We start from the raw sequence: 57,671 nt of genomic DNA, 5'->3' as shown, positions 1-57,671 counted from the left end.
CGCAGCCTGCTCAGCTTTCCACGAGCCTTCGACGCCCGCCGCCTGACGTATTACCTGATCGGAGCGGCGCTGCTGGTGGGTGCGGGGATCGGCGTCGTGGCGCTGGTCGCGCCCGACGCCCCAGGCTGGACCGCCTTCGGTGTCACCAGCACGACGATCGGCATGCTGGTGATCGTCGTGCTGAGCACCCCGCTGCAGGCCGCCGGCGAGGAGCTGATGTTCCGAAGTGCCGTGCTGCCCGCCGCCGCCTCCTGGGTGCGTGCGGTTCGCCCGGCCCTGGTCGTCGGGCTCGTCGTCTCCGGCCTGGGCTTCGCCGTGGTCCACGGGTCGGCCGACCCCTGGCTGTTCGGTTACTACACCGTGATCGGCATCAGCACCGGCCTGATGGCCATCATCAGCCGCGGCATCGAGGCACCGGTCGCCTTCCACGTCGCCAACAACGTCCTGTTCACGACCGTCAACACGCTGATGGCGGACGGCGAGGCCTTCGCGATCGACCGGTCCACCGACTCCGGTGACGCGGCCCTGCTGATCCTTGGCGCCGTCAACATCGCCATGGTGGTGCTGGTCTGGCTGCGCGAGCGGCGAGCCCGGGCCACAAGCGCGGGCTAACCCCACCAGGGCAGGGCGCCCGTCCGCAGGTGGTCGTGGCGCTTCGCGCTCGAACTGACCTGGCCTGCGCCGACGTGCTGACCAGCGACGATGTGGCCAAGCTGTGGCTTTGACCTCCAGCGAAGCTTCATGCGCATGCGCTGACTCGCCCGATTCTGGAACTGGTCGTCTGAGATGGCTGGGGGCGTCGAGGACCGTGCGAAGCGCGGCTCAAGCGACCCGTTGGGCCAGCACCTGACCCGGCCAGGATCCAGATAGGAAGGTTTCGGTGGAAGTGAACCCGTGGCGCTCGTAGAACGCCACCAGCTCGCCACCGCCGCCCGCCCAGCAGTCGACCCGTAGCAACCGCACTCCAGCTCGCCGGGTCTCCTCCACGGCGTGAGCCAACAGGGCCGACCCGAGGTTCCGACCGGCGAATCGTCGGTCCGAGACCAGGAGGCGGACGTACCGCTCGGGTTCCTCCGCAGGCGCGATCGGTGCCTGCGGATTGGGCCCAGAGTCCAACACCAAGGCTGCGGCCGGCGTTCCTTCCACCTCCGCGATGTACGGGAGGTTCTCGGTCATGTACCGATCGACCAGCTCGATCCCTCCGGGCTTCTCAGAGAACGGTGTCGTGCCCCATTGCTCGGTGTTGCCGCGATCATTCATCCAGATCACCGCGGAGTCGAGCATGTTCAGTACGGCGGGTGCATCGGCCGGGCCACCGCGTCTGATGCGTATGCCGCGGGTGGTGTCGTCCACGGCGGGATTGTAGCCGTGGCTCGCCGATCACAACCGAAACCAGGATCCGGCAGCTGTGCGAGTGCCAGCACGCGAACCCTGCACTCCCCGTGCGGCCGACGAAGAAATTAGGCCGGCAAGGGCCGTCCTCGACGCGCTGGGCTGGCAGATGCGTGCGTGCGTCGAGGTGGTCTCTCCCATGGCCCTCATGACCGCAGGCAGGTCCGACCTTCGTCAGGAGGCGGGCTCCTGCGGGTCGCCCTCAGTCGTGAGGGCTGAGGAAGTCGGTGATGAGGGCAGTGAGCTCCTGTGGGCGTTCGGCAACCATCGCGTGGCTGGCGCCGGCGAGATGGCGCACCCGCAGAGACGGGTTGTCCACAGCGGCAAGCCGTTCGGCGGTGACCTTGCGATACGCCTCGTACAGGCTGTGGAACGGCTGTTGTTCGGGCAGGTCCTCGGTGGCGAGAATGAGCAGCAGCGGGCAGCGGACGTCGCGGTAGGCGGGCGTCAGGTCGAGGGAGTCCATGGCGTCCCGGAGCTGCCGGGTGAGGTCCGGGGCGGGCCGCAGCCGGCTGCGGCCGTCGTCGCCGGGCACGAGGTTGCGTTCGAAGGCTGCCACCCAGTCGTCGGGTGCGGCGCCGTAGCGCTGGGCCATGGACCGCTGCCCCGCCAGCATGGCGGCCACCTGTTCGGCGGTTAGTGGTTCGGCAAGCATCGCGGCCATCTCGTCGAAGATGGCCCGCAGCTTGGCCAGCTCGGTCTCGGCCTGCTCCGGATCCAGCCCGGCGAGCTGGTCCGGACGGTTTAACGGCGGATTGCCGTCCAAGCTGACGGCACCGGGGCACTCCGGGTGACGCTGCGCCCAGAGGGTGGCGAGCATGCCGCCGAGGGAGACGCCGACCACCGCCGGGGAGGTGAGGCCGAGTTGGTCGCTGACGGCGGTCAGGTCGGCCAGTACATCGTCCCAGCGCCACGGGCCGTCTCCGGACCGGCCGTGACCGCGCAGGTCGACGGTGACCACCCGGTGGGTCGGGCGCAGGTGCTCGGCGAGGGTGGTCATCTGGGCGAGGTTGCCGCCGGCGCCATGAAGGAGCAGCAGCGGTTGTCCAAGTCCGCCGAAGTCGCGGATCGCGATGGGCACGGTCCCGGAGTCGATGATGGTCTCAGACACGTCGGGTTCCTTCCTTGAGCAGTCGGTCGCGTACGGAGGCGGAGCGCACGCCGCCTTCGGGGTGGCGGGCGAGCTTGTCGCGGGAGACCAGGTCGTGGACGCCCTGGCGGGTGATGCCGAGCATGGCGCCGGCCACCGCGTACGACACGGATGCGGCGGTCGGGTGGCCGACCCTTCGCGCGACGGCCTGCCCGAAAGGGCTGCGCCACCAGTCGAGGGGTGGGTCGAACGGTCCGTCCCCCGGGTAGAGGGTGGAGATCGCGCGCATGACCACGCTGACTGCGGTCCGGTCGTCGCCGCTGAGGATCGTGGCGGCCCAGGATCGGGCCTGCTCCCGGATGACGGCGCGCAGCGGGTCGATGGCGTCGTGGCCGTCGGCCAGGATTTCGAGGGGGTCGAGCAGGCGGATGTCGATCAACCGGACGAGCTGCTCGGTCAGTTCCTCGTGGGTTGGTGACATGCTGCCTCCTCCGCTACTTGACACCCATCGTCAAGTACTTGACGTCGAGTGTCAAGCACGATGGCGCGAGCACCGTGGGCGGTACGGCGCCCGGCGCCCGGGCAACAACGGCATTACCGCTACGTGGTACCGCCGAAATCGCGGCGGCGGCGCTCCACGGCGGTCAGCGATGGAACCCGGCGTGGCCACGGATCGTATTGGAAGCGGGCCTTGGAACAGGTGGGGGCAAAGGCGACTCAATGAACCCACCCCGTCGAGATCGAGCAGCTTGCGGAGTACGTAAAAACGCACGTGGTAGCTCGGCGAAACGCACGAGGTGGCCGAAGTGCGGCAGAGCACCTGATCGCCTCGTTGCGGTGCCTCTACAGGCGGGCCGCCTGGGTGCCTGGGCCGTCTCCCACGCCCTGGGCGTTGACGGACCCGTCAACGAGACAGCAGCGGGATCGTCAATGCCTTGCTCGCGCCAACCCCATAGAGGCCAGCATCGGAGGGGCCACTGCTCGGGTGCTGGAGTCAGCCGTTCGAGCGGTGCCGGCCGGCGCGGTCGTTTTCGTCGTACCGGGGCAGGTGCAGTTTCTCGGCCGCCAAATCGATCGACGTCTCGGGCCGGGGGTGCCATCCTGCCCTATGGTCAACGATCTGAGGCAGCGGCTGGACCGGCCACGGTTCCCGAGGAGTGCCGGCTACGACTCCCATTGGATGATCGAGAACTGGATGGGCCCGAACGCCCTCTGGCTGCTCGAATGGCTGTGCTCCGAGCTCGACCTTGCGCCCGGCGCCCGCGTGCTCGACCTTGGATGTGGCAGGGCCATCACCTCGATCTTCCTGGCCAAGGAGTTCGACGTCCAGGTCGTCGCCGCCGATCTCTGGATCAAGCCCACCGAGAACTGGCGCAGGATCGACGACGCGGGCCAAGCCAAGCTCGTCACGCCGCTGCTGGCCGAGGCGCATGACCTGCCGTTCGCCGAGGGCTACTTTGACGCCATCGTTAGCGTCGACGCCTATCACTACTTCGGCACCGACGCGCTATACCTGCCCTACCTGAGCCGTTTCCTGGCTCCCGGCGGCCACATCGGCATCGTGGCGCCGGGGCTAGCCACGGAACTCGACCACGAGCTGCCGGAGCACCTCAAGCCGCACTGGGAACCGGATTTCTGGACCTTCCACTCGCCGGCCTGGTGGCAGCAGTTGTGGAGCCGCAGCGGCGTGGTCGACGACGTGCACGCCGACTTTCTGGAGGACGGGTGGCGCGACTGGCTGGTCTGGAGCGAGGCCGTCTTGGAGACGACCGACAACGACACCGCCCGCAAGCTCGTTCCTCGAGAAGTGAAGATGCTGCGAGCTGACACCGGCCGTCACCTCGGCTTTACCCGCGTTATCGCCCAGCGCACCTGACAAGCTGCGTCATCAGTCTCCCCGCACGAGCCACAGCTTGAATCCCGACCGAACGATCCCACGACTTGCCTCATCCTCGATGGCAAGGCCGCACCGATTCGTTGCCAGCAAGATGAAGCACCGCCGCTCAGCGGCCTTTCAACCCTCACCTGCAATGGCAAGGGACGCCGGGCGCTGATCTGAAGTTTGCCCCGAGCTGGAGTAGTTCGACCGGCCGTCGGCGCTGAAGAACCTCGTGTCGCTTGAGCAGAGGCCAGCGCCCGGCGCGGGCCGGTCACACCTACGCCACCGGCCACCCGTCTCCTCGGCCGCCGTCACCGTTCATAACAGGGTCGCGATCGGCGCCGCCGGACTCGCTATGACTCCACACCGTCCTACCTGTCCACCAGACCGGTTTCCCGCTGCGCGTCTTGCGGTTGCAAGATCGCCGGCACCGAGGTGTGGATCGGTGCCCAACTAGTCGCTCGCTGCTGGACCCGCGGCGCTCGGCGAGTTCGTCAGCCCGCGATGACCTGGTAGCAGGGCGTTCCCGGCGGCGGGCGGGGCGTTCTGGATCATGGCGGGGGCGGCTCCGGGCCCGTGGCGGTGCGTGTCGGGTTCAGGAAGACGAACCGGACCGCCGGGTTACGCGCGGTCAGCCGTCGTTTCGCCTCGTCGGCCACGTCCTCGATATCGGCGCCGCTGACCTCGTCAGCAAAGTCGATCCTGGCGACAACGAGGATGTCGTCGGGACCGAGCTGCAGGGTCAGCAGCTCCACGATGCCTTGCACACTCGGCAGAGCGGCCAATTCCCGGCGGATCTCGTCCTGAACTGGCTCCCTTGCTGACCGGCCGACGAGCAGGGCGAGGTTGTTGCGGGCCAGAATGGTGGCCACCACGAGGAGTAGTACACCGATGGCGACCGATGCGATGCCATCCCAAACCGGGTCACCGGTCAGCTCGGCGAGCCCCAGGCCCGCTCCGGCCAACCCCAGGCCGACAAGGGCGGCGCTGTCCTCGAGGAACACGGCCATGATGGTGGTGTTGGGGGTGCGCCGCAGGACTCTTGCCGGACTGATTTTCCAGCGCTTGGCCCGGCGTCGTACCTGCCGTACCGTCCGGATCAGAGATACCGACTCCAGGACGAAGGAGACGACCAGCACCGCGTACGAGACGAGGTAATCTCCAGTCTCCTCGGCCGATGCGATGACATGGACGCCGTGGGTGATGGAGAAGCCGGCGCCGCTGACGAAGGTGAAGACCGCGGCGAGGAGGGCCCAGATGTAGCTCTCCCGACCGTAGCCGAAGGGGCGCGCGGCGTCGGCCCGGCGACCGCCTCGACGTAGCGCCACGAACAGCAGTACCTCGGTGGTGGTGTCGGCGAACGAATGAGCGGCCTCCGACAGCATGGCCGCCGAGCTCGAGAGCAGACCCGCAACCACCTTGGCCACGGCGACAGCGACGTTGACGGAACCGGCCACGATCACGGTACGGACGCTCTGCGACTGCTCGTCCGACTCGGTCATCAGGCCAGGCTATGAGCCGTTTGCCGGCCGGGCGGCCAAACCGATAGGCACACGATCCAGGTGGGCCGCTGAGTGCCGAGGAGCTGCGGGAGTTGGCGCCCCCTACGGGTCGCCGCCCTTGACCCGGCAGCCTCTGGCACTGTGATCACCACGACCGCCGGTATCCAGGTCGTCCGGCGCACCGCAGCAGACCACTGGCGCATGCCGCAACACGACCTGACGCGCGGCCGACGGCAGATCAGCACTTGATCATGAGGATGCCGATCACGGCGATTTCGGGGGCCTGGCCTTCTGCGGGTAGATCGTCTCGTGACGGGCCAGCATGGCAACGAACTCGCCGATTTTCCGCTCGCGGGTCTGCGCGCGTTTGAGGGCATTGAGGCGGTGGATGAGGGCAAAGCGGTTGGTTTTGGTGAGGACGTCGAACATGGCCTGGGCGGCGGGGTCGGTGGCGATGGCGGCGAGCAGATCGGCCGGTACCTCGGCTTCGGACGGCGGGGCGTAGGCGTTCGCCCACCGCCCGTCCGACTTCGCGGCTTCCACCGCGGCGCGGCCTGGGGGCAGCATTCGCCCCTGCGCCTCCAAGCGGGCCACGTGGGAGACATTGCGTTGTGACCAGGAACTGCGGGGCCTGCGAGGGGTGAACCGGATCCAGGAGGTCTCCGGATCCCGTTTACGGGCCTGCCCGTCGATCCAGCCGAAGCACAGGGCCTCGTCGACTGCCTGCTGCCAGGTCAGCGTCGTGACTGTGCCGCCCTTCTTGGTCAGAGCGAGCCAGATGCCGGGCGACGTAGCGTGGTTGGCCGACAACCACGTCCGCAGCGCCTCGGCGTCCACGACGATCAACTCATCCAGTTCGGCGCTCGCCATGACGGCAGGCTAACCCGACTCGCCGGGCTGCCGGCGCGCCGGCAGCCCGGAGGACCATCGAGCAGGACCTCGATGCTCAAGACAATCTTGATGTCTTCCGACATGTCGGACTCCTCGTGCACGTGTCGCATAGGCCAACATGGGCCCGCCCGAAGAGACCGACGCGCTGTGTAGGTAGCTGACCTGCAGCCCTGTCCGCAACGACGAAGGGCCCCTGCCGTATCGGCAAGGGCCCGTCTCCGTCGCGGCCGGGCACGGGGATCATCGCCGCTCGAACCCGGTCGGATCTGACCTCACAGTTCCCACCAGAAGTCGCCTGTAACCACGATCACGGCACGCCGCCGCCAAGAGGATTTCGACACATCAGGCGCCAGCCCGTCCCATCGTCACTGATCCTCGGTCTCGGTGCTCCCATGGTCCAGCGCAATCGCCACGTCATGATCGCGGTGGTTAGGAGTGGGTTGCGGTGACGCTGTAGAGCAGTGTCTGGCTGTAGTTGTTGCTGCTGCAGGGTGAGGAGTTGGTGCAGTTGGCCTGGGTGTACGCGCCGGCTTTGAAGTAGGCACCGGAGAAGCTTCTGTTGATGGTGGTCTGCAGGGTGTTGTTGTAGTAGGCGCGGACCTGACCACCGCTGACCACGAACTTGGCCTGGAATCGAGTGCCGAGCTGGTAGGTGCTGGTGACCAGCTTGTGGTGGGTGGTGTCACCGTTGGTGACGTACAGGTTCGAGCCCTCGAGGCGGAAGACGGTCACGTCATCGTCGCCGTCGTGGATCTGTGCGATGACGGCGTGCGGCTTCCCGGCTGGCAGGGCGGTAAAAGATCCGTCGACGACCAGGGTGTGGGTACCGGAAGTGGAGGACCAGCTGGCATTGCTGGCGCCGTTGTTGGTCATCTCGCGCAGTTCCGAGCGTGGGTAGCTCGACCCGCTGGTCGTGACGCCGTTGACGGGAGCGCGGAATTGGACGGCGCGGCACGAGTCTGCGGTGACGAACCAGGGGGACACCTGGAAGGCGTCCAGTGCGGGCTGCTTTACCTCGGTGGGGCTTTCCGAGGCTCCGCTCGGCAGGGTGATCTTCCAGTTGGTCAGGTTGAGCACGTCGGCGGGCACGGTGCAGGTGCCGCTGCCGCCATCCGGGCCGTAGACGCGTGCCTCGGTGACGCTGTTCCAGTCGTTGGTGGTGTTGCCGTAGCCGAGGATTCGTACGTAGCGTGCGGCGCGGTCGCTGAAGTCGTACGTCTCAAGTTGGAGGGTGGTGCCGCTGCTCTCCCGCTGGGAGACGGCGGTGGTCCATGAGCTGGCATCGGTTGAGGTTTGTACCTGGAAGGTGCTCCGGCGGGTGTCGCCCTGGTGCCAGGCGACGCCAACAGAGCCGACCTGCATGCTGGAACCGAGGTCGAAGCGGATCCATGAGCCGTCGCCCTCGGCGGACCAGCGAGTCGAGAGGCTGCCGTCGAGAGCGTTCGCCGGCACGTTGCCGTCGTGACCGCTGGCCGTTACAGCCGCGACGGGAAGCGTGCTGACGGCATGGGCGGCTGGCACCCCGATCAGCGTGGCGACAAGTAGGGCGATGGGCATGGCGATGATGACAGTTCGTCGCATTGGGCGGTCCTAACCAAGGGCTCGGTTGCATGCCGGTCCATTCGCAGTGATGGAGACTGACGGTACAGAATGAGTAGACGAACCTCGATGTGACTGGTCGCCATTGTTGGGTCGCAAATGTGGGCGGCGTTGCCGACTCGGTGCTGGCGGCGGACTCGGGCCGCCCGGACTTGGCGGCGTCCGATGTGACGGCAGGGGCCCCTCAGCTCCTACCGCCTCACTGAGCGGTTCCGCCATCTCGGTGCCGGCTCATGCGGCCATGGCGACCCGGCCTGGGTTACCAGAGGCGGAAGCAACGCCACGATGATCTCCACCTCGGCACCCAACCCAAATCACCGGCGAGCGCGACTCACAAGATGTGTGCCAGAGCCCCGGGGTGCTCCATGCCGTCGACCCCATGTCCGATCTTGCGGGAGCTGCCAGACGACGGAGGGATTCGAATTGGCGCCATTTGATCACGTGGGCATGGGATCGTCAGTGCGCCTTGTGCGGATTTGACGGGCAGTTGTACGGCGCCACTGAGGGCGTCAACGCTGCCCACGTGCGTTGGTTTGCCCTGGATGGCCCTGACGATCCTGACAACGGTCTCAGCGCTCTGCGCGCTGCACTCCGAGCTGTTGACCGGCTCGCCACTGTCGACACCCCGTCCAGGCCCCGGATACCTTCGACCAGATAGACGATGCCCCCCACTGGACCCCCAATGATCGTGGGTGTTCGCGGAAGAAGGGCGTTGCGTAGCCCTGCCTGGCCGGTTAGGTTGCTGCCATGACCAGCTCGCACGCGTACCCGACGACGTCCTTCGACGTCCTGTTCGGCGCGCTGCGACGCCGGCGGTCCCGCGACCGTCTGCGCTGAGTCTTCTTCTCTGCGACCGGCGGATCGAGCCGCCGGTCATCCTCGATCGTCCTCGGTCCGCCCGCATCCCCCTTCCGGTGATCCGCGCGGCGGATCCGAGCGAGATCGGCGTACCCATGGATCTGGAGAAGCTGCTGACCGACCGGCTGGCGCCGGCGTTCGCGACGGTGGCCGGCGGGCCGGTGGACCCGCTCGTGCGGCGCTCGGCGCGCACGGACTTCCAGTCCGACGCGGCGCTGGCGTTGGCCCGGCGGCTGGGCCGGCCGCCGCGCGTGATCGCTGCCGACGTGCTGGACCGTGCGGACCTGGCCGACGTATGCAGTGTGGCGGAGGTGTCCGGTCCGGGCTTTCTCAACCTGACCGTCGCCGACGACGCCCTGGCCGGATTGGTCTCGGCACTGGCCGCCGACGCGCGGCTCGGGGTGCCGGTGGTTGCCGAGCCGGAGACGGTGGTGGTGGACTACTCGGCGCCGAACGTGGCGAAGGAGATGCACGTCGGGCACCTGCGCTCGACGGTGATCGGTGACGCGGCAGCCCGGCTGTTGCAGTGGCTGGGGCACCGGGTGCTGCGGGCCAACCACGTGGGTGACTGGGGTACGCCGTTCGGCATGCTGATCGAGCACCTGGTCGACCTGGGCGAGGCGGAGGCGGCGCAGGAGCTGCCGATGGGGGACCTGGACTCGTTCTACAAGGCAGCTCGGGTGAAGTTCGACGCCGACGAGGCGTTCCGGGAGCGGTCCCGGCGGCGGGTGGTCGCATTGCAGGGCGGCGACGCGGCGACGCGACGGTTGTGGCGGATGCTGGTGCAGCAGTCCGCACGCCACTTCCTGACGGTGTACGAGCTGCTCGACGTGACGCTGACCGAGCGGGACTTCCACGGTGAGAGCAGCTACAACGACCTGCTCACCCCGGTGGTCGAGGACCTGGACCGGCTGGGGCTGCTCCGCTCCAGCAACGGTGCCGCCTGCGTCTTCCCGCCCGGCCAGGCTGGGCGAGACGGGGAACCGCTGCCGCTGATCGTGCGCAAGTCCGACGGCGGGTACGGGTACGCGGCGACCGACCTGGCGGCGATCCGGCACCGGACCGGGACGCTGGGCGCGACCCGGCTGCTCTATCTGGTCGGGCTGCCGCAGCGGCGGCACTTTGAGATGGTGTACGCGGTGGCGGCGCAGGCCGGTTGGCTGCCCGCGCCGGCGCGGGCCGAGCACGTCGGCTTCGGGTCGATCCTCGGGTCCGACGGGCGGATGCTGCGCAGCCGGGCCGGTGGGTCGGTGAAGCTGGTCGGGCTGCTAGAGGAGGCGATCGCCCGGGCCACTTTGCTGGCCCGGGAGCGGAACGCGGAGCTGGGTCAGGTGGAGGCGGCCGAGGTGGGCCGGGCGGTCGGCATCGGCGCGGTCAAGTACGCCGACCTGTCCAGCGACCGGCATCGGGACTACGTGCTCGACTGGGAGCGGATGCTGTCGCTGGATGGCAACACCGCCCCCTACCTCCAGTACGCGTACTCCAGGATCCGGTCGATTTTCCGGCGGGCGGGCGTGGCGGCCCGACCGGAGGCGGTGATCCGGTTGACCGAGCCGGCCGAGCGGGCCCTCGCGTTCGAACTGGTCGGATTCGGTGCGGTGGTCGTCTCGGTGGCGGACAGCCTGGAGTTCCATCACCTGGCTGGGCACCTGTACCGGCTGGCCGCCGCGTTCAGCGCGTTCTACGAGCGGTGCCCGGTGCTCCGAGCCGACGGACCGGTCCGGGACAGTCGGCTGCTGCTCTGCGACGTGACCGCCCGGGTGCTCCGGCAGGGGCTGTACCTGCTCGGCATCCGGACCCCCGACAGGATGTAACAGAAGTCAGATGGCTGATCGGGCCAGTCGGGTCACCCTGCACGACGCTGGTGCCGACACGGGCAGCCCGTCATGCCACGCATCGCCTCCATCCGGGAAATCGAGGGGCCACTACGGGCAGGCTTTGCGGACTGCTGGTGAAGAGTCGGAGAGGGAGATTGAGGCGCCGCCGGCCGAGGCCAGCTCACAGATCAGCGCCTCCACCTCTGGCGGGGTCTGACTGGGCGAGGAACGCGGCGCGGCCCGCCGAATCCTGCCTCCGGCGGGCAGGGCCTCCGGCCCTACGACCCGGACCCGGCCTCCGGCGGCCGGGGCTCGCGCGTAAGCGATCGGGCCGGCAGATTTGCGTTTGACCGGAGGTCTGCCGGCCCGATCGGCGCTACCCGTTCGGGATATTGGTGAGGCCGCCGTCCGGCACGTACTTCAGCGCCGCTCGTTCGTCGCTGAGCTCGTACGCTGACGGTCGCGCGTTCGGTGCGTCAGGCGGCGGTGGACTCGAGCTGGTCGAAGGCGATGCTCCACCACGATTCTGGATCGGTGAATGCGGACGGGTCGACCCGCGTCAGCTCGGCGCGGATGGCGGCGGCGAGCTGGGCGCGGGCCCTGCCGCCCGGGTCGGTGTCGATAAGCTGCCCGAGCTTGTAGAGGAACTCGACGAACGCAGCAAACGAGGCGTTGACGTGCTCGAAGTTCGGCGTCGCGAGGTCCAGCAGGATGACCGAGCCGTTCTGCGAGTCAAGGATGAAGAGCATCTGGGCGTCATCGGGCGAGCTGCCGAGGATGACGTACATCCGCGGGCCCTCGTCGCCAATCTCGATCTTCAGCTTGCCGAACGGCGTCATGCCCGGGGCGGTGACGTCCGCGGTGAACAGGATCGGCACCTCGACCGGGAGGGCGGCACCGGCCGGCAGGACCCCCGGTGCGAGCACGTCGCCGAGCAGGTCGGTCGGCACCTCGATCACGCCGTCCGGGCCCCAGAGCGCGGTGAGTTCGGCCAGCGACACGCTCATTCGTCCTCCTGCTCGCCGGGGGAGGTCAGGTCCTGCTCCTCAAGGAACCGCCACCAGTCGTCATCGTCATAGCCGATCTCGGCGTAGCCCGCGCCGAACACGTAGTAGGCGAGGAACGAGTCTAGGTCTGGGGCGATCTGCTGGAAAGCCTCGCGGATGAACCACTCGTCGGTGCTGACCTCCGGGAAGTACCAGACCGCGCCGGAGTCACGCCGCAGCAGCAGTGGCTCTTCCTTCAGGCGCCCGAAGTAGTACCACTCGTCGGGCTCGGCGGCGACGCCGGTGTATTCCGGCATGATGTCCAGGCCGGCCTGCATACGGGGTGAGGAGGAGATGCCAGGCAGGTAGAACGCGCCGGCCGCGATACTCTCGGCGACCTCCATCAGCTCGCGGACCGGCTGCGGGACCTCCGCCGGGATCGTGTCGGCCGGAGCGCCCGCGCTGATCTTTCCCCAGCTGACGGTGTTGTCCTCGTCCGCCAGCAGATCGACGCGCAGCTCCTCGATGAGTTCCCGCAGATCGGGGTTCAATCCACTACCTCTATTCGGATCGGCGTGCCGTCCGGCAGGTTCATGATCTCCACCCGGATCTGGGTGCCGATGTCCTGGTTGGTAACGGCGTCCATCAACTTCAGGTTACTGACCTCGTCAGGACCGCCAAGTTGCAGCTCCCAGACATGATCGGGGTTCTGGTCGCGTACCCGTTGCTCCATCCGCTCGGCCGCTGCCTTGTCTCTGGCCTTCTGCGCGTCGCTGCCCTTGTTGTTCTTGACGTACTTGTTGTGGATCTTCCGGATGATCCGGTCCTTGAAACCGCCGGTGATGCTGCTGTCGCGCGCCACCGGGTTCGCCTGCTTGAACAACTTGCCCTGATCACTCAGCCGCTTCAGGGCGGCCATCTTGCGGTCGAAGTCGGTGCGGTGGTGCGTGCTCTTGCGCTGGACCCGGATGGTGACCTCGGGCAGATCATTGTTGCGCCGCACCGGGGGCGCGGAGGCCTTCTTCACCGCCGCGCCGACGAGGTTGCCCTCATTCGGCTTGGCCGCGCCACCACGCTTCCGGCTCCGGCTAGCCACTGATCAGCTCCGTGATCACCTGGTCGATCAGCAGACCGACGATCTCCCGCGTGATCAACTGGAAAATCGGGATCTCCGCCAGCGACGCGCCGAAGGTGACGACTGCGGTTGCGATGGCTTGCGCCACCTGGAACGCGAAGATGGCCAGCTGCACGATCATCGAAATCTTCAACGCGAGCACGATCCCGGCGCAGATGATCAGGCCGGTGCCGACAAGCATCGCCGCCTGCGCGTAGTCCGGCAAGGTGCCCGGCCCGCTCTCCGGTTTCGCCCACCACTGGGCGAACGCCTGCATCGCCTCGCCGCTCTGCTGCGACATGACCGCCGCAGCGGCCGCCCCAGCCTCGCCGGAGGCGTCGCCGACCGTTCCGGCGAAACTGATCCAGGCCTGCCCCATCTCGAACAGCTTCTCCTCGTCGCCCTCCGGCCAGGAGAAGCCGATCCAACCGAGGGCGGTGACCAGCTCACCCGGTAGCTGAAGTCCCATCCCTCACCCCAGCATTCCGAGGATGCCGCGCATCGCGTTAGCAGCTTCGCGCTCAACCGACTCGTAGTTCTCGGCCATCGCGGTCAGATCACTGCCCGCCGCGCCGATCTCCTCGGCAGCGACACCGATGCAGTCCAACACCCAGGCCGAGACCCCGGTGTACACGACCCCGATCAGCGAGCCGATGTCGTCGCCGCCCCAGGGCTCGCCGTAGCTGGCCATCTGCGCCTCGAAACTCTCCAGCTGCCCGATGAACCGCTCGGCCGCGCCGATCACCTGATCACCGCCTGCCCGCAGGGCCGCGGGCTCCACCTCGAAGCCGCTCACCGGTTAGGACTCCCGCCGGACATCCGGGCCTGCGCCTCGGTCAATGTCTGCAGAAACGTGCTCAGCCGCGGCACCGCCGAATCCCGGACCTGCTGCAGCTGCTCGGTGAGCTGCGTAAGGTCCGCAGCGTCCGGCGCGGAGGCGCCGCTACGCATGGAGTCGATCGCCGCATTTACCGCCTCGACGATCCGGTCACACAGCTCGGCGGAACCCAGGCGCATTAAGCGCGGATCCACGGCAAGCGACGAAAGCCGACCGTCGGCACCGAACTCGGCACAGACCTGGCCATCCGCTGCCTCGCCGATCCGCCGCTGCCGGGCGGCTTCCTCGTCTTCCGGCGGTGGGCTCACCGCCCGAAGGGCGCCGACAGTGGCATCGAGCATGCGGGCGAAGTCCCCACTCGCGTCCCGTGACATCGACATAGATCGTCCTCCCGACAGTGCTCGAAACATTCGCGAGCGTACGGACACTGGTCAAACGAGCCGCTGTTCTACCTCTGATGGGTACATGCGCACCAAACAGAATCTGGACGCCGATCTTTCAGCCTCGGTAGCTGTTCTGGTGGAAGCCACCCTGCGGGGGCGCGCCGTACGAGCCCGGGAACCCGCCGCCCACGGGCCCGGTGTGCAGTACCGCGGTCGGAGCGTCGGCCATGCTGCCACCGGCCGGCGCCAGCAGCTGGGTCGTCGAGGGAACATCCGTCTCCGCCGCCGCGTCCGGTGCGTTTCTCCGGCGCATCACCACCAGTGCGAGCGCGCCCAGGCCCGCGGCGACCAGCAAGCCGCCCAGGAGGAAGAACCGCGACGAACTGTTTCCCTCGTCGCTGACGGCCTTGAGGGTGGGCGGCGCAGCCTCGGGGGTGCCGTCGCCCGCCGCGGCGAGAGGGCTTGCCTCTGCAGCGGGCGACGGCGACGTCTTGGTGGGCGGTGCCACCGCAGAGAGGGTGAGCCGCACGGTCGCGACGTCACCGGCGCTGCCGCGTACGGTCGTGCGAGCGATGCGGTAGCCGTCCATGGCCGCGCGGACCGTGATGGGTCCCTCGGCGATTGTCTTGCCGGCGCTCGACGTGATCGAGAATTGGCCGCTGGGGCTGCTGGTCGTCCGGAATTCGTGCCCGGCGCTGTCCCGGATGGTCAGGTCCACGCCGCCGATTGCCTTTCCTCCAGCGTCGCGGACCCGGCCGGAGACCCCGCGCACCCCGGCCGCCGGCTTGTCCCCGCCGGACGACGACGCACCCGGGCCGTGGACGTAGACCATCTTGTGGTCATAGGTGTTCTGCCCGGCAAGCCGCACGCCGATCGAGATGTTGAGGCCGGTGATCTCACCCGGGCGAGCTGTGGGGGCGACGAGCGTCGTGTCGAAGGTCTGGCTCCGGCCAGGTCCGAGGTTCGGCTCTGCCCGGCATCCGGAGGTGCATCGCAAGCCGCCGCCGACCACGATGATGGCCGTTTCGGCCCGGCTTCCGTTGTTGGTGACGCGGAACCGCACGCGTACCGTCTCGTTGGGTTTGACGTTCTCCGCCGACACGCTCAGGATCCGGACGGTCTCCGGGGCGGCCGTCGCGGGTGCCGCCGACACCGCGAGCGTCCCCCCGGTCAGCGTGATCAATGCGGCCGCTCGGGTCCATCGGACACATAAGCGCGTCGTCACTTCCAACCACCTTCTCCAAGAGCGGGCAACGCCGGTCGACGGCGCCGCGGGCCACTATGCCCTGTCTGGAACGGGTCGCGCGACCCACCTCCGACGTCTGCCCGGAAGACCCAACCGTGCCAGAAGCGGGGGTTTGAGCGGGTTGACCGGCAAACTCATTCCTCTGTGGACCGCGCTGGTCCCGACGTTCACGAGGTCATCCGGGCAGCGATGGTGCGTCGAGGGCGCTGTGATCGGCAAACTCAAATGTTGCTCAACTTGTGCCCGCAGCGGGCTGTCGCGAATGGCGTCCGGCCTACGGTCAGCTCACCTCGACCGGATCACGCAACAACCCTGGGAGTGTCATGGCACCTACTCCGCCGACGGATGCTGAACTGAACGTTCTGATCCGCGCCCGGCTCGCCGCGCTCGGGATCGACCTCGATCAACTTCCGCCCGGGACCACCGCCGACCCCGAGACCGGCTCGCCCGGCCGGGACTCCGTGCTCGCTTCCCTGCGCTCCTTCGTGCGGGGCACCGTGGCGACGCTCGCCGCATACCAGCTACCCGCACCCGTCGGCACCGATCCCGAGGTCGCGAAGGCGCTGTCGCAGCAGCACGTGCCGGTCCTGTACCCCTCCAACAGCACGGAATGGCGGAAGGCATGACGTCCGAACCGTTCGATCGTACGGTCGACCGCCGGGCATTTCTGGCCCGCGCTGCCGCGCTGGCCACCGCCTCGGCCGTGGGCGCCGGCGGCGGACTGCCCTCGGTGGCGCTGGCGAGCAGCAGCCTGTCCACCAACACCGGGCCGGGAACGAAAAGACGGCCGCTGGACCAGCCCAACGCCTACACCGAGCCCCGGCCGGCGGCACTGGCCGAGCCGACCGAGCTGACCATCGCCGAGGCAGGCTGGCTCATCCGTGCCGGCAGACTCACCCCGGAGCAGTTGGTCGAGGCGTACCTGGCCCGCATCTCCCGGTACGACGGCAGCTACCAGGCGTTCAACCTGGTGCTCGCCGAGGCCGCCATCGCGGCGGCGAGAGCTGCCGCACGCCGGCCTCGAAGCGGCGTGCTGCACGGCATCCCGTTGGCCATCAAGGACAACTACTACACCGAAGGAGTCCCCACCACCGCCAACTCCTTCCTGTTCCAGAACTTCGTGCCGCCGTACGACGCGACCGCGGTGGCCCGGCTGAAGGCAAGCGGTGCGATCGTGCTCGGCAAGACCCAGATGGGCCCGCTGGCGACCACCCGCGCCACCACGCCAGCCGGTGTGATCACCACGGTGAACGCCTGGGCGCCGACCGACCGCGGCATCGACCCGGGCGGGTCGTCCACCGGCACCGCCACCGCGGTCGCCGGCCGGATGGCCACCTCCGGCATCGGTACGCAGACCGGCGGCTCGATCACCGCCCCGTCCAACGCGCAGAACCTGACCGGCCTCAAGCCGACCATGGGCCGGGTCTCGGCGGCCGGCATCATCCCGCTCACCTACACCCGCGACCATCCGGGACCGCTGGCTCGGGACGCCAAGGACGCCGCGATCATGCTGACCGCGATGGCCGGCGAGGACTCCATGGACCCGCGCAGTCAGGGCCTGCCCCAGGTGCCCGACCTGATCGACGCGGCCAGCCCGGTCTATCACCGCCGCCGCGTCAAGCTGCGCTGGAACACCCGGATCGGGGTGCTGCCGGGCTTCGCCAACGGCACCTCGCCCACCGCACTGGCCCGTGCGGCGTACCTGGCGCAGCTCGCCGCGATCCCTGGCGCCACCCTGGTGGACGTGCCGCTGCCGGACGAGTGGAGCCTGTTGACCGGCAGCACCTTCAACAACGCCCGGCTGCCCGAGCGCACCGAGCCGTTCATGCCCTACCTGCGCACCGACCTGCGCGGTTTCGGGGTGTCGGTGACCAGCTGGCTGCAGGGAGCGCTGCTGGGTGGCAACGAGTTCCTCACCACTCAGCGGGCCAAGCTGCTGCTGCTGGACCGGGTGCTCAATGAGCTCTTCGACGGCTGCGACGTGGTGGTGCAGACCGACCCGGTGCCCTTCGACATCCTGGGCCTGCCCGAGATCGCCTTCCCGATCGGGGCCACCGCCGCCGGGCTGCCGATCGGCACCATTCTGGGCGGCCTCCCGTACGCCGAGGACCGGCTGTTGTCGGTGGTGGCCGCCTACCAGGCGGTGACGGACTGGCATCTGCGGCGGCCGGGCGACCCGCCGACCGACGCCGGCGCGCGTGGTGCGGTTCCGGCCCAGGTGCCCCGCCTGACGGCCGAGGAGGTCGCCGAGCTCACCCAGTGACGTGCGAACGGCGGGCAGTCGATGCCCGCCGTTCGTTTTTCCTCATTGCGGGTGGTGAGGCTCAAGTTTTCCTCAATTGCCACCCTGAGCGCTTCAGACATCGATCGAAGCCTGTTGAATCAAGCTATCCGAGTTGGCGCGGCCGCCCCTGCCGGACCCTTTTCCGTCCTGTACTGCGAAGGGGTATCAGGTGAAACGAAGACTGTCTCGGGCGGCGCTGCCGGTCGTATGCGCGCTGGCTCTGCTCGGTACGCCGGTGTTGACGTCGGCGACCACCGCTACCGCCTCGAACCGGGTACCGAAGCCGGAGTCGGTGATCGGCTGGACGCCGTGTACCGACTACAAGCTGGCCACCTACGAGCAGATCGCCGACTACTACCGGAAGCTCGACAAGGCCAGCGACCGGATGAAGTTGGTGGAGATCGGCAAGACCAGCGAGGGACGGCCGCAGCTGATGGCCATCGTCTCGTCGGAGAAGAACCTCAAGGACGCCAACCTCAAGCGCTACCGGGAAACCTCGGTACGCCTCTCGCAGGGCGACTCGCTGTCCGAGTCGGAGGCGCGGGCGCTGGCGAAGGGCGGCAAGGCCATCGCCTGGGTCGACTTCGGCATCCACTCCACCGAGGTGGCCGGGCACCAGACCGCCCCGCAGTTCGCGTACGACCTGGTGACCAGCGAGACGTCCGAGGCGCGAGAGATCCGCGACAACCTCATCACCCTGCTGGTGCCGAACGTGAACCCGGACGGCGGAACGAAGGTCGCCGAGTGGTACCGGCAGAACCTGGGCGGGCCCTACCAGGACGCCGGCTATCCCGAGCTGTACCAGAAGTACGCCGGACACGACAACAACCGTGACTGGTACATGTTCAACCTGCAGGAGACGCAGAACGTTGGGCGCCAACTGTTCCACGAGTGGATCCCGCAGGTCATGCACAACGTCCACCAGACCGCGGTCTTCCCCGCCCGGATCAGCATCCCGCCGTACGAGGACCCACTGAACCCGAATATCCACCCCCAGGTGGTCCGGGGCGTCAACATCGTCGGTGACGCGATGGGCCAGCGGCTGGAACGCGAGGACAAGGGCGGCGCGCTGGCCCGCCAGTCGTACGACATCTGGTGGAACGGCGGCGCCCGGACCGCGCCGTACTACCACAACCAGATCGGCATCCTGACCGAGACCGCGCACGCCTCGGCGACGCCGCGGGTCTACGACCCGGCGACCTTCCCGAAGACCTTCGCGGACGGCACCTCCACCAGCGAGCCCTCGGTCTTCTACCCGAGCCCCTGGAAGGGCGGCGAGTGGCACCTGTCGCAAAGCTGCGACTACATCAAGACCGCCTCGTGGGCGATGCTTCGCGTGGCCAATGACGACCGCGAGGCCCTGCTCTACGGCGCGGCGCAGATGGCCCGGGACGGGGGGCGCAACGGCGCCTCGACCACCTACGTGATCCCCGCGGATCAGGCGGACTTCCCGACCGCCACGAAGCTGGTGGACAAGCTGCGCTGGAACAACATCCGGGTCGAGCGCGCGATGAAGCCGTTCACGGTGGGCGACCGCAGGTACCCGGCCGGCAGCTACCTCGTCCGGGAGGCACAGCCGTACCGGGCTGCGGTGCTGGACCTGCTCAACCCGCAGGTCTACCCGGATCGCCGGCTCTACCCCGGCGGCCCGCTCGAGCCGCCGTACGACATCACCGGATACACGCTCTCGTTCCAGATGGGCGTCACCGTCAACAAGCTCGATCAGGCCGTGCGGGCCGAGACCGTCGCGGTCGACTGGCCGACGGTGCCGACCGGCGCGGTGGCGGGTGCACCGAAGTACGCGTACGCCCTCGACCCCCGGGTCAACGACAGCTCGGCCGCCGTGAACGCCCTGCTCGCGGCGGGGGACAAGGTCTTCCACAGCAGCGCTGAGGTGACCACCCGCACTGGCAAGCTGCCGGCTGGCACGTTCCTGGTCACACCGCGTCCGGGCACCGACGCGCGGGTGACGCGGCTCGCCACCCAGTTCGGGCTCAGCATCGCCGCGGTGGACGCGAAGCCGGCGAAGGTGACCGCACTCGCCGCGCCTCGGATCGGACTGTACGACGGCTTCAACAACTACGACGAGGGTTGGACCCGGCTGATCCTGGACCAGTTCGGCTTCCAGTACGAGAAGCTGACGAACGCGTCGGTCCGGGCCGGTGACCTGCGGGCGAAGTTCGACACGATCGTGCTGCCCGACGCCACCTACAACTCGATGCGCAACGGCCGGGCGGCCGGCTCGCTGCCGCCGGAGTACACCGGCGGAATGACCGATGCGGGTGTGGCCAACCTGAAGGCGTTCGTCGAGGCGGGCGGCACGGTGGTGACCCTGAACAAGGCCGCCCAACTGCCGATCAAGGCGTTCGGCGTACCGGTCAAGGACGTCACCGAAGGGGTACCGGAGACCACCTACAACATCCCGGGGTCGGTGCTGAACCTCAACCTCGACGCCAGAGACCCGGTCGCCGCCGGGTTCGGCCCGAACGCGTCGGCGTTCGTCGCCAACGGCCCGGCGTTCGAGGTCGACGAGGGCGCCGAAGGTGTCACGGTGGCGGCCACCTGGCCGAAGACCAAGCTGCTGAAGAGCGGCTTCCTCCTCGGCGAAGACGTCATCGGCGGCAAGGCGGCCGTGGTGACCGCGAAGGTGGGCGACGGCCAGGTGGTGATGATCGGCTTCAAGCCGCAGCACCGGGCCCAGTCGCACGGCACCTACCGGCTGCTGTTCAACGCGATGTACCTGGGGGGTCAGCGCTGACCTGACGTGGGTCGTGGTGGCCGAGCGCACTCCTGCGCTCGGCCACCGCACGCGCGTGTGAGAGCCGACATGGCGAGGTCCCCGCCCCACACTGCGGGACGGGGACCTCTCGAGCGATCAGTTCAGCCGCGCCGACGCGGAGTCCAGGCCTCCCCGGACGCTGACAGCCTTCACCGTGATGGTGTCGGTGGCGGCCTTGACGACCCGCAGGCGGACCTTCTGCCGGTCGCCCCCGTCCAGATAGAACTGGGGTGCGGTTCCGACGGCGCGCGCCCCCTCCACCTGCACGGTGTCCGGAGCGACGATCTTGATCTCCTTCGCCTGCTCGAGAGCGGTCGGGATGCGGCCGGTGTTCCGGACCGAAGCCGTGATCTCGTGCGTCGCTCCGTCACCCTGAGCGCCCTTGAGCTTCTTGACCTTCACGTCGCTGAGGTCGACCTGCGGCAGGGAGTCGGTCAGATACAGGTTGAACCGTGCCTGGTTGGTGGCCCACCCGCCGATCAGATCGGCCGAAGGGTTCTGCGACCAGAACTTCGGGTTGATGCCGCCGATCTCGACCGCCCCCAGCTTCGGGTGCTCCACCTTCGTCCACGGCAGGAAGCAGTTCGTCCGCTCGTTCTCGGCGCACCACCGCGACCGCTCCCAGTCGGCGTACCTGCCGTCCTTGTCGTAGTCGGTGAAGTCACCACCGTTCCAGATCTCGTCGCCGTACCAGATGGCGCCGTACTGGAAGTAGCCGAAGTCGGGGCCGTGCCCGAACAGCGGCGTCGGCTGGCCACCGTTGCGGGTGGCGTAGTCGATGTAGACGCTCCCGGCATGCCGATAGCCGGTGAACGAGATCCCCGCCTTGTCGAAGTGCTCGTAGAGCTTGCGGTCGGTCGAGTACATGCACTCGACGGGGTCGCAGGTCGAGGGCCCCCGCAGATGCATGGGCACCCGGGTGTCCATGCTGTTGACGGCGCCGATGTTGGTGTGTGACATCAGCCAGGTGTAGACGTGCCGGGTCTCCGGCTCGGACAGCGGGTACTCGCCGGCGCCGCCCTGGGTCAGGTTCCGGTCGGTGGCGTCGTCCTCCGGCATGACGTGCCAGTTGTACGGGTAGTTGCGGTGCAGGTCCAGGCCACCGACACCGTCCTCGTCGTAGCGACCGTCGCCGTCGTTGTCCGTACCCTCGGAGAACATCAGGTAGTCGCCCTTGCCCGCGCCGACGTTGAGCATGGCGTTCCTGGCCGGGTCCCGCTCGTCGACGACGTGCGTGCCCTTGCCGGCGCCGACGTACTGGCGCATCTGGCTCAGGTACCCGTCACTGTTGAGGTCCTCACCCGGATCCTCGTCGCGCTTGCCGTCCCCGTCGTTGTCGTACGGCCGCACCGTCGACCGGTTGGTCTGGGCCGTGTACAGGTACATGTCGTGCCCGTCCGGGTTGTTGACCGGGCGGATGTACACGGTCTTCTCGTCGAGCAGCTTGTCGACCTTCTGGTCGCGGCCGGCCCGCGTGATGAGGTGGTGCGCCAGCCACAGCGAGCTCTCGGCCGACGAGACCTCGCCGGAGTGCCGGTTTCCCTCGAAGTAGGCCGCCGGCTTGTCGGTGTCCGCGCCGGTGGACTTGTCCGTGATGGTCACCTGGTAGATCGGCTGGCCGCTGAAGCTCTCCCCGACGATGTGCAGGTCGACGAGGTCGGGACGTTCGTGTGCCCACTTCCGCAGCCACCATTGGATCTCGATGCCGGTGTGGTAGTGGTCGAAGTCCATCTGGCCGGGGTTCTTCGGCTGCACCTGGTCGTACTTGACGACCTTGAACGTGCTTTCGCCGTCTCGTTGGCCGGCGATGGTGATGGTGGGGGACGTGGGGGTCACGCTGCCGGGGAACGGCCCCGGATCCTGCGGCGGCTGCAGGCCGACGGTGTAGGTGGGGGTCGAGGAGAGGGCCGCGCCGTCGAGGAGGTCCGCGCGGTCCGACCCCCAGAGGGGCGTGACGCCGAGGACGAGGGCCCCCGCTGCCAGGGCCGCCACCATGAAGAGCGGGCGCGGGCGTCGGCGGAGGTGCTGTCTCACCAGCGACCGCTGAACGGCGGCAAAGTGAGAGGAGACTGGTGACTGACCGGATGAGGGCTGTCGAACGTCGGAACCCAAGGCAAATCTCCCGTGTCACGTGGTGCTCGCCCGCGCGTAGGCAGGGGCAGCTACGTTCTGTGAGGGTTGCAACCCACTGGGTACTCGAGTTGCGATCACCGTAATCGGTCGGCACATAGATGTAAATGCCTGCATGCCGTTGGCTCCTTACCTCCGGCGGCATCGGAGCAGCGTGACGGCGGCTGTCTCGTCCACGGGAAAGGGAACGAAACGCGTGTCGGTGTCGATCTTTCCGTGTCTAGTGAGGGGCATGAGGTCGGCGAGGACGAACCGCTCGGGGATCATCTGACCCGGTAGGCGGGCCGCAACGATCCGTCGAGACAAAAGGCGTCGCCCGGTCCGTCCACAACCAGCCCCTGTAGTTTCTCCGCCGCTCCGAAGCGCGGTCCGGGGTGGCGGCGTCACGGCGGAGTTATCGTCGGGAAATGCCAGTGCCGTCGCGACGGGTGGTCAGCGCGGAGCGTGTCGTCCAGGGCGGGTGTGTGTTCTTTCTCCGTAACGCCACTGTCGACATGGACGCGCTCGCCGGCAGCCTCTCGGTCAGCCGGGCCACCCTCTACCGGGTGGTGCACAGCCGCGACCGGCTGCTCGGTGACGTGCTCTGGCGCCTCGCGGAGCGGCTGCTCGCCCAGGCCTGCGCCGAGACCGCCGCCACCGGCGTCGAGGGAGTGCTCGAGACGACCCGCCGGTTCACCGTCGCGGTCCGCCGGGCTCGGCCGTTCCGGGCCTTCCTGCGCGACGAGCCGGCGACGGCCGCGCGAGTGCTGTTCACGCCGGCTGGTGGCGTACACGCCCGGGTCGTCGATGCGCAGAAGGGCATCCTGGCCGCCGCCGGCGACCAGGCCTGGTCGCCGGTTGACCTCGACGGCGCCGCCTTCCTGTACGTGCGCATCGTCGAGTCCCTGCTGTACGCGGAGCTGATTCACGGGCGGCGGGCCGATCCCGCCACAGCGGAACGGGCCGCCCGGGCGGTGCTCGAAGCGTGCTGAGCGGCGGCTGCGACAGCCGTCTCAGCTCTCCGCCGCCCAGTTCCGGCGGCATTGAAGACCGTTTATGGTACGGCCAGGAAAGTCGTTGTGAAGGAGTCTTCGCCATGACACGTCCACGGCGTACCGCCGCACTCACCGCCGCTCTGGTCACCACCCTGGTCGGCACGCTACTCGCCTCGGCACCGGCGGGCGCTGCCGCACCCCCGCAGCGGGAGCCGGTCGCCCGCGCCGCGGTCCACGGTCCGATCCCGGGCACCGTGCCGGGCGACCCGCTCGCAAAGCGGCTGGCCGACACCTACCCCTTCTTCTCGACGCCGTTCGACCTGGCCGCCAAGGGCTACGTCGAGGAGGAGTTCTATCTCTCCGGCGTCGCCGACGGTTGGGACACCGCCGGCAACCGGGTCGCGACCGACGTGGCGTACCAGACCCGGCTGGTCGTGCGCCGGCCTGCTGACCCGCGCCGGTTCAGCGGCGTCGCCCTGGTGGAGTGGCAGAACGTCACGGCGGGGTACGACCTGGACGCGCTATGGAACGCCGAGGCGACGATCCGCGCCGGCGACGCCTGGATCGGAGTCTCCGCCCAGCGGGTCGGTGTCGACCAGCTGCGCGGCTGGAGCCCGACCCGGTACGGCGGGCTCGACGTCACCGGCGGGGGACGGTACGTCGGCGACGAGCTCTCGTACGACATCTTCGCCCAGGCCGGCAGGGCCGTCGCCGACCCGCGGAGTGTCTCGCCGCTGGGCCGGCTGCGTGCCCGCACCCTGCTGGCCATCGGCGCCTCCCAGTCGGCCGGCCGGATGACTGTCTACTACGACCGGGTCCTGCCCCAGGTGCAGCCGGTGTTCGAGGGGTACGGCTTCATCGTGGGCTCCGCGCCTACCCGGGTCGGTCACGAGCCGGTGTTCCAGGTGCTGTCCGAGACCGACGTGCGCACGCCCGTCCGCCCGGCCGACACCGACCGGTTCCGCCGGTGGGAGGTGGCCGGCGCGGCACACAGCGGCCAGCACGGCCAGGTCTACCGGGCGCCGATTCAGGAGCGCGACCTGGGCGCCGCCCCGGTCTACACCTGTGCGCGACCGCCGTTCAGCCGCGTGCCGATGCACCACGTCACCGCCGCCGCGTACGCCCACCTGGTGCGCTGGGTGCAGCGGGGCACCCCGCCGCCGACCGCGCCGCCGCTGGTGTTCAACCCCGACGGCACGAAGGCCCGCGACGCACACGGCCTGGCCCGCGGCGGGATCCGGCTGTCGCAGGTGGCCGTGCCGACCGCACTGAACACCGGCGACAACGCCGGCGAGTCGTTCTGCGGGCTGTTCGGCACCTACCAGCCGTTTGACGAGGCCACCCTGGACCAGCTCTACCGGACCCACTCCGGCTACGTGGCCCGCGTGGTGACCGCCGACGTCCGCAACATCGCCGCCGGCTACCTCCGGCCGGCCGACGCCGCCGCGAACCTCCGCGACGCACTCCACGCCGACGTGGGAAACCCCGGCGCCTGAACAATCCCGGCCGGCATGCCGAGCTGCCGATGCGTCGAGTCCCGTGTTCGAGCGAACGGCCGGGACGCAGCCCCGCGCCTATGCGCCCGGGGCGCCCCGGATGGCGTTGAGTGCCCTGTCGAGTGCCTGGTCTGCCGGGACGGGTACATCGGGGACCACTCCGACGCCTTCCCAGTTGGTGCCGGTAACGCTGTTGATGGTCCGGGCGGTCGGCACGGTCACAAGGACGTGTTCGGTGACCGCGTGGCGGGCCGTCGGATGCGCGCCACCACGTGTCGTCTCACCGACGACGACGGCCCGCCCGTGCGCCTGAAGGGTGTACGCCACGTCCTCGCCCCCGGAGAACGTCATCGCGCCGGTGAGCACATAGACCGGGCGGTCGGCATAGCGCGGCGCGGGAAGGTGCGCGGTCGTCCAGAACTGGCGGGTGGCGCCGGTGGACCGCTCGTAGAAGTCGTTGAGGTGCACCTGATCGTCGCGGAAGAAGTAGCTGCACCACATCGCGGCTCCCTCCGGTGCGCCGCCGACGCATGCGCGCAAGTCCAGGATGAGGGCGGAGCTGAGGGCGACCAGTTGCATGGCCGCGCCGATCGCGTCGGCGCCTTCATCGGCGTACGCGATGCGCCGCACGTCGACGAGCCCGACGTTCCCTTCCAGGTGCTCGACACGGCGGATTCCCTGGTTCTCCGCCCTGAGCAGCGCGAGGAACGCGGCCCGCCCGCCGTCTTCGTCCGCTGGATCCAGCGACTGCGGCTGGTCCGACCACAGCAGCCGCAGATGCTTGTCCGGGCACACCTCCTGAAGGTGAGCGGTCACCGTCTCGCAGAGCACCGGCCCGTCCAGGTCGTCGTACTCGCCTGCTGCGAGACGGCGCCGAATCGCGGCACCGATTTCCACGACCTTCGCAGGAAAGACATACCCTGCCTCGATCCGATCCAGGGCCCGTCCGACTATCTGTTCAATTGAGAGCACAGCGGGCGACGGTAGACCGCAAACAGCCTCACGACCACCGAATTTCGTGCAGGTTCTGGCGCCACAAGGTGTGGCCATAGCCGCGCGACACGCGCCCGGGGGACGACGTTACAGTGGCCGCGATCCGCGCACTTGCCATGGTGGCGCGGGGGTCGGGTCTCCCCGGCCGATCGCTGCGCCGCCCACGCTCCCGGTCGGCATACGGGTGGTTACCTTTGCGTAGCGGGCGGGTGGTTGCGCCCGAGCGTCGAAAAGCGAGATCATCACGCATGCTCGACCCCTCGCCCGAGGACGACGGGACTCCACCGACGGTCTCTACGCCGCATTTCGTGGGTCGTGATCGGGAGATGGCCGCGCTTCGGGGTGCCCTGGCCCGGCCACCGGCGATCGTGCTGGTAGAGGGCGAGGCGGGGATCGGGAAGAGCCGACTGCTGCGAGAGTGGTTGGCCGCGCCGGACCAGCGCACTGCCTTGGTCTCGGTGTGCCCACCGCTTCGCGAGTCGCTGACGTTGGGGCCGATCGTCGACGCGTTCCGTGGGATCGACCGCCCGGCGTCGCGATTGCGGCTCACCGAGCTTGCGGGTGCGTTACGGCCCCTGTTCCCTGAATGGTCCTCGGACCTGCCGCCCGCACTGCCGCCCTTGGACGATGCGAAGGCGGCACGGCATCGCCTGTTCCGCGCCCTGGACGAGCTGCTGCGGGCCCTGCGTGTCGACGTTCTCGTGCTCGAGGACGCGCACTGGGCAGACGAGGTGACCCTGGAGTTCCTGCTGTTCGTCACCTCCCGACAGCACTCGGACGGGCCGAGCCTCGTGATCTCCTATCGGCCGGAGGAGGTGGACGTCGGATCGCTGTTGCTGCGGCTGACGTCCCGGTTGCCTGCTGGCGTGACCCAGCTGAGGATCGCCCTGGCGCCGATGCGACCCAACGACACGGCAGCGCTGGTGTCCTCGATGCTGGACGGCAACCCGATCTCGCAGGAGTTCACGACGTTCATGCACGAGCGGACCGGTGGCGTTCCTCTGGCGCTGGAGGAATCGGTTCGCCTCATGTGCGACCGCGCCGACCTCGTCTTCCGCGACGGACAGTGGGTCCGGCTGAAGCTGCGCGAGCTACAGGTGCCGCCGACGGTGCGCGACTCCACCCGGGAGCGGGTGGGCCGTCTGTCGCCGACGGCGCAGCAGGTCTTGCGAGCCGCGGCCACGTTGGCTGAGCGGTCATTGGAGGCCACGATCGCGGTGACCGCCGGCCTGTCCCCAGCTGCGTGTCGAGGCGCTGTGGCGGAGGCGGCCAACGCCGGCGTCCTGGACGGAGACGACCGCGGCCAGTGGCGCTTCCGGCATGTGCTGGCCGCCACGGCTGTCTACGAAGCGATCCCGTTGACCGACCGCAGACACTTCCACCTGCTGGCCGGCCGGGCCCTGGAGGACATCGATCCGCCGCCTGTCGCACGCCTTGCCCACCACTTCCGTGAGGCGGGCGAGACGCAGGCCTGGGCGCGGTACGCCGAGCAGGGTGCCGAGCTGGCGATGGCCTCGGGTGACCACACCAAGGCGGTCGACCTGCTGGTCGATCTGTTGTCGTGGGCCGTGCTGCCGCCAGCGGATCGGGCACGAGTCGCGCGCATCGCCGGAGTTGCCGCACTGGGTCGTCGTGAACGGGTCGACGAGGTCTATCACCGCGTGATCCGTACCTTGCGCTCGGTGCTGGAGACCCCCGGTCTCTCCGCCCGCCAGCAGGCCGAGATCCGCAACCCCCTGGGTCGGCTCCTGATCACCGGGGGTGAGGCGCAGGCCGCACTCGGCGAGCTGGAGCAGGCGGTGGCCAACCTCGACCATGACCCGGTCGAGGCGGCTCGGGCAATGACCTACCTCGGATGGGCCTATGCGGGACCGTGGCCGGCGTCGACCCATCGGCGTTGGCTGGATCGCGCCGCTGAGCTCACCGCCGGATTCGATTCTCCCGCCGAGCGGCTGAACCTGGCCGGCAACCGGGCCGCCGCGTTGCTCATGCTCGGCGAAGAGGAGGCCTGGGACGTCGTCGCCGGCCTGCCCATCGACGGCGCGACCTCGGCGGAGCGTCTCGACGTGGCCCGCATCCACGCAAATGTCGGCACCGGCGCACTGATCTGGGGCCGGTACGCCGACGCGGAAAAACACCTCGCCGTGACCATGCGCCTTGCCGAGGCCGAGCAGGCATCCCGGCTGCAGCACAACGTCCGCCTCGAACAGGCCAACCTGGCGTGGCTCACCGGCCGGTGGGAGGGTCTCGCGGAGCGAAGCGCGGCACTCGCCGATGTCGACCGGGACCGGCCGGCGCACTACCTCGGCAGCATTCGCCTCGCGGCCCGGCTGGCAGCCGCAGCCGGACGGCGGCGGGCTGCGGAGGAGCAGTTCCGGCTGGTCCTCGAAGAGTCTGCCCGTCTCGGCGCAGCCGACGACACGATGGAGGCCGCCGCTGCGCTGGCCAGACTGTGGCTGACGGACGGAAACAGCGGCCGGGCGCTGCAGATCACGAACGAGCCGATGGACACCGTACGGAGAAAAGGCATCTGGGTCTGGGCCACGGACCTCGTCCCCGCCCGGATCGAGGCGCACCTCGCCGCCGGCGACCTGAAGACCGCGACACGCCTGGGCGACCAGTTCGCCAGAGGACTGCGTGGCCGTACGGCGCCTGCGCCGCGCGCCGCCCTCACCGTGTGCCGTGCCCTGCTGCTCGCCGCAGCCGGGGACCACGCCCGAGCGGCGACGGCGTACGACCGGGCGGCGCGCGCGTGGAGCGCGTTGCCGCGCCCCTACGACGCCATGCTCGCTCGCGAGCGTCAAGCCGAGGCGCTCATCGCGCACGGCCAGATCGAACAGGGCCGAGAGCTGCTGGCCGCACAGTACGAGCAACTGTTCAGGCTCGGAGCCCGCGGCGATGCGGACCGTGTGGCACAGCGGCTTCGCGAGCACGGCGCCGAGGTCCCGCGATTGTGGCGCGGCGGCCGGCGAGGGTACGGCGACCAGCTCTCACCTCGCGAACTCGACGTGGTCCAACTGGTTGTCGCTGGCAAGACGAACCGGGAGATCAGCCGGATCCTGGCCAAGTCGCCGGCCACGGTGGATCAACAGCTGCGTGCGGCGATGCGCAAGTTGAAGGTGACCTCCCGGACCGCGCTCGCGGTCAAGGCGGTGGAGGCCGGAGTGTTCGCAGAAGAGGACTCCCTCGAGACGCCGTCGTGAATATTGACGTATCCGCTGGATAGCGAAGGTCACTCGTCCCCCCGAGCATGACTGCATGATCCATAGCCCTATGGCAATGCATGCCTGAGCGACCTGTCGCGCGTGACGACGCCGCCATCGAGCACCCGCCACCTCCCGAGCTGTCCCGCGAGCCGCGCGTCGACGCCCCCGACGCCGACGGTGCCGACGGTGCCGACGACCACAAGAACCACGACCCCTATCAACCCCTGTAGGTCAAAGGACCCATATGAGACTCAAAGCCCTCGCGGCTTCGCTGGCCGTGGCGGTCGGCCTGAGCATGATCCAGCCACCACCGGCGTCCGCCGCTGAGCCGGATCCCGGCGCCGCCGACAAGAAGATCGCGTCGAACCTGAAGGACCGCTTCCGCACGGAGCCGGCTTCCGACTTCTGGATCACGTTCGACACCAAGGCCGACCTCGGGCCGGCGAAGAAGATCACCGACTGGACCGCTCGCGGTCGGTTCGTCCACGACGCGCTGACCGCAGCGGCGAAGAACTCCCTGGCATCCGTCTCCACCGAACTCGATCGGGCAGGCGTCAAATACACCTCCTACCCGATCGCCAACACCGTGCTCGTCAAGGGGGGCACCGAAAAGCTCGCCCTCAACGTGGCCTCGAAGGTGCAGGTCGCCGAGATCTACGCGACGCCGCAGGTCGCGCTGGTCGAGCCCGTGGACGAGAAGATTCCAGCTGACCAGGCTTCCCGCCCAGCCGCCCCGAAGGCCGCCGCCGAGGATGGCACCGTTTCGTGGGGTCTGGACGCGATCCACGCCCCCCAGGCGTGGGCCATGGGGGCCACCGGTGCGGGCATCACCGTGTCCAACCTCGACTCGGGCGTTCAATTCGACCACCCCGCCCTGATGCACCAGTACCGCGGCACGAAGCCCGACGGCACCATCGACCACAACTACAACTGGATGGGCACCCGGGGCACGTGCACGGGCGCGCCGTGCGACGACAACGGACACGGCACGCACACCATGGGCACCATGGTCGGCGACGACGGCACCAACCACGTCGGCGTCGCCCCGGACGCGCAGTGGATCGCGACGAACGGCTGCTGCGACAGCACCGGCGTCGAATCGCTGCTCCGGTCCGGCTGGTGGCTGCTCGCCCCGACCGACGTTCAGGGGAACAACCCCGACCCGTCCAGGCGCCCCCACGTCATCAACAACTCGTGGGGCCAGACCGTCGAGCACAGCTTCGACGACTTCTTCCAGGCCATCGACGAGGCCTGGACCGCAGCGGGCATCTTCAGCGCCTGGTCATCGGGCAACACCACGCCGTACGCGGCCTGCGACACCGTTTCCTCGCCCGGCTCCGCCGAGAGTGCCTACTCCGTCGGTGCGTACGACTCGAGCGGCACGCTCGCGTCGTTCTCCCGCAAGGGCGAGGGTGAAGGTGGCCGGATCAAGCCTGAGATCTCCGCTCCGGGTGTCGCCGTCCGCTCGTCCTACCCGGGCAACAGCTACACCGAGATGTCCGGCACGTCGATGGCGGCGCCCCACGTCGCGGGCGCCGTCGCGGCGCTGTGGAGTTACGACCCGACCCTCATCGGGCAGGTCGAGCAGACCCGCCGTCTCCTCGGCGAGTCGGCCGTCGACGCCGACGACACCGAGTGCGGCGGCACCGCCGAGGTCAACAACAAGTACGGCGAAGGCCGGCTCGACCTCGTCCGCCTGCTCGAACTCGCGCCCCGGCAGGGCGGCACCCTCACCGGTGTCGTCACCGCCAACGGCGCCCCGGTCCCCGCCGCCGAGGTGACGATCAGCGGGCCGTTCAGCCGGTCGATCGGAACCGACAAGGACGGCCGGTTCACGACGAACCTCCCGGTCGGCGACTACCAGCTCAGCACCAAGGTCTTCGGCTACCTGACCGCGACCGCCAACGTCACGATTTCCCTCGGCCAGGACACCTCCGTCAAGCTGCCGCTCACCGCCGCCGCGAAGCACGACATCAGCGGCAGGGTCGTCGATGACAAGAAGAAGCCCGTCCCGAACGCCGACGTCTCCGTCAAGGACACGCCGCTGAAGCCGGTACGCACGGATGCCAACGGCGCGTTCACGATCACCGGTGTCCCCGAGGGCGGGTACACGCTGACCGTCAAGCCCAACGCCTGCTACTCGCCCACCACGGTCCCGCTGACCGTCGGCGCGCAGAACGAGTCGCGCGAGATCCCCGTCGGGCTCGTCGTCGACAAGGGCGGCTACAGCTGCGCCGTCTCCGACGGCGAGTACCTGCGCGGCACCGACCAGGTCGAGTTCACCAGCGGCGTGTGGGCGACGGTGAAGCTGCCGTTCCCGATCGCGCTCTACAACGGCAGCCACGACACCCTCGGCGTCAGCCTGCGCGGCGTGATCTCCCCGGACACCTCCACCGGACCCGGCAGCGGCGGTGCGGGCGTCTTCCCGCTCTACGTCCAGACCCCCGTCGAGTTCGCCCCCGGCGGGGGAGTCTTCACGGCAGCCACCAAGGTCAACGGCGAGGACGCGTTCGTCGTCGAGTTCCGCAACGCCAAACTCTGGGCCTACCCGACGCGGTCCGAGTACACGGAGCCGGTCAACTATTCGGCCACGCTCACCCGCTCCGGCACCGTGATCTTCGGGTACGGCGACGGCATCGGGACCAACGACCCGGTGACCGCCGGCGCCCACGCCACCACCGGCATCCAGGGTTGGGCCGGCGTCGACGGCATCCGGTTCTCCGACAGCGCCCCGGTGCTGCACGACGGGATGATCGTCTCCTACGACATGCCCGACTTCGGGTATCTCGACGCGACCGTCGTCGACCAGAACGACGGGCTGCCGGTGGCCGGGGCCAAGGTCTCGTTCACGAACAAGAATGGGCTCGTCGAGACCGTCACGACCAACGGGACGGGCATCGTGCACCGCCAGCTTCCGGTCGGCGACTACACCATGACGGTCGACACGCCGAACTACACGACCGCGGCATACCCCTTCACCCTCGACAAGCTCTACGCGAAGGCCAAGATCGACGCACGTCTGACCACGGGCGTCGCCGGGCTGAAGGCCGACGGCCTCGACGCGGTGCTGGGCACCGACCAGAAGGGCGTCGGCACGCTCACGCTGACCAACACCGGCTCGGCAGCCCTGACGTACGACCTGGGCGAGGCCGCGCGCCACCCCGAGCTCGACGCCGCCGGCGCCACCACGCGCACCGCGAAGGGTGCGGCCAGCACGATCGACCTCACTGCCTGGAAGACCGGCGCGAGCGGCATGAAGCCGTCGAACGCCGACGGCAAGGCTGCGACGGCGAAGGCCGCGGAAGCACAGGCGGCCGGCAAGGTCGGCGTGACCTCCGGCGGAGACGTCATCACCCGGATCGCCATCCCGGGCACGATCCAGGAGAAGGAGCCCTCCGGCGTCGGGTACGACGGCGACGTCTGGGTCCACGACTACAACGCGCGGACCAACACCGCCTACACGGTGACGGGCAAGCCGACCGGCAAGGTCTTCGACGCGTCGTGGAACCCCGGGTACCGGGCGTTCGACATGGCGCTCGACACCAAGACCGGTGACATGTGCCAGATGGAGGACAGCCCGGCCAGCTACATCCACTGCTTCGACCGGGAAACCGGGAAGGAGACCCGGCAGATCAAGGGTGACTGGTCCACGCTGCAGCTGACCGGACTCGCCTACAACCCGATCCAGGACGTGTTCTACGTCGGCGGCCGGGCGAACGGCATGATCGGCACCGTCGCCGGGACGTCGCACGACAACGCGGGTGCGCTGCTGTCGTTCTGCGCCCCGCCGCTGCCCGAGGTGATGGGCCTGGCCTACAACCAGACGTCCGACACCATCTGGTACACCGACCTCACCTCGAACAGGGCCACCCGCCTGCTGCAGGTCGACCCCGACGACTGCTCGCTCGTCAACGCGTGGTGGTTCCCGGGCCAGAAGGCGGGCCAGGGCGGCGGCCTCGAGACCGACTCGACCGGCGCGCTGTGGGCGGCGGACCAGGTCGCCGATGACGTCGTGCTGGTCGACGTCGAGGACGACCTGCTCACCGACCTGCCGTGGCTGTCGCTCTCCTCGACCGGCGGCACCCTTGCCCCGGGTCAGTCGACGACCGTCAAGGTGTCGATCTCCTCGAAGGACGCCAAGCCAGGCGTCCTCGGCGCGAACATCGTGGTCCGGTCCGACTCCGGACGCCAGTCCAAGACCTACGTTCCCGTGACGCTCACGACCACGAAGTACCAGGTCGGCGTCAACGCCGGCGGCTCAAAGTTCACCGACGGCTCCGGCTACACCTGGTCCGGCGACCAGGCCGCCGGCAAGAAGGCGTGGGGCTACGAGGGGAAGACGAAGGTCACCTTCACGAAGGCCGGGATCGAGCGTACGACGGACGACGCGCTGTTCCAGTCGCAGCGCACCACGCCGGACAAGCAGTTGTTCTACCGCTTCCCCGACGCGCCCAAGGGCACCTACGCGATCGATCTCGGGTTTGCCGAGATCGAGAACGTGGCCAAGGGCAAGCGGGTGTTCGACGTCCTCGTGGACGGAACGCTGACGGAGTACGCGTACGACCCGGCCGCGGCCGTGGGGCCGAACGCCGCCGATTGGCGCACCGCCGTCGTGAAGCACGAGGGCGGTCCGCTGACCGTGGAGCTGCGGGGCTCGAAGGGCCTACGGGCCCCGACCATTGCCGCGCTGCGGGTGACGCTCGACCCGCGCGCAGACACGGCGGAGCCGGAGCCCCAGCCCGAGCAGCCGGAGCCGGGCCCCGTGCCGGTGGCCCCCGCGGGTCGCTCGTACTCGATGAAGGTGACCGACGGGCTCTACCGCCAGGGCACGGAGGAGTCCGGGTGGCACGGCGATGACGTCTGCGGCGTGCTGTGGTTCGACTCCAGCTTCCTGTTCCCGTTCTACGACACGGCCTGGGACGGCGTGTGCGTGACGACGAACGGCCAGCTGATCTTCGACCAGGCCAGCGCCGTGGGAGGCAACACGGAACTGCCGTCGCCATACACGTTCGACGCGATCTATCCGCTCTGGGATGACCTGCTCGTCGACGACCAGGCGGGCATCTACTTCGGCACCACCGAGGTGGACGGCCTGGCGGCTGAGGTGATCGAGTGGCGCAACGCCACCTTCTACGACGACCGGACGGCTCGGGTGAGCTTCTCGGTCACCCTGATCGCGGACGGACGGATCCAGATCGGGTACGCCGACGGCGTCGGCGGCGACAACCCCCTCACCAAGGGGTCGTCGGCGACCGTCGGCCTGGAGAGCCTGACGCGCAACCCCGCGAGCCAGTACTCCTTCAACCAGCCCATCCTGAAGGCCGGCCTGGGGCTGGACTACACCCTCCCGGCCGCGGGCACGATCGAGGGCACCGTCACCGACAAGAACGACGGCAAGCCGATCGCGGGCGCGATCGTCACGCTCAAGGGGCCGAGCGGTGAACGGGTCATCACGACCGACGTGAAGGGCCGGTGGAAGGCCCAGGCGTTGGTCGGCGAGAACACCGTGCAGGTCGAGGTGCCGAACTACGTCACCGCCAGCCACCCCGTGACCATCGCCAAGAAGGATCAGGCCGAGGTCGTCGACACGGCGTTGACCACGGGCATCGCCACCGTCACCGCAGGTGACCTCGACTGGCTCCTCGACAAGGACCAGAAGGCGACGGCCGACGTGACCGTGACCAACACCGGCTCCGCCCCGCTCGAGGTGCGGCTCAGCGAACAGGAACGCACCAGCGACGGCGGGCACGAGGCCGCCGACCTTCCGTGGCTGACCCTCACGGGCGCGGCCGCAACCGGCACGGTCACGCTCGCGGTCGGCGCGTCCACCACGGTCACGGCGACGGCCGACAACGCCGCCGTCGAGCCCGGCGTGCTCGTCGGGGACGTGCTCGTGGCGTCGAACGCCGGCAAGGGCGAGGCCCAGCTCAAGCCGGTCCGCCTGGCCACCTCGGCCTACTGGAAGGGCGTCGACGTGGGCGGGTCCGGACACGTCGGTGCCGACGGTTTCTTCTGGTCGCCCGACCAGCAACTCGGCTCGCGGCCGTGGGGCTACGTCGGCGGCAAGGCGCGTTCCACCAAGGCCGACATCGCCGGCACGAAGGACGACGCGCTGCTCCGCACCCAGCGAACCGGCGAGACGTTCAGCTACGTGTTCAAGAACGCCCCCGCCGGGACGTACCGGATCGGCCTCGACTTCGCGGAGATCGAGAAGGTCAAGGTTGGCAAGCGTGCCTTCGATGTTCTCGCCGACGGCAAGGTCGTGCTCTACGACCACGACGTGCAGGCGAAGGTGGGTGCGCTGACCGCGGACCTGAACACGGTCACCGTTGAGCACGCCGGCGGCGATCTGAAGATCGAGCTTCGCCGCGAAAAGGGCGAGGGCGACCCGATCCTCAACGCCCTGAAGGTCCAGCAGGACCCGCGCCTGTGAGCTAGCCAACCGATCGGCCAACAGTGGTCAGAGCCTCCACGGAAAGGATCGCCGTGGAGGCTCTGACCACGACTACCGAGTTCGCGGCTTCGGACCGTACTCACGCTGGCCCTGCCGCACCGGGAAGCCCCGACACGGCCCTCCGCCGCGCGGGTCGAACGGTCCACGAACGGGGTTCCCGGCGAGGTGACGGTTCTCGCCGCGTGCACGGCCGCGCGGCACCGCGCAGCGCCAGTGTCATCACGGTGGCGTCGACTACAGGGGCGCGCAATAGGGCGCGCGGCGGCTGTCTGCTTCGCACAGCCGTCGAGAGCGCCGTCCCGATTCATGGGGGACCATCGAAAAGAGGCCATTCTCTATTTCGAGGCCCGTAGATGAATGGGGTTTCCCCTGCTGGCATCGATGATGGTGACCCTCTTGAAAAGTGTCGATGTTCGCGCGCGCCGCGCCCGTTGTCCTCCACTTCGGACAAACAGCTCCGCACCACCTGGTCACGCAGCGCCACGAACCGTTACCCGGAAAGGTTCATTGACAAGCTGGGAGACCCCTGAAAGGGTCTCGCGTACAAGGAAATTCATCCTATGTTTTTGGGTCTGACCATCTCGGGGAGATCAGGCGATGCGGAAGAAACCTCTTGCACTGACACTTGGCATGTCATTGCTCCTGTCCATGGGTGTCCCGTCCAACGCGTCCGCGACCAGCGTCGGCGAGGAGCCCTTCCAGCCGAGCGCCACCTACGACCTGTCGGTGACCGACGCCGAGCGCGACGCGATCCACGCGGAAGTCGAGGCGTTGGCTGGACGCGTCAACAGCGCGCGGGCGGGGGACGGCACCTACGACCCGCTCAGTCTGATCGGGGCGATGCTGGATGGCTCGAGCTACGACTCCATCTCCCGAGGCGGCACGGCCGCGACGGCGTACCCCTTCCCGGTCAGCAACACCGAAGCCAACCAGAACGAGTACGACCGCAAGGTCGCCAAGCTCGCCTGGGTGGTCAAGCTGGCCACCGACCTGGGTTTCCCGGTGGTCGTCCAACGCCAGCCCGACAAGTATGTCTACGCCGAGATCGGTGACCCGGACGCCCCGGAGATGGTCATGGCGTTGAGCCATCTCGACTCGCCGACGGCTTCCGTTTCGCCTGCACAGCTGGCGCGCTGGCGGGACGCCGATGGCAACCTCGGCACTCCTGGTGCGTACCACTCGCCTTATGTCCAGGACGGCTGGGTCTACGGGGCGGGCCTGCAGGACGACAGCGGCCCGACGCTGGCGACGCTGCTCGCGGCCAAGGCGCTGCTCGAGGCGGGGTTGCCCCTCGACCGACGCATCCGCATCGTCATGGGAATCTACGAAGACGGCGGCCCCGGCACGCCCTCGACGACGAACACCGCCACCTTCCAGTCCATCCCGTACAACTCGAACCCGAGCTTCTACGACAACTGGGCCTACAAGAACCTCAACCGCGAGGAGACCCCGATCGCGGGCTACACCTCCGACTCGCGGTTCCCGGTCATCGTCGGCAACTCCGGATCGGTGACCCCGTCGGTGTCGATGAGCTTGTCCGCGGACAGCACCAAGGCCTTCCGGCTGACGGATGCCACAGCCGGCGTCACCCTGCGCGAAGGCGACCCGACGCTCAAGGACATCGCCTACGGCAGCACCACGCAGATCGCCTCGCGGGCCACCTTCACCCTCGACCTGGCGGGGGCCGGCTCCGCCGAGCGCGACCGATTCGTCTCGGCGATCACCGCTGCCGCGACCACGAAGGGTTGGCTCCCGGCTGCTCCCCGCACCACGCCCAAGGTGCAGACCAGGATCACCGGCGACTCGCTCACGCTGGAGATCAACACCGATGTGGCGATGGAGATGCCGACCCCGCAGTACGGCAAGAATGCCATCGTGTGGGGAATGTTCCTCCTCTCCAAGGGACTCGGCGCATTGGGAACCACGGCCGCCGACATGCAATTGAAGAAGGCCGCCGACGGAATAGCCGACCTGTTCTTCCGCGACGGTGTCGAAGGCGAAGCCTATATCGGCAAGTACATGGGCATCCCGGCGAGCCTGCTGCGCAACCCGAGCAACGGCACGCCGAACCTGACCTTTGCCCTCATGGGAGGCATCAATTCGGAGACCCCGACGAGCTTTTACACGGACGCCTCCGGCAACCTGAGCATGCCGATGTTTGTGCGCAGCATGCACGTCACCGCGGCCGACTCCGGCCAGGCAACGGCGGCGGTCACGGCCGCCTTCCAGGCGAAGGGGTTCACCATCGGCAACCTCGGCTCGCCCGTCGGCGCCGGGTTGTACGTCACTCACGACAACCCGCTGACGGCTCTGCAGTTCGGGAGCTACCAAGCCTCGGTCGACCGCAACCCGGAGGAGTTCGCGGATCCGTATTCCCTCCGGGACGTGGTCTATCCGCAGGGCACGACCGGCGGCACCCTGGCCAGCAGCTTCCGCAACAAGATGACCGCCTTCGGCGCAGTCATCCCGGGTAACGAGCGCTGGTGGCACACCGCCAACGAGCGCATGAAGGTCGACTCGGCAGTGCAGATGACCAAGATCATGGCCGATGGCATGCTGGAAATGGCCCGGTACTCCGGGCCCGCCGGTGCCAAGTTCATGTCGGCAAGCATCCCTGGGCTGAACGCCGACCGGGCGGACCTCGACCTGCTCGACGTCACGATCGGAACCTTCAAGGACGCGTCGGCCGCTGTCGGCACGAGCAAGTTGGGCAACCAGGCCCTGCTCGGCGCCACCTCGTTCAACATCCCGATGTGGAACGGGCGCGGCAACTCGGCCCCGTCGGCGTCAGCTTTCGCACTGGGGCACGCCCCGGGAGGGGTCTACCTTTCCCTGACCGACACCGAGTACCTGAACAACACGTACGTGGCGCCGATGCGTCTGGAGTTCAAGGTGGAGCGCCCCGACCACATGTCGGACGCGGCTTGGGCGAAGTTCGTCGCCGGCGGGTACGGCGACTTCCAGTTCAACATTCTCGTCGGCGACGCGGTTGTGCGGCTGGCCGTTCCCGCGGGGCAGAGTGCGGACAAGTACTTCTCCTCGCGCATCTCGGCCAACAACCCCGACGCCATTTACCTGTCGGTCAACCTCGCGATCACCGATGCCCCGTACACCGGGGTGCAGGGCATCCTGGCGGATTCCAAGACGGACCTGTACACGGTCAATCCGACGTACCTGGCTTCGAACCCTGATCCGTTCCCCGGGCGCGGGGCCGTCGAACAACGGGGCTTCTTCACCTTCGGTGATGGGCAGAAGAACGCGGAGTTCTCTTCGCCCGACGCGGTCTACGTGACAGTCGCCAACGCGGTCGTCGATGCGAAGCCGTCGGCGGTGGTGAAGAAGCTGAAGGGCAACAAGAACGAGTTGACCGTGACGGTGAAGCAGACGCACGTCGACGGCAGCGAGTCTCCGGTGACGGCCACGTTCACCATCGACAACAACGCTGCTGGCACTTACACCGTCGGCGATTACAAGGTGTACGTCGAAACCAAGGGCAACACCCAGGTGCGGTCGATCTCCATCGTGTGACGCCTGTGAAACGGAAGTCCTGCACCGCGCACGAGAAAGCGTGCGCGGTGCAGGGCCCCGGCAAGGGCCGCGCTTCCTGCGCAGCCGGAGGCCGCGCTTGTGTCACCGTTCGCAGTGGACTTCTTCGCGTACTCGCTCAGATCGGTCAACGGCGCACCCGATAGCGCAGGTGAAGCACCCGGTTGCCCTGAATCACCACGTCAGGATCCTCCAACAGGTGCTGCGCGTCGACCGACCCGAAGTAGCGCTTGCCGGACCCGAACACGACGGGTACGACGTCCATGCGCACCTCGTCGATCAGGCCCGCGGCAAGCACCTGGCCACCGACGTCGCCAGCGGCGACCTCGACCAGGCGGTCACCCGCAAGCTCCTGCGCCTTGGCCACGGCCGCCTCGACGCCGTCGACGAAGTGAAACGGCGCCTCGGAGTCCCAGCCCTCGGGCTCCGGCCGGTGCGTCACAACGACCACGTGGTCGATCCCGCCCGGAGGCTTCCCGTCCCAGCCGTCCGTCATGTCGAAGACGTGACGGCCGACGATTGTCACCCCGATCTGGTCCCAGTACGGCCGGGTGTAGTCGTAGGACGTCTGCGACACCTTCACCTCGCCGCTCTCGTCCAACGGGACGTCACCGCTGGACAACCAGTCGAACAGCGGTCCGGGCTGGTCATTCTCGTCCGCGACGAAGCCGTCCACCGACACCGAGCTGTACATGACCACCTTGCCCACGGGGCTCTCTCCTCTGCTTTGCGATGCCCTTAAATTAGCGTGTGGTGAGCTGTCGCCCTTGTACGAAATCAATCCGCCGGCAGCGGCCAGCCGTCCATCGCGTGGCCGGGATGTTCGCGCAGGACCCGCCGCCGGACTTCGATGTACCGGGACGGTGTGAGGCCGATGATGGCGGTAGAGACGGAGCGACCGCCCCGTCGGTCAGCCGTTGGGGCGTGACTCGATCGCCTGCAGCGACCACTTGTTGCCGTCAGGATCCCCGAAGTAGACGAAGCTACCCCACGGCTGCACCTCGACCTCGCTGGCATCGACGCCGGCGTCGAGCAGCTGCCGGCGCGCTGTTTCGGCGTCGGCGACCACAACCTGGATTTCCTGCGTGCCGGGAGTCTTGTCGGTGATGCCCTGGCCGATCACGATGGAGCAGGCCGAGCCGGGTGGTGTCAGCTGCACGAAGCGCAGACCCTCGTGCACCGTGTGATCGTGGTCGGCGTTGAAGCCCACCTTCTGGTAGAACGCCTTGGCCCGGTCGACATCGGTCACCGGAACGGGGATGAGTTCGATTTTCCAGTCCATGGTGCCACCGTATGACGCGGGTACGACCTTCGGGCCCACCGCACCATCCGCGGCGGATGAGGCGTTATTCCTCGCCACGGCGAGCGAGAAATCAGGCCTGCCGCCAAACCCGGAACGTCTGCTGAAGCCGCCACGTGCCGTCGGGCTGCTGTGCCTCGTTGCGCCAGCGGAACTCGTTGGTCTCGATGTGGGAGAAGGTCCAGCGCAGGTCGCCGCCGTCGAGCACGATCTGTTCGCCGATGCGAGATGCCAGGAAGGTGTGCGTCCGGCGCCGGCCCGGTCCCACCCACGTCGAGCGCCAGACACCCGCACCGGCTGCTGGATCGGGAAATCGCACGCTGACGCCATGTTCGACGCCGGGCAGGATCCAGACATCGGTGGTCGCCCACCCACCCAACGCATACCCGAAGTGCCACTCGCCTCGTCGATCAACCGAGGACCCGTCGGGGTTGTACTCGGTGCAGTCCAGCGCCCAGGACCCGGCGAACTGTCCGAACAGGCTGAGGTCGGCCCCATCGGCAGGCCCGTCCGCGAGGAAGGCCGCAGCGACGGCAACGGATGGATTGGTCACCATGCCCAGAACCTTAGCCAGACCGTGGGCAGCAAGGTCCGTTCATACGCGCGCGCATCGGCGCGGCCCGTACCGACCGCAGGGCAAGCCGCCGGAGCGTGACGGTCGCAAACGAGCCGCAATGCACGATCAGCGGCAGATGTACGCACGGACTTCTGCGACCGCGTCGGCAAGTGCTTGCACTCCGTCTGCGATGGCGCGTTCGGTGAGGTTGGCGTAGCCGAAGATCAGCCCGCCGGGTCCGGCAGGGCTCAGTCGGTACCGGGAGACGCCTTGCACGACCAGTCCGTGCCGGGCGGCGGCGGCCACGACCGCGGCCTCGTCGAGGTCGTGCGGGAGCCAGGTTACGACGTGTTGGCCCGCCGCGACACCGACCGGTTCCAGGTCGGGCAGCCGTGTGCGCAGCGCGGCCAGGAGTGCGTCGCGGCGGCGGCGGTAGACCGGGCGCATGCGCCGCAGGTGCCGGTCGAATTCGCCGCGGGTGAGGAAATCGGCGAAGGTCAGTTGGTCGATGACGGGGGAGCCACGGTCGGCCAGTACCTTGGCCGCCGTGATCTCGTCGACCAGGTGTGACGGCGCCAGCAGCCAGCCGAGGCGCAGCCCTGGTGCCAGGGTCTTGCTCGCGGTGCCGCAGTACACGACGGTGTCGGGCGCCAGCCCCTGCATGGCACCGACGGGCGAGCGGTCGTAGCGGTACTCCGCGTCGTAGTCGTCCTCGATCACCACGGCGCGGCGACGCTGCGCCCAGCCGATCACCCGGGCGCGCGAGGTGGCCGACAGGACCCCACCGGTGGGCCACTGGTGCGAGGGCGTCAGCACGACGGCGTCCGCTTCGGTCTGTTCGAGCTCCTCGACGAGAATGCCGTCCGGCCCGACCGGGACGCCGATCACCTCCAGGCCGGCGGCGGCCGCGACGGGGCGGACGTCGTCGTCCGCGGATGGGTCCTCGACGGCCAGCCGGCGGGCGCCGCGCGCCGCCAGCACCTGGAGCAGCAGCGCGACGCCCTGACCGTAGCCACTGCAGATCACGACGTTCTCCGGGTGGGCCGACGTGCCGCGGACCCGGTTGAGGTAATCGGTCAGGGCTGCATGCAGTTCGGGCACGCCGCGCCCGTCGAGGTAGGCGAAGCGCTCGTTCGGCGTGGTGGTGAGGACCGTTCTCACCGAACGCAGCCAGGCGGAACGGGGGAACGACGACACGTCGGTACGGCCGTACCCGAAGTCGATCCGGGCCGCCGGCCGATCCCCGCCGCGGCGATCCACCGGCGTCGGAACCGGCTCGACCGCGACCCGGGTGTAGCCGCCCGCCCGACTGGTGAGGTAGCCCTCGGCGACGAGTTGCTGGTAGGCCTCGACCACGACGCCGCGTGACACTCCCAGATCCGCTGCGATGGTGCGAGTGGGTGGCAGGGACGTCCCAAGACGCAACCGGCCGGCCCGGATGCTGCCGCGGATCGAGGCGGCGATCTGCCGGTGCAGCGGTTCGGCCGCGGACCGGTCGACATCGATGAGCAGGTCCTCGGCCGTGCTCGAATTGGTCCTGCTACGGCCCATGTAATCGGACCTTACCGGGTGTACCGATTTCCGTCAGGCTCAGACGCATGACGACAGCAACCAACTCTCGCTTCGACGGCCACCTCCTCACCCCGGGCGACCCGGGTTACGACGAGGCCCGCACCGTCTGGAACGCCATGATCGACCGACGCCCGCGGATGATCGTGCGGGCCGCGAGCGTCACCGACGTGGTGACCGCGGTGCGCCTGGCCCGCGAACTCGACCTGGAGATCGGGGTGCGCTGCGGCGGGCACAACGTGGCCGGCCTCGCCGTCCCCGCGAACGGCCTGATGATCGACCTGACCCCGTTGAACGGCGTTCGGGTCGACCCGAACCGGCGGCGCGCCCGGGTCCAGGGCGGCGCGCTGCTCGGCGCACTCGACCGGGCGTCGCAGCCATACGGCCTCGCCACGACCGCGGGTAACGTCTCGCACACCGGGGTCGGCGGCCTGACCCTCGGCGGCGGCATGGGCTGGCTCGCCCGCCAACATGGATTGGCCTGCGACAACGTCGTCTCCTACACGATGGTCACCGCCGACGGGGAGGTTGTGACCGCGAGCCGAACCGAGAACCCCGACCTCTACTGGGGCCTGCGCGGCGGGGGCGGCAACTTCGGCATCGTCACCACCTTCGACTTCCAACTGCACCACACCGGAACGCAGACCCTGGTCGCCGAGTTCGACTTCCGTGCCGAGGACGCCGTGCCGGTGCTCGAAGGCTGGCGGGACCTCAACGCCGTCGCGCCGCGGCAGGCGACCTTCACCGCAGATGTCCACAGCACGGCCAGCGGCCCTATCGCCACCGTCGGGTTCGTATGGGTCGGCGACCCTGCACAGGGTCAGCGGTTGCTGCCGGTGTTGCGCGCGCTCGGGCGCCCGGTCGCCGAGCGGGTCACCACCCCGTCATACCTCGAACTTCAGCACCGCGACGACACCACCGGCGGCCACGCCTACCGCCGGTACTCCAGCGCGCACTACCTGCGGCAGTTCCCCACCGCCGCGATCGAGGCCTTCCTGCTGCGCGGCGCGTCGGACCTGCACGCCGGCACTGACCTGCCCGGCGTCGGCCTGCAGGCGCACGGCGGCGCCATCGCCGATGTCGCGGACGCCGACGCCGCGTTCAGCCACCGCGGCACCACGTTCGAGTACGGCGCCGGCTCCCGCTGGACCGAGCCATCCGAAGACGACAGTCGGATGGCAGCGGCTCGCAGTGCCGGAGCTGCGCTCGAGCCGTACGCGGACGGCGTCTATGTCAACTCGCTCGCCGCGGACGAGGGGCAACGCGGCCTACGCCGTGCGTACCCGGCCGCCAAGCTCGCCAGGCTCACCGCCCTCAAGACCATTTGGGACCCGCACAACGTCTTCCACCTCAACCACAACATCCGGCCCAGCCACGCCTGAGCCGACAGCCGGGATTGCCGACAGATCGAGAGGATGCTCATGACCCTCCGCCGCCCCCACCGGCCGTCCTTGGGACACGCCCACCATCCGGAGATGGTGTCCCACGATATGGAGATTGCTGCGTGAGGATCAGCTGTCCGAGTTCCTGGGTGCATCGGGTGAGCGCGACGTAGAGGCCGTTCCAGCCGCGCGGCTCAGCGGCGATGCCGTGGGGGTCGACGAGTAGCGTCGCGTCCCATTCCAGTCCCTTGGACTGGGTTGCGGTGAGCACTGGCACCTCACTCGGCACGGCCAGGAGTTCGGCGATGCGGTCGGCGGGGGCGATGACGCCGACCGTGCCGCCATGCCACCGTTGCTGTAGCTGTCGCACAGCTTGGGCGGCGGCGTCGGCAAGCTCGGCGGGTGCGATCGTGAGTTCCCAGGGTGCGATGCCGGAGGAGCGTACCGCCCGGGGCGGCGTGTTGTGGCTGCCAGCTCTCTTCAAGACCGGTGCGGTGAGATCCATAACCTCACGCGGGGTCCGGTAGCAGATGGTCAGTTCCGCGGCGGTCCAGCGGTCCCCGAAAACAGCCTGCACCGCTTGTGCCCAGCTGGTGTGCCGGTGCGCTGCCTCCGCCTGGTCGATGTCGCCGACGGCGGTGATGGATCGGCTGGGACAGCGCCGTAGGACCATGTGCCACTGCATCTCGGACAGCTCTTGCGCCTCGTCGATGACGACGTGGCCGTACACCCAGCCGCGCTGCCGGCGAGCGCGGTCGGCGACGAACTCGCCCTGTGGTTGCGGGGCGTCGACCTCGCCGAGTAGGTCGGCGAGGGCGTCGAGCAGGGGAATGTCGCTCGATGCCCATGGGGCGGGCTCAGCCGAGACGGCGGTGATCTCCTCCGGGGACAGTCGCGGGGCGAAGCGGGCCAGCAGGGTGGGGGCGGTCAGGAGGTCACCCAGCAGGGTTTCGGCGTCGAGGGTGGGCCACCATGCCTCGATGAACCGGGCGATGGTGGCGTTCTCGGCGATCCGATCACGGAGGTGTTCTATCTCCTCCTCGGAGAGCAACCCGTCGATGTCGCTGCCGGTGGACGTCCCGCCGGGGTGGTGGTCATGCCGCATGCTCCTGTCGACGCGGGCGAGGATGTCCTCGAAGCCCTCCTCCATCTCGTTCATCAGCGCCTCGCGCTGCTCGACGACGACTTCGGCGAGGAGGTGGTGCAACTGCTCGGCGAACGCCGCGCGGGCGCGGTGGTACGGGCGTCCCTGCACCGCCGAGGCGAGGGCCTGCGCCACCGTTGCGGCCGCGATGACGTAGAACTCGCCCTCCCAGCGCAGCTTCAGCTCGCGGGGCCGGGGGAGTAGCGACGTGACGTAGTTTTCGAGCGCGCGCTGCCAGAGGGCGCGGCCCTTGATCTCGGCGAGAAGCCGGCTCTCGTCGCGGCCCACGCTGGTCCCGGTCAGCAGAGTGTCGAAGGTTGCCGAGACGACGGCGGTCTCGCCGAGCGCGGGTAGCACCTGAGCGATGTACTCGAGGAACCGCGGCGAGGGGCCCAGGACCAGGACCGCTTGGTCGGCCATCTGTCGGTGGGCGAACAGCAGGTAGGCGACGCGGTGCAGAGCAACCACGGTCTTTCCGGTGCCGGGACCGCCCTGAACGATCAGTGGACCGGTCGCCTCCGCCCGGATGATCTCGTCCTGTTCGCTTTGCAGAGTGGAGATCGCCGTCGACATGCGGCCGGTGCGCCGCTGGTCGAGGGCGGCAAGTAGCGCGCCTTCACCGACGAGTTCCGCCGTCATCGACCCGGCCAGTGGCTCGTCGTCCACGTCGACGACGGCCGATCCCCTCGTGCGTATGTGACGGCGCCGTGCCTGACCCTGTGGGTCGACAGCCGTCGCTGTGTAGAAGGGCCGAGCTGCGGGAGCGCGCCAATCGACCAGTAGTGGCTCACTGTCCTCGCCGTCGTTGCGGAGACCGACACGACCTACGTGTCGCACGGTGCCATCAAGACCGTCGAGGCGGCCGAAGACCAGCCCTTCTCGTGCTCGCCGCAGCTCGTCGTACTGCTGGCGGAGCATGCGGTGCCGAGCCCGTTCCAACGCGTCCAGGGCCTCTGACGAAAGCTCGACCCGTAGGTGGTCGGCCAGCCTCTCGCGCCGGGCCGTGGCCACGTCGAGAAACGCCTGCTCCTCGGCGACCGCGGATCGGCGCGCGACGCCCTCTGCGGTAGAGGTCGTCGGTTCGCCGTCTGGTGTTACTTCGCTGACGCCAGCAGTGCCGTTGTTCAGAGCAGACCTCCGGCGCATTCGCAAATCCTTGTATTGGTGTCCCCTCGGCCCGGATGAGCCGCAGTGTATTCGGCGGCAAGCATAGAGTTGGTTTCCCTCGTCGGCCAGGAACTCCGCCGGCAGAGATGGGAATCTCAATGCCTTGCAGTTTCTGGTCGCTTGTGGCCTCAACCAATATTGATTTGCTTATTGACAGTCCGGCCCTTAGCTGATCTGCGGGTGCGTTTCGACCAGCCCCACGTCGCCCACGATGCGGATCCACGACGACCGCGGCGCCTGCCGATGAGTGGGCGGTGCGGCCGCGGAGTCGTCAGTGGACGCGGTGGTCCTGGATTGTGATACGCGGGCCGAATCGGGGTTTGCGGAATCCGCTGGCGCCGATGAGCCGCACGATCCGCTGCCGGTGCCCACGCCACGGCTCGAGCAGCTCGAGCATGCCGTCATCGTCGACGGGGCTGCCGGTGAGCGCCCAGCCGACCTCCTTTGCGAGGTTGTAGTCGCCGACGCTCACCGAATCCGGATCGCCGTGGGACCGCTGGGTGGTTTCGGCCGCTGTCCACACGCCGACGCCGGGGATGCTGCGCAGACCGGCGCCGACGCGCTCGTCGCCGGCGTCGAGACCTGCCAGACGATCCACGGAGGCGGCCACTCTGCTCGCGGCGATGACTGTGCGGGACTGTGACGGCTGTACACCGGCCCGGTGCCAGGCCCAGGCTGGAATGAGGCTCCACTCCTGCGCGCTCGGCGGGACTCGCAGACTGTGCGGCGCCGGTCCCGGCGCGGCAGAGCCGTAGCGGACGACCAGGTGGCGCCAGGAATGGTGCGCCTGCCGCCCGGTCGTCTTCTGCTCGAAAATGGCAGCGACGAGCGCGGAGAACACGAGTCCAGTTCGAGTGAGGTGCAGGCCGGAACACCGGCGGCGTACCTCGGCGAGCCGCGCGTGACCGGAGAGGTCGAGTCCGCTCCAGTCGTCGCGCGCGCCAAGCAGATCCGGCACGGACGTTCTCGCCCACTCGGCGCCGTCTCCCCACGCCCGGATCCGGAACGCACCCCGATCCGCACCCGCCCCCATCTGGACGTGCAGCGTCGCGGGGCCGTCGGGGGTGCGCACCGCGCGCCAGAACCCATCCGGCGTTGAGAGGAACGTGGGATCGCCGTCACCGGAGAAGAGCGGCCGCACCGTCGCCCGCAGGTCCACCTCGTGGCGAGGTCGGTACACGTCCTCACGGACGAACTCGGGGTCCGCGTCGAGGGGCATGATGTGAGCGTTTGTTCAGCGAGGGGGGCTCAGCCGAGGTCGCGTTCGAACGCGGTGAGCTGCTCGTCGTCCCGGCCTCCCGCGGGTTCGTGCTTGGGGTACGCGCCGGAGCCGGGACGGATCTTGTCGATGAGGTCGGTGTACTCCGGGTGGCGGGCAATGAACTCACCCACGACCGGGCAGATGATAGTGATTTTCTTCCCGCTCTCGCGGATCTCGTTCAGGACGCGAGAGACGAGTTCCGTGGCTACCCGATGGTTGCGATAGGCGGGATCGACCCAGGTCGCCAGCAGAACGACACGGCCGCCCACGAACCGGTACGGCAGCTCCGCGATCGCTTCGGCACCGAGGGTGGCGATCCAGCGCCCGTGCTCCGCGTCGTTGATGACATCGAGCTCCCAGCTGGACTCCACGTCGCTGAGACCTGACTTGTCCAAAGCGGCGATGATCGCCGCGTTGTTCGCTTCACGGGCGGCCGCCTCGGCCTCGAGATTGATCGTCATCGTCACACTTTCTGCCGGAGAGCTGACAGGTGGGTTCAGGACCGGTGTGGACCCTTTGGTCACTCCCGGGTGCGCAGGGTCGATGAGGTCGGCGTACTCGGGGTTGTGCTCGATGAAGGTGCGCACGATCGGGCACAGGATGGTGACGGTCTTGCCTTGCGCGCGTACGTCGTCCAGGACGCGTCGGATCAGTTCGGAGGCGATGCCCTGTTTGCGGAACTCGGGGTACACCAAGGCGCCCAGCAGCACGAGTCGGTTGTCTCCGGCGACGTTGTAGGTCAGTCCGGCGATCGTGCGGTCGCCGACGATGGCGTCGTAGATGCCGGTTTTCTCGTCGTTGACGAGGGCGAACTCGAGTGCGGGGGCATGGGGATCATCGAGCGCCTCGTCGATGAGGACGGCCTGGTCCTGACTGAGGGTGTCTTTTTCGTCGGGGTGTCCGGCCTCGTCGGGGTACTCGGAGGCGTAGCGGGTCGGCTCGGCTGGGCCGGTCATGGGGTGTCCCTTCGTTGTTGGTCATCAGATCGGTCCCGGGTCGCGGCGATAGTCGTGCTCGTCCGGCGGCATGTCGTCGACAGAGGATTACTCACCGTGCTGGCTGTTCTCGACCGTGTCGGTGTGCGCGTTGCGCGCGGCGATGGCGGTGAACAGGGTGGCGATGAGGGCGAGCGCACCGTAGCCGAGCGCGATCTGCGGCAGCGAGAAGGTGTGGGAAAGTCGGCCGGCGACGAGGGCCGGGATCGTCGCGCCGCTGTAGCAGAGTAGGTAGATCACGCTGAGGGTCGGTGCCCGGTCGGCCAGGGTGCTTCCGTGCAGCAGACCGCGAGTGGCGGCGCTGATGGCGATCCCTTGAGCGGCGCCGGCGACGATCGTTGCGGCGATGAACAACGCCAGTGTGCCGGTGGCGATCGCTGTGATGATGCCGATCATTCCGGCCAGGAAGGCGATCATGCCGAGACGTTGGGCTGCCGTTGTGGTGAACCGGCCGCCGAGGGGAGCGCCGAGAACGCTGGGACCCATGTAGGCGGCGAACACCAGTCCGACGATGAGCGGGCTGCTGGTGTGGAGCTGATCCTCGACCAGCGCAGGCACGAACGCCTGGTAGAAGGCCCCGGCCGCCCAGGTGGCCAGGAACACCGCCGCCGCAACGGGTAGCAGATGCCTGACCCGGGCCGGCACGTAGACCCGGGGTCGCAGCGATCGCCAGGCACCCGGCGTCCGAGTCACGGTCTCCGGGCTGACGGCGATGAGACCGACAGACAGCAGGAGAAGGCCGATGACCACCAGGAAGATGAGGTCGCGTGGCCACGGCCCGAACTGAACCAGGGCGCCGGAGGCGATGGCGCCGACGGCGAGGCCAAGCATGACCGTCTGGCTGGAGGCGACAGAGGCCAACCACGCGGGCCTGACGGGTGCGGCGTCGACGATGTACGCAGTGAGGCTGCTACTGGCCAGCCCGGCACCAAGGCCCATCAGGAGCCGGCCGGTGATCAGGATGCCGATGTCGTGCACGTTCAACAGCAGCGCACAGCCCAGGAGGAGCAGGACGAGGCTGGCGATCGAGGTGGGCCGTCGGCCCAGATGATTGGACAGTCGCCCCAGCACCAGCAGGGTGGTCAGAGTGGCGGCGGAGTACGCGACGACGGTCATCGAGATGCCGGCGTTGGTGAACCCGTCCTCGGCACGATAGATGTTGAACAGCGGGATCGTCGACCCCACAGCGGCAAAAGCGGCCACCAGGGAGACCACCGCAGATATGAAGGTCAGCCGGAGCGTTCTGCCCCGGCCGGCCACGTTGGTCGCTGGTGCCGTGTTGAGCATCGAGCTGCGCATTCCTTCGTCCTGAACTATCCCTTGGCTCCCGTGTGGTCCCTACCCGGGTGCAAAGATGTCTCGCGACCAGGAGCCTCGTTCGACCGGCGTCAGGCGCCCGGAGCGATCGCACAGGCTGAGACGCAGACCCACGTGCCCTCACGCTTCTGGTACACGTCCGTGTACAGAGCTTCCTGCTCCGCGCCGTTTGCGATCATGGTGTATGAGGCGCGGCCGTGGATCAGAGCAACGTCACCGAGGATGCGAATCTTGGCCTCGCGCAGCGCGAGATCCTTGAAAGGGCGCGGCTTGGCGATGTACTCGAGGTACTCGTCGCGGTTGCGGGTGACACCCGGTGTCTGCACGATGAAATCTTCAGCAAGAAACTCACTGAAGCGCTTGGCATCGCTGGCCTGGTCCGCATTGTTGTAGTCGAGGTTGAGCTGCTCGAGGATCGCCAGATCTTCGGCGGCCTGCTTGGTGTCGGTCATTTTCTTTCTCCTTCTGTCTGGTTCGACGTTCGCTGTAGGTCGCCACAACGGTCCGACTGTTTGGTGTCGGTTTGCGCGCAGTCCTACTTCGAGGTCTCGATCTCGCCCGTTGTGCGGTTCATCGACGACGAACGTGAAGCCGCGTCCCGGTCATGTCCGTGCGCCGGCGCTCAGTAGCCCGGGCTTACCACCCCGCGGCCGAGCACCTCGGAAGGTTAGCTTCCCCGGACCCGATAGTCCAACTGATCGCTCGCGGCCGGAACCGTGCGACCCTCGTGGATTATCACCCCGGGCGTCCCACGCAGAACTGATGGGCCGTTGGCACCTGATCGTCCCCAGCTGACCTCGCCCAACATCGGAAGGCAACATGGACCCAACAGTCCGTTACCGCCAAGATGTGCCGTCGTCGTTCACGCATCAGGGCAGCGATCGTCGTCGTTGTGCATGATCGGGGTCGGATCTGCAGGGATCACCGGATCACCGGGTCGACCTGACGCGCGATGCGCTTCAGACACCGGGAGAGGCGTGTTGCTCAGTCCTTGTTTGCGGCGCTCGACGTAGGTCAGCGCATCCGGTTGACCGCGACGAGGTAGAGGGCCCTGTTGGCCATCCTGTCCCCGCCTCGGTTGAATCGGCGCCGGTCGGTGCGGCTCGACGGAATCGAGCCGCCGGTCGCCGTGGCACGCGACTTGCGCTGACCGGTCGAAGGGGTTCGGGGACGACCGGCTCAACCGGCCATGCTCGCGAGCGCGGCACCGGCGCTGCCGAGCAGCCCGACCAGCACGATCCGTCGGAACACCACGGGGTCGATGCGGTGGAACAGTCGGTTTCCCAGCCACCACCCCAGCGGCACTGCGGGGAGCGCCACGAGGGAGAGCCGCACCACATCGGCGTGTACCTGACCGGCCAGCAGGAACCCCGTCAGCCCTATCACACTGGTGCCCAAGAAGGTCGCCGCCAGGGTGGCCCGGAAGGTGCGTTGGTCGTAGCCGAGCGACTGGAACGCGGCGACCAGCGGCGGCCCGTTCGTCCCGGTGGCGGCGGTCAGCACCCCGACGAGGACGCCGATGGCCCCGAGACCGATCCGTCCGGTGCGGATCCGTGCCCTCGACCAGACCAGTGCGGCGCAGCCGAGCACCACGACCGCGATCAGCGCGCTCAACAGCCGCTCCGGCGCGAGCGTGAGAATCAGCAGGCCGGCCGGAAGGCCGAGCAGGGCGGTGGCGTTGAGTGCCGCCGCGACCCGCCACCGGGCGTGGGCGCGTTCCCGGATGGCCGCGGTGACGGTCGAACCGATGCCGGTCAACGCCGACACCACGACGGCGGTGCGCGGGTCGACGGCGGCGGCCAGCAGTGGCACGGTCACCAGCGCGTACCCGAAGCCGCTGACCGCCTGGGCGAAGGCGCCGAGCAGCACGATGCCGAACGCGCTGAGCAGGATCACCACCCGCTGAGACTGACGCACCGGACGGCGGGCGCACAACCGGGCTGCCGGAGATCCCCGACACACGACCAGCGGCCGGCAATGCTCATGAATCTGCCGTTCAGGCCGGACGGCGGCATCGCCGGGTCCCTACTACGCGCGGGAGCAGGTCGGCCGGCTGTGTTGGTGCCTGGGGTCAAGGAGTCACGGGTTGACGTCCGTCGGAGCATCGAGATTGCAGTGGGACGTGCGTTCCCCATCGTCCCCTACAAGGAGAGCGTCGATCTCCAGCCGACCGACGCGTACCGAATGGAGCTGCAGGTGTCGTACGGCCGCGCGGCGGACCACCAGGCGCCCGATTGCCACCGCACCGACGGCGACGGAACCCAGGGCCAGTGCGCCGACGGCCAGGGCGCCGAGACTGACGACGCCGACCGCCGACGCACCCCCGGCAGCCGCGCCGGTGGCGGCGCCGGTGCGCTGGTGCCAACGCGGGACCGGCGAACAGCGCCCACATGTCGTCATGACCTCATCATGGGCCACGGCGATCAGATCTTCTGCTGCTTCTCCGCCGCTGGCCGCGGGTAGCGCGCACGGTAACGCTGGTTGGATCCGGAGACCGGGTTGGGGGCATACGGCACGAGCGATGCCCGACACAGGGCTCGCTGTCGAGCGCGGGTCGCCGCGGGCGCCTACCGCCACGACCAGAAGGAACCTGTTGTACCGCCACTGGCCGAACGAGCAGGTATGGCAGCGCCCGGGCGAGGACGACCAGAGCCGACTAATCGAGGTCGCACCTGAATCGGCGGGGACGCTACGAGGCCGACCAGGGGACGGCCACCCGGATGCAGCCGTCCCCAGGGGTATTGCGGATGCGGAGGGATTGCCGTGAGGTTCAGCGGTTCGGCGCCCCGCCGCCAGAGGCTGACTGGACCCGCTCGAACCGCACCCGGCTCAGCCATCCCGGGAGGTCACTGAGCACGTACAGCTCGCCGTGCACGTCGGTGTCGATCGCGGTTGGCTGGGTGGGGAAGTTGCCGATCGTGGCGGATTCGTAGCCGCCCGTGGGTTTGGGACGCACGGCGAACGCGAGGGTCGAGCAGTAGTCGCTCGCGACGTAGGTCCCCCACGCCTCCGGGGTGGCGGACCCTCGGTACACGACGCCGCCGGTCACCGAGCAGTTCTCCGTAAGGAAATGTTCGTACTCGAAGACCGGGTCGGTGTACCGCACGCCCGACCGGCACTGCTCCGGGTCGAAAACTGGAGTGCCCTCTCGGCAGGACCAGCCCAGGTTCGCCCCACGCTGCCACGGGCGGATGTGGTTGATCTCCTCTACCAGGCCCTGGCCGACATCACCGATCCACAGCGAGCCGTCGACTGGGTCGACGGAGAACCGCCACGGGTTGCGCAGCCCGTAGACCCAGATCTCCGGCCGTGCGCCCGGCACGCGGACGAACGGGTTGTCGAACGGCACGCAGTAGGGCTTCCCCCCGCAGGTGCGGTTGACGTCGATCCGCAAGATCTTGCCGAGCAGGGTGCCGAGGTTCTGACCGGCCTTGAACGGGTCTTTCGTGTGGCCGCCGTCGCCGAGGGACCAGTAGAGGTAGCCGTCGCGGCCGAACGCTACCTGTCCACCGTTGTGGTTGCCGTACTCGGCGTGCTCCTGGGTGAGCAACACCTGTATCCGCTCAGGAGCGCCGATGGGTACTCGCGCCAGGGTCAGCGCGCCGGCTGGGAGGCTCGTGTAGGCCACGTAGAGGATCCCGGTCCGCGCGAAGTTCGGGGCAGGCGTGATGCCGAGGAGGCCGCGCTCGTTGTCCGACGTGTCGATTCGGGCGGTCAGGTCGAGAACCGGCTCGGCCGCCAAGCCGGTGTCGGGGTGGTAGGCGCGGACGGTGCCGTTCTTCTCCGCGATCAGCATCCGGCCGTCCGGCAGCCCGGTGAGCGCGATTGGACGCTGCAGACCGAAAGCCACCTGTTCCGATACCACCGTCAGCTCAGCGAGTGGCACAGGACGGGTGTGGGATGTGCCGGCCGCGGCGGTGCCGGGCACCGGCGCCGGTGGCAACAGAGACACAGACAGGGCCAGAACGAGCAGCCCGGCCAGCATGGTGGCCGGCCGACAACGCCGTCGCGACATGTTCAGCTCCTCGGGCAGGTGGTGTGGAGAACGCAATCTGGGAGCGTTCCCACGTTACATCGATTCTCGCCGATATCCAACCCGTCGATCAGTCGGCAAGGTGTGTGGTTCGCTCGGCGGAGCCACCTCCTGGCCGTACCGAGAGGATGGCCGGACCGAATCCACGCTGATGCTCATCGATGTTGCCAGAGTAGATGCAGGCGTGTTGGAATGGCTCACATCGCCGCAGCGCGGGGGCAACCGTGCTGGGAACGGCCAGCACGGGAGCATCGCAGTGCCGGCAGCGCGCCGCTTTGGCAGACGCTCGCATGCCGCATCGCCGGGCCATCTCTACGACGACGGGCAGGCATCCTCGCCCGCCGTACGTATCGCCCCGGGCACGTGTCTCCGACGGGCTCGACGTCTGACACGCCAGGGGCGTCCGATTCGGTCTGCCAGCGCACCAGAACCGGCGACGAGGTGAGAAGCAATCATGATTTCCCGAGAGAGTTTCGCGGGTTGGTACCGAAACCGCTTCGTGTGGGTGGCGGTGATCCTGCTGGCGGTGTCGGTCGGCACGGTCGTAATTGTCGACCGGGCCGGCCCGGAGGCGGAGCCGGCGGATCTGCAAGGGCAGATCATGACCCGGATGCGCACCACGCTCGAACAGGCGGACCCGGGGGAGCACAACCACGCCGGACACAGTGCCCAGCAGGTGGCCACCGAGGAGGAGAAGCCGGCAGTGATCTGCGGGGTCCGCGTCTACGGCTACGAGCCGGCCGAGGTCACCGCGCTCGCCGACGTGCAGACGGTCTACGGCTTCCACCTCTGCGGGGTCGCCGAGCAGAAGCGCCCCTGGGACGTGGCGGTCAAGCTGGCCGGCCCTGTGATCATGGACATGTCCACTGAGCCTCCCGGCATCCAGGTGGTCGAGGCGACCGCCGACGTCATGTTCGTCGACCGGCTGCGGCAGATGTTCCCGCAGAAGTACGCGGAGCTGGCGGTCAAGGAGGCGCTGACCGACTCGGAAATGGCCGAACAGCGCCGCCGGTACGACGCCGCAGCCGGGCTCTGACCATGCCGGGCGGCCGGGCGGGCCCGTCGTACCCGCACCCACCCGGCTGCCGGATCGAACCTGCGAAACCAGCGGCTGGACGTCTCCATCACCGGGCCCTCCGGTAGCTGCGAACCATCCGCGCACTTCAGTCGTGGTCCAGCCCAGGTGGGTCGGCGTCAGCGGCCAGCGGCCAAGCTGTTGATCCCTAGCTGCCGGCAGTTCCAGTGGTCGGACGTGGACGGTTCTGGGAGCTGCGCTCGACGGCGATTCCGGTCGACTCGATCCACATCCGACAATAAGTAGATCAGCATTGATATTTGAGTTTATGGATGTAACAGTGGGGGTTGGGAGCGTTCCCATACTGATCTCTCGTACCGAAGAACGGAGGATGAACAGTGCGTTCACACAAGTCCGATCAATCCGACGGACGATCCCGGTCAACCGTCCGTCAGTCCCTCCGAGTGCTCGTCCTGCTGTTCGCCATGGTGGCCAGTACGTTGCCCTGGACCGGCGCAGCCCAGGCCCACGGCACCGTCATCAACCCGGCCAGTCGCGCCTACCAGTGCTGGAAGACCTGGGGCAACCAACACACGAACCCGGCCATGCAGCAACAGGACCCCATGTGCTGGCGGGCGTTCCAGGCCAACCCCGACACCATGTGGAACTGGATGAGCCAGTTGCGGGACGGCCTCGCCGGCCAGTACCAAGCCCGCACCCCGGACGGACAGCTGTGCAGCAACGCCCTCTCCAGGAACGACACCGTGAACCAGCCCGGAGCGTGGAAGGCGACCACCGTCAGCCGCAGCTTCACGGTCCAGATGTACGACCAGGCCAGCCACGGTGCTGACTACTTCCGGGTCTACGTCACCAAGCAGGGATTCAACCCGGCCACCCAGCGGGTCGGGTGGGGCAACCTCGACTTGATCACGACGACCGGGCGCTACGCGCCAGCACAGAACATCTCGTTCAACGTCTCGATCTCCGGACGCACCGGAAGCCACGTCCTGTTCGTGGTCTGGAAGGCGTCACACATGGACCAGACCTACATGTGGTGCAGCGACATCAACATCACCTGATCGGCAAAGACCGACAGCGCGGCACCACTTCGGCCCAGGGCGTTGGCGTCCTGGGCCGGAGTGTTCTTCCGGTAGGCCCTACCTGTGGGTGCCGAATAACAGCGGCGCACTGGGCGGACGTATGCCGTTGCTTGTCATTCTTCGCTGAGCAGGGCGGCGGTCGGGAGCCGTCGGATGAGGATCGCCGGGACCAGAGCGGCGAGCACGGCCAGCAGCAGCGCGCCGGCGGTCACGGCCAGCGCCAGGACCGCCGACCGGCCGTCGAGGTGACCGACCAGCAGGGCCACCGATCCGAGGCCCGCCACGTTGCCGAGGACGCAGCCGAGTACACCGACGCCGAGGGCTTCGTAGACGAGCAGCCGGTTGAGTGCGGAGTCCGGCCATCCGACGGCGCGGAGGGTGGCGAACTCGGCCGCCCGTTCCCGCACGTTGAGGTAGAGCACGTCGGCCACGCTGAGCACCCCGAACAGCAGCACCCCACCGACCGCGACCAGGTCCACTCCGCGCACCTGTACGGAGACGGCCTGGCCGAGCAGGGACCCGACCATGCCGTCGCGGAACGCCCAGAGCGCGGCGGCGATCAACGTGACAGCGCCGACGCCGGCGGCGAGGCTGACCGCTCCGGCGAGGGTACGTGCGGGTGCGCGTACCAGGTTGGCCGCCGCGAGGCCGGCGACGGTCCGCCGTGGGGCGGAGCGTCGGGCCGGCGCGGGGGCGGCCTGGAGTGCCTCGGCGGATCGAGTGCGGGCGGCCCGGATCGCCGGAAGCGCGCCGGCCACCGCGGTGAGGAGCACCGCGATCGGTATGCACAGGAGGACGACGGTGGCGGAGATCCGGACGCCGGCCAGGTGGCCAAGTGGTCCGGACAGAACCGCGCCGAGCAGGCCGGCGGCGAGGCCGAGCATCGTGGTTTCGCTGAGCACCAGCAGGCTCAGTCTCCAGCCGGGCCAGCCGACGCAGGCCAGGATGGCCAGCTCGCGTCGACGGGCGCGCACGGCGGTCGCCACCGAGTTGCCGACCAAGAGGGCGCAGACCACCAGGAGCAGGCCGAGCAGCATGATGTTCTTGCGGTCGACGGCGGTGACGATCTCGGCGGCCACGCCCTTACGGGTACGGGCCTCGCCGAGGTTCAGGTCCGGGCGGCCGAGGTGGTTGGCGGGCAGCAGCACGGGACTGCGTACGGTGGAGCCGCCGAGCACGATCTCGACGCTCAGTCCGGTCTGCTGGACGATCTCGTCGGCCACGAGCCGGACCCGTTCCCGGGCCACCTCGTCGAACCGGTCGATGTCCGCGACCCGGACCCGGACGGAACTCAGCGGTGTGTCGGCCGCCGGTGATCCGACGCTCGCGTACAGGTCGCGGGTGGCGGTCAGCGTGGTCAACAGGTGGGGTGGGC

Annotated in this window: 43 protein-coding genes and 1 pseudogene (1 of these 44 running past the window's edge); 17 read left to right on the top strand and 27 right to left on the bottom strand. The window is 68.5% G+C overall.

What is annotated here, in order from left to right; genetic code table 11:
* Positions 1 to 612 carry the 3' portion of a CPBP family intramembrane glutamic endopeptidase gene (locus EAD89_RS26540; RefSeq protein ID WP_199733637.1) on the top strand. It extends 276 nt beyond the left edge of the window, so 612 of the gene's 888 nt are visible here — the last part of the coding sequence; the start codon falls outside the window, past its left edge; it ends in the stop codon at positions 610 to 612.
* A 210-nt stretch (positions 613 to 822) separates the two neighbouring features.
* Here EAD89_RS26540 and EAD89_RS26535 read toward each other — a convergent pair whose 3' ends face one another.
* The 3 genes from EAD89_RS26535 to EAD89_RS26525 form a co-directional block, all read right to left on the bottom strand.
* The gene (locus tag EAD89_RS26535; protein WP_121677616.1) at positions 823 to 1,353 is read right to left on the bottom strand and encodes a GNAT family N-acetyltransferase; all 531 of its coding nucleotides are present in this window, start codon (positions 1,351 to 1,353) and stop codon (positions 823 to 825) included.
* A gap of 241 nt (positions 1,354 to 1,594) precedes the next feature.
* A complete protein-coding gene (locus tag EAD89_RS26530) occupies positions 1,595 to 2,503 on the bottom strand; it encodes an alpha/beta fold hydrolase (protein WP_121677615.1) in 909 nt (302 codons plus the stop codon).
* Positions 2,496 to 2,963, bottom strand: a complete 468-nt coding sequence (locus tag EAD89_RS26525) for a hypothetical protein (protein ID WP_121677614.1) — start codon at positions 2,961 to 2,963, stop codon at positions 2,496 to 2,498. The genes EAD89_RS26530 and EAD89_RS26525 overlap by 8 nt, the downstream gene beginning before the upstream one ends.
* 627 nt (positions 2,964 to 3,590) lie before the next feature.
* Here EAD89_RS26525 and EAD89_RS26520 point away from each other — a divergent pair.
* Positions 3,591 to 4,358, top strand: coding sequence for a cyclopropane-fatty-acyl-phospholipid synthase family protein (locus tag EAD89_RS26520; protein ID WP_121677613.1), 768 nt, complete (start codon positions 3,591 to 3,593; stop codon positions 4,356 to 4,358).
* 554 nt (positions 4,359 to 4,912) lie between these two features.
* On the opposite strand, the gene EAD89_RS26515 is transcribed toward EAD89_RS26520, so the two are convergent.
* The 3 genes from EAD89_RS26515 to EAD89_RS26505 all read right to left on the bottom strand — a co-directional run bounded on the left by EAD89_RS26515 (position 4,913) and on the right by EAD89_RS26505 (position 8,335).
* The gene (locus tag EAD89_RS26515; protein WP_121677612.1) at positions 4,913 to 5,863 is read right to left on the bottom strand and encodes a cation diffusion facilitator family transporter; all 951 of its coding nucleotides are present in this window, start codon (positions 5,861 to 5,863) and stop codon (positions 4,913 to 4,915) included.
* Between the two features lie 264 nt (positions 5,864 to 6,127).
* Complete coding sequence (locus tag EAD89_RS26510; protein ID WP_121677611.1) at positions 6,128 to 6,733, bottom strand: YdeI family protein; 606 nt, start codon at positions 6,731 to 6,733, stop codon at positions 6,128 to 6,130.
* A 450-nt stretch (positions 6,734 to 7,183) separates the two neighbouring features.
* A complete protein-coding gene (locus tag EAD89_RS26505) occupies positions 7,184 to 8,335 on the bottom strand; it encodes a polysaccharide lyase family 7 protein (protein ID WP_121677610.1) in 1,152 nt (383 codons plus the stop codon).
* A 424-nt stretch (positions 8,336 to 8,759) separates the two neighbouring features.
* Between EAD89_RS26505 and EAD89_RS31385 the strand changes: the two are divergent.
* Both EAD89_RS31385 and argS read left to right on the top strand, forming a co-directional pair.
* Positions 8,760 to 8,927 (top strand): annotated as a pseudogene (locus EAD89_RS31385) (restriction endonuclease); the annotation flags it as partial.
* A 379-nt stretch (positions 8,928 to 9,306) separates the two neighbouring features.
* Positions 9,307 to 11,025 carry an arginine--tRNA ligase gene (gene argS / locus EAD89_RS26495; protein ID WP_121677649.1) on the top strand — a complete coding sequence of 573 codons (1,719 nt, stop codon included), beginning with the start codon at positions 9,307 to 9,309 and terminating at the stop codon, positions 11,023 to 11,025.
* A 479-nt stretch (positions 11,026 to 11,504) separates the two neighbouring features.
* Here the strand turns inward: argS and EAD89_RS26490 are convergent, their stop codons facing one another.
* The 7 genes from EAD89_RS26490 to EAD89_RS26460 all read right to left on the bottom strand — a co-directional run bounded on the left by EAD89_RS26490 (position 11,505) and on the right by EAD89_RS26460 (position 15,532).
* Positions 11,505 to 12,035, bottom strand: a complete 531-nt coding sequence (locus EAD89_RS26490) for an SUKH-4 family immunity protein (protein WP_121677609.1) — start codon at positions 12,033 to 12,035, stop codon at positions 11,505 to 11,507.
* The gene (locus EAD89_RS26485; RefSeq protein WP_121655169.1) at positions 12,032 to 12,565 is read right to left on the bottom strand and encodes a hypothetical protein; all 534 of its coding nucleotides are present in this window, start codon (positions 12,563 to 12,565) and stop codon (positions 12,032 to 12,034) included. Before EAD89_RS26485 ends, EAD89_RS26490 begins: the two co-directional genes overlap by 4 nt.
* Positions 12,562 to 13,110, bottom strand: a complete 549-nt coding sequence (locus tag EAD89_RS26480) for an endonuclease (RefSeq protein WP_121655168.1) — start codon at positions 13,108 to 13,110, stop codon at positions 12,562 to 12,564. The genes EAD89_RS26485 and EAD89_RS26480 overlap by 4 nt, the downstream gene beginning before the upstream one ends.
* Positions 13,103 to 13,597, bottom strand: a complete 495-nt coding sequence (locus EAD89_RS26475; RefSeq protein WP_121677608.1) for a hypothetical protein — start codon at positions 13,595 to 13,597, stop codon at positions 13,103 to 13,105. Before EAD89_RS26475 ends, EAD89_RS26480 begins: the two co-directional genes overlap by 8 nt.
* A gap of 3 nt (positions 13,598 to 13,600) precedes the next feature.
* Positions 13,601 to 13,924: a WXG100 family type VII secretion target gene (locus tag EAD89_RS26470; protein WP_121677607.1), complete on the bottom strand. Its 324-nt coding sequence runs from the start codon at positions 13,922 to 13,924 to the stop codon at positions 13,601 to 13,603.
* Positions 13,921 to 14,307: a YbaB/EbfC family nucleoid-associated protein gene (locus EAD89_RS26465; RefSeq protein ID WP_233579149.1), complete on the bottom strand. Its 387-nt coding sequence runs from the start codon at positions 14,305 to 14,307 to the stop codon at positions 13,921 to 13,923. The genes EAD89_RS26470 and EAD89_RS26465 overlap by 4 nt, the downstream gene beginning before the upstream one ends.
* 157 nt (positions 14,308 to 14,464) lie before the next feature.
* Positions 14,465 to 15,532, bottom strand: coding sequence for a carboxypeptidase-like regulatory domain-containing protein (locus tag EAD89_RS26460; RefSeq protein ID WP_233579147.1), 1,068 nt, complete (start codon positions 15,530 to 15,532; stop codon positions 14,465 to 14,467).
* A 386-nt stretch (positions 15,533 to 15,918) separates the two neighbouring features.
* Between EAD89_RS26460 and EAD89_RS26455 the strand changes: the two genes are divergently transcribed.
* The 3 genes from EAD89_RS26455 (at position 15,919) to EAD89_RS26445 (ending at position 20,637) form a co-directional block, all read left to right on the top strand.
* Positions 15,919 to 16,221: a hypothetical protein gene (locus EAD89_RS26455; protein ID WP_121655163.1), complete on the top strand. Its 303-nt coding sequence runs from the start codon at positions 15,919 to 15,921 to the stop codon at positions 16,219 to 16,221.
* Entirely contained in the window at positions 16,218 to 17,858 is a 1,641-nt protein-coding gene (locus EAD89_RS26450; RefSeq protein ID WP_199733636.1) for an amidase, read from the top strand. The genes EAD89_RS26455 and EAD89_RS26450 overlap by 4 nt, the downstream gene beginning before the upstream one ends.
* A gap of 190 nt (positions 17,859 to 18,048) precedes the next feature.
* Complete coding sequence (locus EAD89_RS26445) at positions 18,049 to 20,637, top strand: M14 metallopeptidase family protein (RefSeq protein WP_147458873.1); 2,589 nt, start codon at positions 18,049 to 18,051, stop codon at positions 20,635 to 20,637.
* Between the two features lie 117 nt (positions 20,638 to 20,754).
* On the opposite strand, the gene EAD89_RS26440 is transcribed toward EAD89_RS26445, so the two are convergent.
* Positions 20,755 to 22,692, bottom strand: a complete 1,938-nt coding sequence (locus EAD89_RS26440; RefSeq protein ID WP_199733635.1) for a M14 family metallopeptidase — start codon at positions 22,690 to 22,692, stop codon at positions 20,755 to 20,757.
* A gap of 503 nt (positions 22,693 to 23,195) precedes the next feature.
* On the opposite strand from EAD89_RS26440, the gene EAD89_RS26435 reads away from it, so the two are divergent.
* Both EAD89_RS26435 and EAD89_RS26430 read left to right on the top strand, forming a co-directional pair.
* The gene (locus tag EAD89_RS26435) at positions 23,196 to 23,759 is read left to right on the top strand and encodes a QsdR family transcriptional regulator (protein WP_121677602.1); all 564 of its coding nucleotides are present in this window, start codon (positions 23,196 to 23,198) and stop codon (positions 23,757 to 23,759) included.
* A 104-nt stretch (positions 23,760 to 23,863) separates the two neighbouring features.
* Positions 23,864 to 25,258, top strand: coding sequence for an alpha/beta hydrolase domain-containing protein (locus EAD89_RS26430; RefSeq protein ID WP_199733634.1), 1,395 nt, complete (start codon positions 23,864 to 23,866; stop codon positions 25,256 to 25,258).
* Positions 25,259 to 25,336: 78 nt separating this feature from the next.
* Here EAD89_RS26430 and EAD89_RS26425 read toward each other — a convergent pair whose 3' ends face one another.
* Complete coding sequence (locus EAD89_RS26425) at positions 25,337 to 26,230, bottom strand: S41 family peptidase (RefSeq protein ID WP_121677601.1); 894 nt, start codon at positions 26,228 to 26,230, stop codon at positions 25,337 to 25,339.
* A gap of 269 nt (positions 26,231 to 26,499) precedes the next feature.
* Between EAD89_RS26425 and EAD89_RS26420 the strand changes: the two genes are divergently transcribed.
* The 4 genes from EAD89_RS26420 (at position 26,500) to EAD89_RS26410 (ending at position 39,439) form a co-directional block, all read left to right on the top strand.
* Positions 26,500 to 29,454, top strand: coding sequence for an AAA family ATPase (locus tag EAD89_RS26420; RefSeq protein ID WP_121677600.1), 2,955 nt, complete (start codon positions 26,500 to 26,502; stop codon positions 29,452 to 29,454).
* An 80-nt stretch (positions 29,455 to 29,534) separates the two neighbouring features.
* Entirely contained in the window at positions 29,535 to 29,687 is a 153-nt protein-coding gene (locus EAD89_RS30570) for a hypothetical protein (protein WP_158610777.1), read from the top strand.
* Between the two features lie 14 nt (positions 29,688 to 29,701).
* On the top strand, positions 29,702 to 35,890 hold the full coding sequence (locus EAD89_RS26415) for a S8 family serine peptidase (protein ID WP_121677599.1): 6,189 nt from the start codon (positions 29,702 to 29,704) through the stop codon (positions 35,888 to 35,890).
* 618 nt (positions 35,891 to 36,508) lie between these two features.
* Positions 36,509 to 39,439, top strand: coding sequence for a M20/M25/M40 family metallo-hydrolase (locus EAD89_RS26410; RefSeq protein ID WP_121677598.1), 2,931 nt, complete (start codon positions 36,509 to 36,511; stop codon positions 39,437 to 39,439).
* A gap of 145 nt (positions 39,440 to 39,584) precedes the next feature.
* Here EAD89_RS26410 and EAD89_RS26405 read toward each other — a convergent pair whose 3' ends face one another.
* The 4 genes from EAD89_RS26405 to EAD89_RS26385 form a co-directional block, all read right to left on the bottom strand.
* Positions 39,585 to 40,166 carry a dihydrofolate reductase family protein gene (locus tag EAD89_RS26405; RefSeq protein WP_121677597.1) on the bottom strand — a complete coding sequence of 194 codons (582 nt, stop codon included), beginning with the start codon at positions 40,164 to 40,166 and terminating at the stop codon, positions 39,585 to 39,587.
* A gap of 201 nt (positions 40,167 to 40,367) precedes the next feature.
* Positions 40,368 to 40,739 (bottom strand): VOC family protein, encoded by a 372-nt coding sequence (locus tag EAD89_RS26395; RefSeq protein ID WP_121655204.1) that lies wholly within the window; start codon positions 40,737 to 40,739, stop codon positions 40,368 to 40,370.
* A gap of 91 nt (positions 40,740 to 40,830) precedes the next feature.
* On the bottom strand, positions 40,831 to 41,313 hold the full coding sequence (locus EAD89_RS26390) for a hypothetical protein (RefSeq protein WP_121677596.1): 483 nt from the start codon (positions 41,311 to 41,313) through the stop codon (positions 40,831 to 40,833).
* A gap of 126 nt (positions 41,314 to 41,439) precedes the next feature.
* Positions 41,440 to 42,864, bottom strand: a complete 1,425-nt coding sequence (locus tag EAD89_RS26385; RefSeq protein WP_121677595.1) for a PLP-dependent aminotransferase family protein — start codon at positions 42,862 to 42,864, stop codon at positions 41,440 to 41,442.
* Positions 42,865 to 42,911: 47 nt separating this feature from the next.
* Here EAD89_RS26385 and EAD89_RS26380 point away from each other — a divergent pair, with 47 nt between their 5' ends.
* On the top strand, positions 42,912 to 44,264 hold the full coding sequence (locus EAD89_RS26380; RefSeq protein WP_121677594.1) for an FAD-binding oxidoreductase: 1,353 nt from the start codon (positions 42,912 to 42,914) through the stop codon (positions 44,262 to 44,264).
* Positions 44,265 to 44,301: 37 nt separating this feature from the next.
* Here EAD89_RS26380 and EAD89_RS26375 read toward each other — a convergent pair whose 3' ends face one another.
* The 6 genes from EAD89_RS26375 to EAD89_RS26350 form a co-directional block, all read right to left on the bottom strand.
* Positions 44,302 to 46,554 carry a UvrD-helicase domain-containing protein gene (locus EAD89_RS26375; RefSeq protein WP_121677593.1) on the bottom strand — a complete coding sequence of 751 codons (2,253 nt, stop codon included), beginning with the start codon at positions 46,552 to 46,554 and terminating at the stop codon, positions 44,302 to 44,304.
* 292 nt (positions 46,555 to 46,846) lie between these two features.
* Complete coding sequence (locus EAD89_RS26370) at positions 46,847 to 47,734, bottom strand: DNA-3-methyladenine glycosylase (protein ID WP_199733633.1); 888 nt, start codon at positions 47,732 to 47,734, stop codon at positions 46,847 to 46,849.
* An 89-nt stretch (positions 47,735 to 47,823) separates the two neighbouring features.
* Positions 47,824 to 48,792, bottom strand: coding sequence for a GNAT family N-acetyltransferase (locus EAD89_RS26365; protein WP_121677591.1), 969 nt, complete (start codon positions 48,790 to 48,792; stop codon positions 47,824 to 47,826).
* A gap of 87 nt (positions 48,793 to 48,879) precedes the next feature.
* Positions 48,880 to 50,130, bottom strand: a complete 1,251-nt coding sequence (locus EAD89_RS26360; protein WP_233579144.1) for an MFS transporter — start codon at positions 50,128 to 50,130, stop codon at positions 48,880 to 48,882.
* Positions 50,131 to 50,219: 89 nt separating this feature from the next.
* The gene (locus EAD89_RS26355; RefSeq protein WP_121655146.1) at positions 50,220 to 50,600 is read right to left on the bottom strand and encodes a nuclear transport factor 2 family protein; all 381 of its coding nucleotides are present in this window, start codon (positions 50,598 to 50,600) and stop codon (positions 50,220 to 50,222) included.
* A gap of 727 nt (positions 50,601 to 51,327) precedes the next feature.
* Positions 51,328 to 52,047, bottom strand: a complete 720-nt coding sequence (locus EAD89_RS26350) for a sulfite exporter TauE/SafE family protein (RefSeq protein ID WP_158610776.1) — start codon at positions 52,045 to 52,047, stop codon at positions 51,328 to 51,330.
* 216 nt (positions 52,048 to 52,263) lie between these two features.
* On the opposite strand from EAD89_RS26350, the gene EAD89_RS30565 reads away from it, so the two are divergent.
* A complete protein-coding gene (locus EAD89_RS30565) occupies positions 52,264 to 52,611 on the top strand; it encodes a hypothetical protein (RefSeq protein ID WP_158610775.1) in 348 nt (115 codons plus the stop codon).
* 307 nt (positions 52,612 to 52,918) lie between these two features.
* Here EAD89_RS30565 and EAD89_RS26340 read toward each other — a convergent pair whose 3' ends face one another.
* On the bottom strand, positions 52,919 to 54,163 hold the full coding sequence (locus EAD89_RS26340; protein WP_121677589.1) for a sorbosone dehydrogenase family protein: 1,245 nt from the start codon (positions 54,161 to 54,163) through the stop codon (positions 52,919 to 52,921).
* Positions 54,164 to 54,635: 472 nt separating this feature from the next.
* Here EAD89_RS26340 and EAD89_RS26335 point away from each other — a divergent pair, with 472 nt between their 5' ends.
* Together EAD89_RS26335 and EAD89_RS26330 are read left to right on the top strand one after the other, a co-directional pair.
* A complete protein-coding gene (locus tag EAD89_RS26335) occupies positions 54,636 to 55,217 on the top strand; it encodes a hypothetical protein (RefSeq protein WP_121677588.1) in 582 nt (193 codons plus the stop codon).
* A gap of 443 nt (positions 55,218 to 55,660) precedes the next feature.
* Entirely contained in the window at positions 55,661 to 56,275 is a 615-nt protein-coding gene (locus EAD89_RS26330) for a lytic polysaccharide monooxygenase (protein ID WP_233579142.1), read from the top strand.
* Between the two features lie 134 nt (positions 56,276 to 56,409).
* Here the strand turns inward: EAD89_RS26330 and EAD89_RS26325 are convergent.
* Positions 56,410 to 57,671: FtsX-like permease family protein (locus EAD89_RS26325; RefSeq protein ID WP_147458872.1), on the bottom strand; the 1,262-nt coding region annotated here is incomplete at its 5' end.

Origin of the sequence: Micromonospora sp. BL4 (genome assembly GCF_003667505.1) — a bacterium.
In the GTDB taxonomy this organism is placed as follows: domain Bacteria; phylum Actinomycetota; class Actinomycetes; order Mycobacteriales; family Micromonosporaceae; genus Micromonospora.
This window is presented reverse-complemented; position numbering and strand designations above follow the sequence as displayed.

Excerpts from the sequence above, each read along its gene's own strand:
- EAD89_RS26525 (WP_121677614.1), bottom strand. The coding sequence starts at position 2,963 with ATGTCACCAACCCACGAGGAACTGACCGAGCAGCTCGTCCGGTTGATC.
- EAD89_RS26520 (WP_121677613.1), top strand. The coding sequence starts at position 3,591 with ATGGTCAACGATCTGAGGCAGCGGCTGGACCGGCCACGGTTCCCGAGG.
- EAD89_RS26515 (WP_121677612.1), bottom strand. The coding sequence starts at position 5,863 with ATGACCGAGTCGGACGAGCAGTCGCAGAGCGTCCGTACCGTGATCGTG.
- EAD89_RS26510 (WP_121677611.1), bottom strand. The coding sequence starts at position 6,733 with ATGGCGAGCGCCGAACTGGATGAGTTGATCGTCGTGGACGCCGAGGCG.
- EAD89_RS26505 (WP_121677610.1), bottom strand. The coding sequence starts at position 8,335 with ATGCGACGAACTGTCATCATCGCCATGCCCATCGCCCTACTTGTCGCC.
- argS (WP_121677649.1), top strand. The coding sequence starts at position 9,307 with ATGGATCTGGAGAAGCTGCTGACCGACCGGCTGGCGCCGGCGTTCGCG.
- EAD89_RS26490 (WP_121677609.1), bottom strand. The coding sequence starts at position 12,035 with ATGAGCGTGTCGCTGGCCGAACTCACCGCGCTCTGGGGCCCGGACGGC.
- EAD89_RS26475 (WP_121677608.1), bottom strand. The coding sequence starts at position 13,597 with ATGGGACTTCAGCTACCGGGTGAGCTGGTCACCGCCCTCGGTTGGATC.
- EAD89_RS26465 (WP_233579149.1), bottom strand. The coding sequence starts at position 14,307 with ATGCTCGATGCCACTGTCGGCGCCCTTCGGGCGGTGAGCCCACCGCCG.
- EAD89_RS26455 (WP_121655163.1), top strand. The coding sequence starts at position 15,919 with ATGGCACCTACTCCGCCGACGGATGCTGAACTGAACGTTCTGATCCGC.
- EAD89_RS26450 (WP_199733636.1), top strand. The coding sequence starts at position 16,218 with ATGACGTCCGAACCGTTCGATCGTACGGTCGACCGCCGGGCATTTCTG.
- EAD89_RS26435 (WP_121677602.1), top strand. The coding sequence starts at position 23,196 with ATGCCAGTGCCGTCGCGACGGGTGGTCAGCGCGGAGCGTGTCGTCCAG.
- EAD89_RS26430 (WP_199733634.1), top strand. The coding sequence starts at position 23,864 with ATGACACGTCCACGGCGTACCGCCGCACTCACCGCCGCTCTGGTCACC.
- EAD89_RS26420 (WP_121677600.1), top strand. The coding sequence starts at position 26,500 with ATGCTCGACCCCTCGCCCGAGGACGACGGGACTCCACCGACGGTCTCT.
- EAD89_RS30570 (WP_158610777.1), top strand. The coding sequence starts at position 29,535 with ATGCCTGAGCGACCTGTCGCGCGTGACGACGCCGCCATCGAGCACCCG.
- EAD89_RS26415 (WP_121677599.1), top strand. The coding sequence starts at position 29,702 with ATGAGACTCAAAGCCCTCGCGGCTTCGCTGGCCGTGGCGGTCGGCCTG.
- EAD89_RS26410 (WP_121677598.1), top strand. The coding sequence starts at position 36,509 with ATGCGGAAGAAACCTCTTGCACTGACACTTGGCATGTCATTGCTCCTG.
- EAD89_RS26395 (WP_121655204.1), bottom strand. The coding sequence starts at position 40,739 with ATGGACTGGAAAATCGAACTCATCCCCGTTCCGGTGACCGATGTCGAC.
- EAD89_RS26390 (WP_121677596.1), bottom strand. The coding sequence starts at position 41,313 with ATGGTGACCAATCCATCCGTTGCCGTCGCTGCGGCCTTCCTCGCGGAC.
- EAD89_RS26385 (WP_121677595.1), bottom strand. The coding sequence starts at position 42,864 with ATGGGCCGTAGCAGGACCAATTCGAGCACGGCCGAGGACCTGCTCATC.
- EAD89_RS26380 (WP_121677594.1), top strand. The coding sequence starts at position 42,912 with ATGACGACAGCAACCAACTCTCGCTTCGACGGCCACCTCCTCACCCCG.
- EAD89_RS26375 (WP_121677593.1), bottom strand. The coding sequence starts at position 46,554 with ATGCGCCGGAGGTCTGCTCTGAACAACGGCACTGCTGGCGTCAGCGAA.
- EAD89_RS26365 (WP_121677591.1), bottom strand. The coding sequence starts at position 48,792 with ATGACCGGCCCAGCCGAGCCGACCCGCTACGCCTCCGAGTACCCCGAC.
- EAD89_RS26360 (WP_233579144.1), bottom strand. The coding sequence starts at position 50,130 with ATGCGCAGCTCGATGCTCAACACGGCACCAGCGACCAACGTGGCCGGC.
- EAD89_RS26355 (WP_121655146.1), bottom strand. The coding sequence starts at position 50,600 with ATGACCGACACCAAGCAGGCCGCCGAAGATCTGGCGATCCTCGAGCAG.
- EAD89_RS26340 (WP_121677589.1), bottom strand. The coding sequence starts at position 54,163 with ATGTCGCGACGGCGTTGTCGGCCGGCCACCATGCTGGCCGGGCTGCTC.
- EAD89_RS26335 (WP_121677588.1), top strand. The coding sequence starts at position 54,636 with ATGATTTCCCGAGAGAGTTTCGCGGGTTGGTACCGAAACCGCTTCGTG.